Origin of the sequence: Chromatocurvus halotolerans (assembly GCF_004340525.1) — a bacterium.
Lineage (GTDB): Bacteria > Pseudomonadota > Gammaproteobacteria > Pseudomonadales > Halieaceae > Chromatocurvus > Chromatocurvus halotolerans.
Genome location: NZ_SLWX01000020.1, coordinates 1 through 55,694 on the forward strand (window position 1 = coordinate 1; position 55,694 = coordinate 55,694).

A 55,694-nucleotide genomic window follows, 5' to 3' on the forward strand; every position below is an offset into this window, starting at 1 on the left:
GTTTACGAAGTTTGCCATCATTGCGCCCCGATCACTGCACGTGACATGGATTATCCCACGTCGATACTATTCGGTTAAGTCCGACAGGCTGCTAGAACAGCGCTTTATCGAGCAGGACGCCAGATTCGAACAGTGCTTCGTGGAACAGAATGCGAGATTCGAACAGCGCTTCGTGGAACAGGACGCGAAATTCGAACAACGCTTTAGCAAGCAGGAGACAGGATTCGAGCAGCGCTTCAGCAAGCAGGACCGGACACTGGCACTGCATACGTGGATGCTTGGTATTCTCGTGCTGGTGATGGTGGTGCCGCAGCTGCAGGACTGGCTGGCATAAGCTGGGGTTTATACATAGTCGCTATCAATGGGGGACATTTAATAACCGAAAAGCGTCTCCGCAGAGATTTTTTGGAGGCGCCAGGCACGGCAGTTATCCGGTCTTCGCCATTCTGACCGCCTGACTGATCGCCTCGGCCAGGCTGCCCGCATCGGCGGTGCCCTTACCGGCAAGGTCCAGCGCCGTGCCGTGATCCACGGATGTGCGCACAATCGGCAGCCCGAGTGTGATGTTGACGGCCGAACCGAAGCCGGCATATTTGAGGACCGGCAGTCCCTGGTCGTGATACATCGCCAGCACCGTGTCCACACCCTTCAGCGCACGTGGTGTAAATGCGGTGTCGGCGGGCAGTGGCCCGATGAGTGACATGCCACTACTGCGCAGGGTTTCCAGCACAGGGGCAATCGTCTCGATTTCCTCCCGGCCAAGATGACCTCCCTCACCGGCGTGGGGGTTGAGGCCGAGTACGGCGATACGCGGTGCGGGTATACCAAAGCGGCGCTGCATGTCGGCATGGAGAATCCGAAGCGTGGCAGTGAGGCTGTCCCGGGTGATGGCGGCGGGTACATCGGCGAGCGGCAGGTGCGTGGTGGCCAGCGCCACCCGCAATCCGCCCGCGGCCAGCAGCATGACGACCCGCGGCGTGCCGGTTTTTTCCGCGAGGTATTCCGTATGGCCGCTGAAGGGAATGCCGGCATCGTTGATCACGGATTTCTGCAGGGGGCAGGTCACCATCGCGGCATACTCACCGCTCAGACAGCCCGCAATGGCGATATCCAGGGTTTCCAGCACGTAGGGCGCGTTGTGCGGGTCCAGCTGGCCCGCTGTCACAGGCCTGCGCAGCGGGCAGTGTCTGACTGCCAGTGTGCCCGCCGGATACCCCGTTGTCGCCGCGCCAGGGTCTGCTGCGTCAACCAGGCGGATATCGAGATTCAGCGACCGCGCGCGGTCCGCCAGCAGGTCGCGGTCAGCAATCGCGACCAGGGGGACGGGCTGCGGCTGCATCGCCGTCATCAGCAGGATGTCGGGGCCGATACCGGCGGGCTCTCCCGCCGTAACGGCAATAGGATGAGTCATGCCATTTCCGCGTTAATTGCGCCGTTCCGATCGCGCCGCTGCCGGCGTCGGGAGCATCCGATGCGGCCAGCCGGCCTACTTGATATCAACAAAAGCCTCGTCGCGGATCATCTGCAGCCAGGCTTCCAGTTCCTCGTCGTACTTGCGCTGGTGCAGGTATTCCGTGGCGCGGGCGATACGTGCTTCCTGACTGGTGTCCTTCACGCGGCGGTCTTCCACCTGAATGATGTGCCAGCCGAACTGGCTGCGCACGGGCGAAGACACCTCGCCGATCTCGGTGGAGGCCATCATGTTCTCGAACGCAGGGACCATCTGGCCCTTGCTGGTCCAGCCGAGTGAGCCCCCCTCGGACGCAGAGCCGATGTCCTCGGAATGCTCGCGAGCGAGCTCGGCGAAGTCGGCACCTTCCTCCTCGACCCGGCGCTTCAGACCGGCGATTTTTTCACGTGCCTGCTCGTCAGTGAGAATTTCCGACGGGGTGACCAGAATATGCCGGACAAGGGTCTGCTCCTGGGTCTGCTTGCCGCCGCGCAGGCTGCTGAGGTGAACCAGGTGAAAGCCGCTTGGCGAGCGGAATACGTCGGTGGTGTCACCTACCTCGAGATCCGTGACGACGTCCTGGTATAGCGATGGCAGGTCATCCCGCTTGCGCCAGCCCAGGTCGCCGCCGGTGTAGGAGAACTCGCCCTCGCTGCTGGCCATGACTTCGTCGAAGCGTTCGCCATCGCGGATGCGAGCCAGCAGCTCCTCGGTGTGTTCCCGCGCGGATTCCTCGAAGTCGCTCGACGCCGTGGAGGGTACCGGCAGCAGCGCATGCATGACCCGATATTCGGGCTCCACCAGCTTCCGGCCTTCCTCGGTCTCGAGAAAGTTCTCCACTTCCTGTTCGGCAATGGACACCCGCTGGTTGACGTTGCCCATCTGCACCCGCTGCAGAATCATCTCCTGTCGTACCTGTTCGCGCATGGCGACATAGGAACGCCCCTCCTGCTCCAGGGTCTGGCGGAACTGGTCGAGGGTGAGGCGGTTCTGGGCGGCGATGCGCTGCATGGCGCTGTCGAGCTCGGCATCGGAGATGCGCACGCCATAGCGCTCGCCCATCTGCATCTGGATGCTGTCCAGCACCAGGCGGTCCAGCGTTTCGCGGATCAGCTCGTCCTCTGGCGGTGGCTCCACGCCCCGGGCCTTCAGGTTCTGGCTAACCGTGGCCAGGCGCTCGCGCAGTTCGCTGGCGAGAATGATGTCGTCGTCGACGATGGCGACAATCTGGTCGATCATTTCGGTTTCGGCCTGTGCCGCCTGCCCGAAAAGCAGCGCAAGCGCGGTGGCGCAGGCGCCGCCGAGCTGCAGGAGTTGGCGTTTAATAGTCACGTGGTCGGAACCCCCGGATCATGTCTGTCATCAGTGCCTCGACCTGGCTGCCAACGCCGCCGAGCCCCTTGAGAACGAACTGTGCCTGGACAGCGCGTTCCCGCTCGAGGTTGGGTGCGTTGAAATCGGGAAAGGCACCACGCGCCGTATCGAAATAGCGCAGATGCAGTAAGCGAATTGTAAAGCAGCAACTATCATATTCGATGCCGAACATATCTTCCACGCTGCGGTTGGCCTGCATGCTGTAGTTCCAGGCCGCGAACACCCGCCATTCATCGTTGACCGGATAGAACGTGGACATGTGGGCCTGCGCCGTGACCGGCTGATCGCCGACCAGCGTGACCGGCCGACGATAGGTGTAGCCGACATTGATCAGGTGGCCATCGTTGCGCTCGTAGTTGGCCTGGGCGTTGCCCGCGTTCATCTTGCCGGTTGATGCGTCATATTGCGCGCTGGCCCTGATGCTTAGACGGTCATTGGGGAAAAAGTTCAGCTCGCCGGCCATCTCCGAATTGGAGCGCTGCAGCTCCGGGGCGCCGGGGGTGACGCGTACGCGGCGATTCTCGAAATAGACGATCTGGCCGAGGCTGGCGTTGAACATTTCACGGCCGTCGCGATCGTCGAGCAGGCGCGTGGTAAGACCGATGGCGAGCTGATTGGCATCATCCAGGCGGTCGCGGCCCGAGAAGCGGGTGTCGCGGAACAGCTGGTTGTAGGTGAAGGTGAGCTCTGCGCTGTCAAAGTCGGGCTGGTCGCTCTGGTCATCGTAGCTGCTGTAGAGGTAGTAAAGGCGCGGCTCGAGGGTCTGGATGAAGCCCCGGTTGAGCACGCTGAAGTCGCGCTCGAAATACAGGCCGCCGTCCATGCTCACCAGCCCCGATGCGGCCCCCGGGGAGTTGTTCCCGGATAGCGTGTTGTCTTCCAGTGAGTACTTCAGAAAGCGGTATTTGGCCGTGGTGCGCAGAAAGCCGGACTCCCAGAGCATGGGGTAGGCGACGCCGGCTTCCGCATACAGGCGCTGGCCCACCGTCAGGTCCTCGCTGCTGTCGAAGTTGGAGTACTGCGCCTGCAGGATCGGATCGAGGCTGAAGGGCTTGAGGTTGCCGCGCTTTTGCAGCGTGATCTGCGGCAGCTTCTTGTAATCGTTGCGGATATCGTCGGCGAGTGACTGGAACTGCTGGGCCTCGACATTCACCAGCCAGTCGTCACCCAGATAATCGAGGCTGGCAAGCTGCAGCAGGTTCACCTCGCGCCGGGTTTCCAGGTTGGAGGTTTCCAGGTCACGGATGAAGTTGCGGTCGCTGACCTCGGAAAAGTCGATGCGCGAGCGCCAGCGCTGGCCGTACAGGCCGTCCTGCTGCACGCGGGCCAGCCAGCGGGCGGTGTCGCTCTCGCCGGGAAAGTCGGCCTGAAACTGTTCGTCGTCGGGCAGGTAGCTGCCGCCCACCAGCCACTCGCCGCGCGATGCATCCAGGTAGCGCGCCTGCAGTTCATGGTTGGTGCCCCGCTCCTGGATCAGACGCGGCGTGTACAGCAGGTCGTAGTTCGGTGCCAGATTCATGTAGAAGGGCACGGTGATATCCAGACCGCCACGGCTGTCGTTGCCGGCGGTGGGGAACAGCAGGCCGGTGCGCCGGCGATCGTCAATCGGAAAGCTGATCCAAGGCGCGTAGAAAAACGGGACGCCCCTGGCGGAGAGCACGGCACCGCGGGCCACGCCGCGTCCGCTGTCCGGATCCAGGGTCATCTGGCGGGTTTCCAGCAGCCAGTCGGCGTTGCCCGGCGCGCAGTAGGTCAGCGAGCCGTCCTCCACCCGGATCAGATTATCGGCGTCGCGGCTGAGCAGGGCGGCATTGCCGCGCATGTGCTGTTCATGCAGGACAAACTGGCTGTTCTCAAGCTGGGCTTCCCCGGTTCGGGAAAAAAATTCACCGCGGCTGCCGCGCAGCAGTATGCCTGGCTCGCGCAGGGTGATGTTGCCCTCGAGCTCACCTTTCGCCGATTCGCGATCGTAGTTGGCGCTGTCGCCGCGCAGGTCGCGATAGCCCTGGGTGACCTCGACACCGCCCTGCATGCGCACGGTATCGCCCTCGAGTTCGGTACGGGTTGCCGTTGCCTCGATGTCGGAAGTGCCGGGATCGCTACCAACCATGCCCGCCTTGGGATCGACGTAGGCTCCGCCGCAGAGGCGGCACTCGCGATCGCGCAGGGCCTGCGGCAGCTGATCGTAAGGCACCCAGTCGAGGGAATATTCCGATTCGACCACTTCCTCGCGCAGGGACAGGCTGCTGTCTGCCGCGGCGGCGTCCGGGGGCGATATCGCGGGACTGTCGTCCTCGCCGCCATCGTTCCCGTCGCTGTCCTCGCCGCTTACCGCCCGGGCTGTCACACAGCCGGCGCCAGCGCTGGCCTCGCAGGCCGGCGCATTGCTATCCTGCGGCCAGCCGACAACCGGCGTCGCGCACAGGACGCCGAGGACGAGTCGGCGCAGCGTCCGACGGAAAGCAGTTGGCAGTATCATGGCAGAGATGATGTGCGTTCTTTGATTCCGGAAATTGACAGAGGAGGACCTGTGGCCGAGATGATAAAGCATCGCCCTGCGATTGTCCGGCAAAAACTCGGCAGCGTGCACGCTGCTGTTCCCGGCAGGGGATGCTGATGCGGCCGGTGCCCGACGCCCTCATGCCCTGGATAGGCGAGGCCCTGGCGCCGGAGACGCTGCTGTCCGGGCTGCAGCCGGTTGCGGGGGACGCCAGTTTCCGGCGTTATTTCCGGGTGCACACTGATGCCCGCAGCGTGATTGTGTGCGAATCGCCCCCCGCAAAGGAAAAGAACACCGAGTTTCTGGCCGTGCGGCATCTGCTCGAGGGCGCTGGCGTCCGCGTGCCCTCTCTCATCGCCGCCGATAATCGGCGCGGTTATTTTCTGCTGGAGGATCTGGGTGACGTACAGCTATTGCCGGCGCTGACGGCGCCCGCGGCGGACGCGCTCTACGGCAAGGCCGCGCGGATGCTGGTGGCGCTGGCGACGGCGCGGGTGCCCCGGGTCGGCCCCGGGGCGCTCCCGGCGTACACGGCCGAACTGCTGCGCCGGGAGGTGGACCTGTTTCCGACCTGGTTCGTGCGCCGGCTGCTGGGGGCGTCGGCGGATGCGCCGCCTCCGGCGGTGTTCGAGCCGCTGTGCGCGCGGCTACTGGAGAGTGCTCTCGCCCAGCCCCAGGTGCTGGTGCACCGGGACTTCCACAGTCGCAATCTCATGCTGCTGCCGGGGGGAGAGCTGGCCACGATCGACTTTCAGGATGCGGTCATGGGCCCGCTGACCTATGACGCCGCATCCCTGTTCAAGGATTGCTACCTGCGCTGGCCAAGGGCGCGCGTCGAGAGCTGGGTGCTGGCGCTGCGCGACGCCTTTCTGGCCGCGGGGGTTCTCTCCGACGAACTGGCCACCGACGCCGCGTTCCTGCGCGCATTTGACCTCATGGGTCTGCAGCGTCATATCAAGGTGCTGGGCATTTTCGCGCGCCTGCATCTGCGCGACGGCAAGGATGGCTATCTTGCCGACCTGCCGCGGGTGGTGGCCTACGTGGAGGAGGTGTTCGACCGCTATCCCGACGAACAAGCGGTGCAGGAGTTTGCGCGCTGGTTCCGCGGTTCACTGCGGCCCTTGGTAGAGCAGCAGCCCTGGTGGCGGGCGGTCGACAGCGCCGTTGCCGGGGATCGTGACAGCGGCAGCGAGCATGGCAGTGCATAGGCGATGACCGGAATCAAGGCGATGATTCTGGCGGCGGGGCGCGGCGAGCGCATGCGGCCATTGACCGATCACACCCCTAAGCCGCTGCTGCAGGTGGGCGGCGTGCCGCTGATCGAGTACCACATTCGCCGGCTGGTGACTGCCGGTATTGTCGAACTGGTCATCAATGTCTCCCACCTCGGGGAGCAGATCGTCGCTGCCTGCGGCGACGGCAGTCGCTGGGGCGCGCGCATTTCCTGGTCGCGGGAGGCCCGGCCCCTGGAGACCGCCGGCGGTATTCTGCGGGCGCTGCCGCTGCTGGATACTCCCGCCTTCCTGGTGGTCAACGCGGATGTGTGGATGGACTTCGATGCCACTGCGCTGGCGGCGCGTGCCCGCGCCCTGCCGCCGCGCTGCGCGCGCCTGCTGTTCGCGGCGAATCCAGCGCACCACTGCGGCGGTGACTTCGCCCTCTCCGGCGAGCGCGTGGTGCCCGCGGGGCCGGATCGACCCAGCGTCACTTTTACCGGCGTGGGCGCTTACCGCCGCGATTTCTTCGACGATGCCCACCCTGCCTCCCGCAGCGGGCCGCTGCGACCGCTGTTCGAGCGTGCGATTGCCGATGGCCGGCTGCACGGCGAGCGCCATGACGGGGCGTGGATGGACGTGGGCACGCCCGAGCGCCTGGCAGCCTTGCGAGAACAGGTGCAGGCTCAGGCTGAGCCGGGCGGGACCTGATCGTATCGGGGATGGTAGACTTCACGCGCTGATTCAAGTCAGACAACCGCCAGATCAACGCCAGGCCAGAGACCCAGACATGCCCGACTACCAGATCGCCCCCTCCATCCTGTCCGCGGACTTCGCCCGTCTCGGGGAGGAAGTGGATGCGGTGCTCGCCGCCGGCGCCGATATCGTGCATTTCGACGTCATGGACAACCACTACGTGCCGAATCTCACCATTGGTCCCATGGTGTGCAAGGCGCTGCGCAAGCATGGCGTTACCGCCCCGGTCGATGTGCACCTGATGGTCAGTCCGGTGGATCGCCTCATCGGTGACTTTGCCGAGGCGGGCGCGAGCTATATTACCTTCCATCCCGACGCCTCCACCCATGTCGACCGCTCCCTGCAGATGATCCGCGATGCCGGCTGTCGCTCCGGGCTGGTGTTCAACCCGCATCTGGGGCTCGACGCGCTCACCTACGTGCTCGATAAGGTCGACATGGTTTTGCTGATGTCCGTCAACCCGGGCTTTGGCGGCCAGTCCTTCATTCCCGCGACTCTGGACAAGCTGCGCGCGGCGCGGCGCATCATCGACCAGTCGGGCTATGACATCCGCCTGGAGGTGGATGGAGGGATTACCCCGGCCAATATTGCCGAGGTGGCCGCGGCGGGTGCCGATACCTTTGTTGCCGGTTCGGCTATTTTCGGCAAGCCCGATTACGCGGCCGTGATCAGCGACATGCGCGCCGCCCTGGCGGGCCGATAAGGCAACCCCGTGCCTCCGGCAGAATTCGACGCGCTGAACCCCGACTGCCAAAGCTCGCCGGATGGGTGTGGGACCTGTCTGTTGTCGCGCCATTACGGTAGACAATGGCTTCCCTGTCGCAGGCGCAGGGTGTCGTCAACGGCCCTGCTTGACGCTGCATAAGGTAGCGCTGTAGACAGGGCATTCGACCAGGGGTTATCTTTCTCGTCAGTGGAGGGGAGCAGACAGCATTGAGCCTTCCGCGTCAATGTTGTGCATGAGGTTGGAGCCGACGTGAATCAGGTTGCGCAGTCCAGGGTTGAATCTCCACTGGACAAGCTGAAGTGTGACACTGCAGCGCTGCATAAAGCGGTAGAGAGACATCTGCCGTTCCCTGCCAGTTACGAATCCACGGAAAGCTACGCGCGGGTTCTGGGGGTGTTTCATCGTTTTCAGCTGCAGGTGGCTGCCTACACCGCCCGATACGGGTCACAAGTGGCGGCTCAATTGGCGTTGACTCGACGAAATCGTTTGCCGCTGATAGAGCGTGATATGCGCAGGCTTGGTATAGGCACCGAAACCGCCTGTGACAATACGGCAAACCGTCCGTCTCTGCTGTTGACGTCACTCGACGAATTCTATGGTTGCCTGTACGTGAGCGAAGGCTCCACCCTGGGCGGCAATATCATTCAAAAAGCCATGCTGAAAATGCACGGCAAAACAGCGCTCGAGTGGACGCACTACCTGAATCCTTATGGTCAGCAAATTTTTCCGATGTGGCAGACATTTCGCAGCGTCTTGAATGAGGAGATTGCCACTGGCAACGTGGCCCTTGAGGAGGTAACAAAGGGAGCCATCAAAAGCTTTGACTATATTCTGGAAACCGCGAAAACATGCGGATTCAGTGAAAAACCGTGACAGATTACCTCAAGAAGATAGAGCAGGAAATCAACAGCGCAATCGCTTATGGCGATCAGGAGGTCACGCTTGATAATTGTGATAGAGAGCCTATCCATCTTATCGGGCATATCCAGAGTCATGGCGTGCTCGTTGTCAGTGAGCTCACCACGAACGGAATCCAGACCATCGATTTTCTCAGCGAAAACACGAGCCAGCACCTGGGTATAGAACCCGGGATCCTGCTGGGGCAGCCGCTTGATGCACTGATTTCAGAACACTCGCTCGAGATGCTGCGACAGGCGCTGACATCACCCGTCCACAACTCACAAACCTACTACGACCTTGAGATTCACTCGCCGCGAGTGAAATCCGTCCAGGCCTCATGTCATGAGAATGGCGGCCTGCTGTTTATCGAGTTCCAGCCATTTTTACCGCCAGATTTCACATCGGCAGCGTTCGATGTCGATGGTAAAGACGTTGTTGCCGAGTTTACAACAAGAATGCTGCGGGCGCAGAGCTTTGATGATCTGGCGACAGTGATGGTGCTGTTTTTTTTCGAAAAATTGAACTACGACCGGGTCATGGTTTACAAATTTGATGATGACGACCACGGCGAGGTCGTCGCAGAGGCGAAGCAGGATCACCTGGAACCCTTCCTCGGCCTGAATTATCCGGCTAGCGATATTCCCCAGTTTGCCCGGTACCTTTATGTCCAGAATCGCTGCCGCATAATAACCAGCATTCTTTCCGAGCCTGTTCCCATCAACACCATGCTCCAGGACAGCAGCAATTATCAGCTGGACCTGCGTTTCAGCAATCTTCGCAGCATGTCGCCCATCCATATCGAGTATCTCTCCAATATGGGTATCGAGGCGTCTTTGACCATGAGCATCGTCAAAGATAACAAGCTGTTCGGCATGCTGATCATGCACCACTATGAGCCGCGCTACTGTGAGCTGCGTTCCCGGGAAGTCATCAATCAGTTGAGCTTTATATGCTCCGATTATGTGAAATTGCTGGATCGCGTTGAAGCGGCTCTTGGCACGGAGCGCAGTCAGGATATCCGCAACCTGATTAACGTGCACCTTTTTGATAACGAGCAGAAGGTAAACTATGACGATGTTGCGGCGTCGATACTGCATGTTCTGGATGGCGACGGTATTTACGTTGCGATGAACGGCGAGCCGCTTTTTGCCAGTGGTCTGCTGCACGAGAAAATTGACTTGATTACGCAGGGCCTGGATAGCAGCCGTTTATCGAACTCGCAGGTATTCTATTCTTCAAATCTGGCGAAAGACTGGCCGGAAATGTTTGCCGGAGACAGCCGCATCTGCGGCCTGATGTTGATCAATCTTCCGTCTGATCGGCCCTCGTTCATTGCGGTTTTCCGGTACGAGCGGGCAAAGCTGGTCAGGTGGGCAGGCCGTAAGCAGGAATATTCCGAAGCCGATGATGGCCGTCTGCATGCCAGGCGTTCGTTCAAGGAATGGCGGGAATATACCAAGAACCAGTCTCTGCCGTGGTCGAACTTCGATATTCTGAATGCCAAGAATCTGCGCTCGGTTTTTATCCGTTATCTGTTGCGAATGAACGAGCGCTACCTTGCCAAGTTGGTGTCGCTGGATACGCTCACGGAATTGCCCAACCGGCACTTTATCACCAGTCGCATCGACCTTCTGTTAGACCAGAATGTCGCGGTGGGTCTGTTATTGATTGATTGTGATCGTTTCAAGACTATCAATGACTCACTCGGCCATGATGTGGGTGACAAGGTTCTCCAGGAAGTGGCCAGGCGCCTGAAGTCACTTGAAATCCCTGGCAGTGTGGTTGCACGGCTTGGCGGTGACGAGTTCACCATGCTCATTCAGGACGGTGACTTCGACACCATTGAGAAGATGGCGGCCAATATTGTCGGGGCTTTTCAGCTGCCTATTTCCTTTGAACATTACAATTTTTACGTGCCAACGAGCATCGGCGTTGCCATCTCCGCTGTCGACTCCACGCGTTCCTCACTGATGCGTGCCGCCGATATGGCAATGTACGACGCCAAGCATAACGGGGGGAATGGCTACAAGTTCGTCAATCGCGGTCTGATGAACAAGGCTGATGAAAGATTGGCGATCGAGCAGAATATCTATCAGGCACTGAAACAGAACGAGATCGTTAATTACTACCAGCCAATCACCGATTCCCGGACCTATTCGGTGTGTGGTTTTGAGGTGTTGTGTCGCTGGTTGAAGGCCGATGGCGAAATTATCCCGCCGCTGAAGTTTCTTGGTGTTGCCGAGCAGACGGGCATGATTATCCCGATTGGCGTTCGGGTCATCGAGCAGGCTTTGGGCGACTTGCAGCGTTTTCAGCAAAAAGACCGCGATCTGTTCATGACGCTGAACTTCAGCCCATTACAGTTACTGGACGACACAACCGTCGATTATCTGATTAACGAGGTCCGGGAAAAAGGTCTGGATGCCAGTAAAATCTGGGTTGAGATGACCGAGGAGAGCTACATAGAGGATGAGAAAGCCCTGATCCAGACGCTGGACAGGCTCAAGGTACATGATTTCAAGCTTGCGTTGGACGATTTTGGCTCGGGCTACTCCTCGATGAAATACCTCACTGCGCTGCCAATCGACATTGTCAAGTTCGACAAAACCCTCATCGACAACATTCACAATAACGCCCAGTCCTTCAAGTTGCTGAAGGCAAGCAGACAACTGGCGTCTGTCTGCAACCTGATGACCGTGGCTGAGGGTATTGAAACGAGTGAGCAAAAAAACTGCGTCAGTGAAATCAACATTGATTATCAGCAAGGCTATCTTTTTGGAAAGCCCACGGATTTCGCCGCCGCGATCAAACTGATCGGATGATGTCAGCCGTGGTCAGCGTGTTGAATTTTTCAGGTAAGCGATGCAGGCCTGGCCAAATAATTCGATCTCCAGCAAGCTACCATTGTCTACATACTTTCTTAACAGGTCATTGATATATTGATCGTCAGATATGTGTTCCATCGACCAATTGGGGAAAAGTCGGGTTTTGGTTGAGTGATACGTCAATAACGTGACCTTCTGATGCCTGTCGTCACCTGTTATCGTGTTGTACATGTCATTCACTTCCCGGTAATTGCCCTCCAGGAGTTGCACGAAATACTGTTCGTTGTTGCACAGACAGCCGGTGATGTTCGCGGCCTCATTATTTTTGCGGGATACGGACAGAATATCCTGCGTCTGCTGTGGCGTAATCTCGTGCCGTGCCTTGCTGCAATATACGAGTTGGATCAACAAGGGAAACCTGTCCTTCTGTAGAGAGGCGGGAATGCTCGCGTACCGGTATGGCTAGATTAATAGGGGGTGAGTGAGGGCGCAAGCGCTTTGCCTGGCACCATAACAACGGCACTGGGTTGCCCAGTCCCGGAGCTGCCGCTATTGTTCAATGACGTAAGCCATGACAGCCAGCCGAGCGCTGCGTGGAGCCATAGAGTGATCTATCAATACCCGGATATCTGCATCGCAAGGCAGGCCCGTGTCAGGACGTCCGCAAATGACAGCCATGTTTGAACGCTGCACCACCGAATACATTGAAGCTCAAGATCGCCTGCGCCTGAGCGCGCAGCTCGCCAATGGCGACACCGTGGTGCTGTGGCTAACCCAGCGACTGCTTAATCGACTTGTGCCGCATTTGATAGCGTGGCTCGAGAGACAGACAGCGGGTGTGTCTACCATTCCCTCTGTCCGGGCCACGCAGACTGAAGCCATCCAGGGTTTTGCCCAGCAGGCCGCAGGGGCACAAATGAAAGGTGAGCTGCCGGTGCAGGCGCAGTCAGCCCTCACCAGCTGGCTGGTAGATGTGGTGGATGTCGCCCCGGGTGAGGACGCCGTGGTGCTTACCTTCAAGAGCGAACAGACCAGGCAGGCAGCGGTAAAGCTGCCGGCACAGCAGCTTCGCCAGTGGCTGGGTATTGTTTACCGGCAGTATCAGCGTGGCGAGTGGCCAACTGCCGTGTGGCCAGAATGGGTGAAGGAGAGTGGTCAATTGCGCGGCGATCCGGGCGGGCTGGTAATGCACTAGACGAAAACACGCCATGAGTGCTTTGTGTCACGTTGACCGCAAGTGTGGCGTCCCAATGGACCCGCCAGCACTCTGTTGCGTCGGGAATGCTAGACTCCCGCCGGAATAAACACAGGCCCGCGCCAGATGAACGTCGGGCTAACGTAAAATCCGTGCAACACCAACGCAAAAACAGGGGCCCCGCCATGACACCGGATGAATTCAGTGCCCTTGCGGCGCAGGGCTACAACCGGATTCCGATCAGCCGTGAGGTCCTTGCCGACGTCGAGACGCCGATCAGTACCTACCGCAAACTCGCCGAGGGTCCTTATTCCTATCTGTTCGAGTCGGTGCAGGGGGGTGAGAAGTGGGGTCGCTACTCCATTATCGGGCTGCCCTGTCGCACCCGCCTTGTAGTGCGCGGCCACAGGGTAGAGGAGTGGCACGACGGCGCCCGCCGCGAGCATCATGAGGTGGGTGATCCGCTGGACTTTATTGAGGCCTACGCGGGCCGTTACCGCTGCGCACCGCTGCCCGACATGCCGGTCTTTCACGGTGGGCTGGTTGGCTACTTCAGCTATGACACGGTGCGTTACGTGGAGCCCCGGCTCGCAGCCAGCTGTCCGCCGGATGTGATGGGTACGCCGGACATCCTGCTCATGCTGTCGGACGAGGTGCTGGTGTTCGACAACCTCGCCGGCACGTTGCGCCTGGTGGTGAATGTGGATCCCGCCGAGCCCGATGCCCTCGCCGTGGGACAGGCACGCCTCAGCGAGCTGGTGGCGCGGCTGCCCCGGCAGATGCCCGAGTTGCCCGCCGTCGACCTTGACGCGCGCGACGAGGCAGCGCTGGAGAGCCATGCACGCTCGAGCCTGCAACGCGAGGATTTCGAGGCCGCAGTAGAGACGGTTCGTGAGTACGTACTCGCCGGGGATGTCATGCAGGTCGTCCCCTCCCAGCGCCTGAGTGTGCCGTTTACCGCGCCGCCGCTGAATCTGTACCGCGCGCTGCGCAACCTGAATCCGTCTCCCTATCTGTATTTTCTCGACCTGGATGACTTCCAGGTGGTGGGCTCATCCCCGGAGATTCTCGCGCGCCTGCAGCAAGGCGAGGTCACGGTGCGACCGATCGCCGGCACCCGGCGGCGCGGACGCACCGAGGCGGAAGACGCCGCGCTGGAGGCCGAGCTGCTGGCCGACCCCAAGGAAATCGCCGAGCACCTCATGCTGATCGACCTCGGCCGCAACGATGTCGGGCGTATTGCCGAGACCGGCAGCGTGACCCTCACTGAGAATATGCTGGTGGAGCGCTATTCCCACGTCATGCACATCGTCTCCAATGTTACCGGCCGCCTGCTTCCGGGGAAGACAGCGATGGACGTCCTTCGCGCAACGCTGCCGGCGGGTACCCTGAGCGGTGCACCGAAGATCCGCGCCATGCAGATTATCGACGAACTGGAGCCGGTCAAGCGTGGCGTTTACGGCGGTGCGGTGGGCTATCTGTCCTGGGCCGGCGACATGGACACGGCGATCACGATCCGTACCGCGGTGATCAAGGATGGCGAGCTGCATGTTCAGGCGGGCGCCGGAGTAGTGGCAGACTCCGTGCCCGCCAGTGAGTGGGAGGAGACCCTGAACAAGGCCAGGGCGGTGCTCAGGGCGGCGTCCATGGCGACATCCAGAGAGCGCTAGCTGCTGCCGGTATCTGCCGCCGCGGGGAACCAGTGGCGGGTGCGGTTGGCAAAGGCCACCAACGACAGCATCACCGGCACCTCCACCAGCACGCCGACCACGGTGACCAGCGCCGCCCCGGAATTGAGTCCGAACAGGCCGATGGCCACGGCAACGGCCAGCTCAAAGAAGTTTGACGTACCGATCAGGGCGCAGGGCGCTGCCACGTTGAAAGGCACCCGCCACAGGTAGGCGGCCGCGTAGGCAAGCGCGAAGATGCCGTAGGACTGTACCAGCAGCGGTATCGCGATCAGCACAATCAGCAGCGGCTGATCGAGAATCACCTGCCCCTGAAAGCCGAACAGCAGTATCACCGTGCCCAGCAGTCCCAGAATGGAAAACGGCTTGACCGTGTCGATAAAGCGGGCGATCTGCGCGTCGCCCTGTGTGCCGGGGTCTGCCTGTCGCGTGAGCTGCAGCCGGGTCAGCGCGCCCGCGACCAGCGGAATGACGACGTACAGCCCCACTGACAGCAGCAGGGTTTCCCAGGGCACGCGGATGTCGGTGACTCCCAGCAGCAGGGCGACAATCGGCGCGAAGGCAAAGATCATGATGACGTCGTTGAGAGAGACCTGCACCAGGGTGTAGTTGGCATCGCCCCGTGTCAGCTGCGACCACACGAACACCATGGCCGTGCACGGCGCGGCGCCAAGCAGAATCATGCCGGCGATATACTGGCTGGCATTTGCCGGGTCGATCAGGTCGATAAACAGGACTTCGAAGAACAGCACACCCAGCGCCGCCATTGTGAAGGGCTTGATCAGCCAGTTCACCACCAGCGTGATCACCAGCCCCTTCGGACGTTCATGAATACGTTTGAGACTGGCGAAGTCCACCGACACCATCATGGGGTAGACCATGAACCAGATCAGCACCGCGACGAGGAAGTTCACCGAGCCGTACTGAAGGCCCGCCAGGAACTGGAAGGTGTCGGGCAATAAAGTGCCGAGGATGAGCCCTGTGATGATGCACAGCCCCACCCACACAGAGAGATAGCGCTCGAAAAATCCGATGGGTGACTCCGTGCTCATGCATGAACTCCTGATGACGCGGTTTTTGTGAGGATGTGTAAGGCTTGTGGCCGGCCTGAGACAGATTGCGTGGCTACGCGGTCGTGTGCTCCTTGCGCTTCTGGCCACTTGGCGCGCCGCAAAGCTCGGGTTGACCGCCGCAGCACTCTTCCGTGAGATAGGCCACCAGATCGAGCATGACCGGAATATTGGCCCGATAGCGCTGGTAGCGGCCCTCCTGGACCACGCTGACCATGCCGGCATGGGTGAGCGATTTCAGGTGAAAGGACAGATTGGTGGGGCGGACACCCAGCTCGGCGGCAATCTCGCCCGCCACCATGCCTGTCGGGCCCTGTTTCACCAGCAGGCGGTAGACATCCAGCCGCATGCCGGAGGACAGGGCTTCAAACATGCGGGTTGCGACCGTGTTTTCCATGATTCAACTCTACAACAATGATTGAACTGTTGAAATGAAAAATGCGCCGCGGCTACGGCTCCAGCAGCGCCAGCAGGCTTTCGCCATCCTGCGGCAGGCCCGCAGCGCCGGTATCGCTGAACAGGGTATCGGCCAGAGCGCGTTTCTGCGCCTGCAGCGTCTGTATGCGCTCCTCGACCGTGTCGGCGGCAATCAGCTTGTAGACGAACACGGGCTTGTCCTGGCCAATCCGGTAGGCGCGGTCGCTGGCCTGGGCTTCCACCGCCGGGTTCCACCAGGGATCGAGGTGGATGACGACATCCGCGGCGGTGAGGTTGAGTCCGCTACCGCCGGCCTTCAGGCTGATCAGGAACACGGGCACATCACCGTTCTGAAATCGGTCGATGGCCTCCTGGCGTTTGCGGGTCTGGCCCGTGAGCTTGCTGTAGGCAATGTGCAGTGGCTTGAGTTCTTCCTCCACCAGTGACAGCACCTGGGTAAATTGTGAGAACACCAGCAGCCTGCGGCCTTCCTCGACCAGCTGCGGCAGGTTCTCGCGCAGCCAGGCGAGCTTGGCGCTTTCGCGGATGTCTGCTGCCTTGTCGAGCTTGACCAGGCGCGGGTCGATACAGGCCTGGCGCAGTTTGAGCAGGGCGTCGAGAAACTGGATATGGCTGCGCGCCATGCCCTGCCTGGCGACCAGCTGGCGGATGCGCTTCTGCATGCTCATGCGGATGCTTTCATACAGCGCCCGCTGCTGACCGGCGAGCTCCACGTACTGCACCAGCTCTGTCTTGGGCTGCAGTTCCGTAGCCACCTCCGCCTTGGTGCGGCGCAGCAGGAACGGCGCGACCCGCGTGGCCAGCTGCAGCTGGCGCTCGCGATCGCCACGTTCCTCGATGGGCAGACGGAACTGCTGGCGAAAGGCCTGCTGTCCGCCGAGGAGGCCCGGCAGGGCAACGTCCATCAGCGCCCACAGCTCCCCCAGATGGTTTTCCAGCGGCGTACCCGTGAGGCAAAGGCGACAGCCTGCCCGTATCGAGCGAACGCGCCGGGCGAGCTTTGTGCCTGGATTCTTGACCACCTGTGCCTCGTCCAGCACCAGCAGGCTGAACGCGTGCTCTGCATATTGCTCATGATCCCGCAGCAGCAGGGGGTAGGTGGTGATGACAATGTCGACCCCGGCAATCCGCGCGAAAGAGCCGTGGCGCGTGGGGCCATGGATCAGCAGGCTGCGCAGGCCGGGACAGAATCCCTCGATTTCCCGCAGCCAGTTGCCGGCAACGCTGGTAGGCGCAAGGATCAGCGCGGGCCCGGTGAGCTCGCCGCAATCCTTGAGGTGCTGGACAAGTGCCAGCGTCTGCACGGTCTTGCCCAGGCCCATGTCATCGGCGAGGATGCCCCCGAATCCGTGGCTGAAGAGAAAATACAGCCAGTCCAGCCCCTGTTGCTGGTACGGGCGCAGGGTAGCTTGCAGTTGGGGTGATGCAGGAACCGGCTGCAGGCCCTGGAATTCGCGTAGCTGTTGCGCCAGCTTGCGCGTGAGCGGTGCTCCGCGGTCCTCGAGGATGTCCGGCCCTGGCAGTTGCGCCGCGCGAAACGCCGGCAAAGGCAAAGGTCCGTTGAGGGAATGCTCGCCGAACAGCGACTCGATCAGGTCGCGCAGCGCTCGCAGCGACCGGGTATCAATCTCCAGCCAGCCGGACTCATGCGGCAGCATGAACTCCTCCGGCGCCCCCATTTCCAGCCAGGCGCCGACCACGGCGTCCGTGGACAACTGCCGGTTGCCTGCGCTCAGTTTGAGCTCAAAGTCAAACCAGTGGCGCTCGCCGTCGCGCAGGATCGTGTCCACCTGCACCGGTTCTGTGGGCAGCGAGTAGCTTGGGTCGGTGTCGATATGCCACCCGGCGGCCTGCAGTTCCGGGAAGCGATTTGCCTCCAGGCGGCGCCAGAAAGGCAGTATTTCGCCGACATGTGCCGCCACATCCGGCAGCCAGACATGCGACCACGAGCCGATGCCGGGGTCGAGCGCCAGCCCGAGGTCCGCGACCCGGTCGCAGAAAGCCGTCTCCTGCTCCCAGTCGCGCTGCACTCGCCAGGAGTGGCCATCGATTTCGTGCAGGGTGTCGGTGGCATCCTGCTTTACATAATCGGGTGACACGCGCACCGGGCCGTAGTGGAAATCCAGCAGCAGGCCGGGTACGCGGATGCCGTCCCGGCTATCCGCTGCTACCAGCGTGAGCTGTGGCACCGGGGTATCCACATCGGTCACTTCCGGCTCTTCGGGGAGCGGCAGTTGCTCGCGATCGAAGTGCTGCCGCAGTTGCAGGGCTACCCGTGTCATCTGCTCGCGGGGTACCGGCGGCATGTCCTGCAAAAGGCACAGCAGACGCGATGGCAGAGGGCCATCCAGCAGGCCGACCTCGCCTCGCGCCGGGTCGACGTAGTGGGGTGGCTCTGTGTTGATGATGTGCCACTCTTCCAGACCCTCGGGCTGGCACTGCAGCTGCATGCCGTCTTTCAGCTCGCCCCAGTGCCAGAGTGCCCTGCGCTGCGGTCCTCTGACCAGGGCCTGGGGGAAATGCTCGACATGCAGGCGTCCGGTGTGGAGGGCCTTTTGCAGCGCTCTGCCGCCGACGTCGTTCTGCAGGCGGTAGCCGTAGCTGTGGCGGAAGGGCCTGAGCAACTCGAGAAGCGTTTCGTCCTCGGCATGCATGAAATCCGGGCGGAAATAACCGAGGTAGCCCGCATCGGCGTTATAGCGCTGCATCTGGCTCCACTGTCCGTCCTTGCGAAGATAGGCTTTATGCACATCAAGGTCTGTGTGGCCCGCGCCCCAGCGCAGCGTGTAGAGCAGATGATGGCGGGCAGGCTGCGGCGCGGCAGGGTCTGCGGAGTGCTGTTCCTGAAGTTTGTCGAACCAGGCATCCAGCGGCGAGGGTGCCCGGGTTGTTGACGCACCGTCCGCCAGCCATGCGAACGCCGTGGCGACGCCGTGTTTGCAGTCATGAGTTACCGGGCAGCTGCAGTCTGCGTAAAGGTCTCCGTGCTCCATGTAGAGATAGGTCGTATAGATATGCCGGCCGGACCCCTGGACTTCCGCCACAATCGTGTCCTGCATGACACTGACCAGGTTGACCCTGCCCTGCAGATAGTAGGCCTTGCCGCGCTTGAGCGTGCTTGCGCTGACCATGTTCTCGATGTGCCGGTGATTGAAGTGCATCTGCTGTCTTGGCGTGTCGGGAGGCGATAATAGTGGCACAGTTCGGCGCAGGTGGGGAGGTCCGGGTTGCTCGAAGGCGTCTGTCCGGGTGGCCGCCTGCCTGCTCGAGGGGGCGGCGCGTCGTGTGGACGAATTTGACAGATCAGCGTCTTTGGGTCTGTGGCGATCACCAGCTAATAGTACTGTATATACATACAGTACTGAGGTGTGTCATGGGCATGCATGCGCTTGTGGGGAATGGTGGCCATCGGCTCGATGGTGTGCAGCTGGGCCAGGCGATAGCCCTGCTCTCGGCGCAGATCAATTCCGCGAATCACCGTCTGCTGCAGATGATTGCCGAGTTTGATCGCTGTGGCGGCTGGCGCGCCGGGGGAGCGATGCGTTCCTGTGCCCACTGGCTGGCGGCGCGCTGTGGCATTTCACTGGGAGCGGCGCGGGAAAAGGTACGGGTGGCCCGGCAGTTGACCGTGTTGCCCGAGATCAGCGAGGCGTTCTCGGGGGGCGGTATTTCCTACTCCAAGGTGCGTGCCATCACCCGGGTGGCCACGCCGGAGAACGAGGGCTTCATGGTGAATCTGGCAGAGCAGAACAGTGCCGGCCACCTCGAGAGACTGGTGGGGCGGTATGAGCCGGTGCCCGAACCCGGACTGGCGGGCTTGCTGGACCTCGCATCGGAAGAGATAGAGCCTGCAGCGCAGGCGCCCGAGGCGCAGTCTGGGCCAGGATCTTCAGACGATGCGCGCTGCAGCGATGCGCCGCCGGCGCTGGATGCCGAGGCCGCGCGTGAACTGGCCCGCGAGCTCTGGTGGTTCCAGGACGAGGACGGTATGTGGATTATTCACGCCAGATTGCCCCCGGAGCAGGGGCAACTGGTCATGAAGGCGCTGCAGGCCGTGGCCCGACCCCTGGAAGAGGCGCGGCAGGACGAGTGGAAGGCGAAGCAGCAGGCACGCATGCAGGCGGTCGCCCGCAAGATTCTGCAGCGGCGCGAGGTTCAAGCCGTGGAGTCAACTGACTCCCAGTCCCGGTCCCAGTGCGGGGCGCGGGCGCAGGCGCAATCATCGGACGAACAGGCAGCTTCAAAGAACAGCGCAGGCGAACCCCTGCCGGATCACCTGGCGTACGCGCGTGCGGAGGAGAGAATCTCTGCAGAAACGTTTTCGCAGCACATGAACCAGATACGAGCGGATGCGTTGATGAACATGGTTGAGCACTTTCTCGCCACCGGTCCGGATTGCCGTGGGTTGCAGGCACTGAAGGGCGCGGAGCGGTGTCAGGTGGTCATGCATGTAGATCTCAATACCTTGCGCGAGCAACGCTCCGGCATGTGCTGTACGCACGGACGGGCACACTATGAGGATAAACCGTGGCTGTCGCCGACTATCGCGCGGCGGGTCAGTTGCGATGCTTCGCTGGTAACCGTGCTGGAGGATGATGCAGGCAAGGTGCTGAATGTGGGCCGCAGATCGCGAATCGTACCGGAGCACATTCGTCGTGCCCTGCGTGAGCGGGACGGGGTCTGTCAGTATCCCGGCTGCCAGGAATCCGAGTTCGTCGATGCCCATCACATCCGGCACTGGGCCGAGGGTGGGGAAACGCGATTGGACAACCTCGTGACCCTGTGTCGGTTCCACCATCGGCAGCTCCACCGCGGCTGCTTCGATATCCGGTTGAATGGCGACTCCGCGGAGATCGTGACGTGATCTCCGCAGAGATTCGCCAGCAATGCCCGCTCTGGCTGCAGACCTGCCCCTGGCAGCCTGACCTGGTTCATGACATGTCGTTTTATCGACCTAACCGGCGAGCTGCGTCTGTCCAGCGGGAGTTTTCCCCGGCTGGCCCCGGAAGCGGTGATATCATTGCGCCGCACACTCGCAGCGTCGAGTTGCGTGCGAAACCGCGGTATGGTGACGCCCGGCGGCGAGGGTTTGACGCCCGATGTGACGGGGTTATAGGCGCGGTCGGAAAACGAAAGGGGGCCCAGTGCCACGAATTCTCATGATTGACAACTACGACTCCTTTACCTGGAATGTCGTGCAATACCTGGGCGAGCTCGGCGCCGATGTCACTGTGCTGCGTAACGACGAGGTGAGCGTTGCACAGATCGAGGCCATGGCGCCGGAGCGTATTGTGATTTCCCCGGGCCCCTGTGCGCCGGACCAGGCCGGTGTGTCGATGGCCGCCATTGAGGCTTTCGCGGGTCGTATTCCGTTGCTGGGTATCTGTCTGGGCCACCAGTGCATCGGGCAGGTCTATGGCGGCAGGGTGGTGCGCGCCGGTAGCGGCGTCATGCACGGCAAGACCTCGGCGATTTACCATGGCGGCGAGGGTGTATTCCGGGATCTTGCCCGGCCGTTCACGGCCACGCGCTACCACAGCCTGGTGGTCGAGCAGGCCAGCGTTCCGGCTTGCCTTGAGATCACTGCCTGGACAGAAACAGAAAACGGCGAGCGGGAGGAAATCATGGGCCTGCGCCATCGCGAACTGGCAGTAGAGGGCGTACAGTTCCACCCCGAGTCCATCCTGACGGAGCACGGCCACGACCTGTTGCGCAATTTTCTGACGCAAAGCCCGAGGTAGCGAGAATGCAGATCAAGAAAGCCCTGTCGGTGCTTGCCGAGCGACAGGACCTCAGCCGCGAGGACATGACGTCCGTCATGACCGAGGTCATGTCGGGCGCCGCCACGGATGCGCAGATCGGCGCACTGCTCATGGCGTTGCGCATGAAGGGTGAAACCATCGATGAGATCGCCGCGGCGGCAGCGGTGATGCGCAGTCTGGCAACACCGGTTCCGGTGAGCGGCGACAATCTGGTGGACCTGGTGGGTACCGGTGGCGACGGTGCCAATCTGTTCAACGTTTCCACTGCCGCTACCTTTGTGGTCGCGGCGGCGGGTGCGCAGGTGGCCAAGCACGGCAATCGTTCGGTTTCCAGCACCAGCGGCAGCTCGGATGTGCTGGAGACGCTGGGAGCCCCGCTGGACCTGACTCCGACGGAAGTGGCCCGCGCCATCAACGAGGTGGGTGTGGGCTTCATGTTCGCGCCGGTCTATCACAGCGCCATGCGCCACGCGGTGGGTCCGCGCCGCGAGCTGGGCCTGCGTACCCTGTTCAATGTTCTGGGTCCACTGACCAACCCCGCCGGTGTGAAGCGGCAGGTGATTGGCGTGTTCGACGCCGCGCTGTGTGAGCCACTCGCCGGCGCGATGAAAGCGCTGGGAAGCGTGCACGTGCTGGTCGTCCATGGCGACGGCGGTCTTGATGAGATTGCGCTTTCCGGACCAACCCGGGTTGCAGAACTGTACGATGGTGTCGTGCGCAGCTACGAGATTGCGCCGGAAGATTTCGGCCTGCAGGCGCAATCTCTCGATGGGTTGTCGGTGGCCAGCGCCGAGGAGTCTGCGGCGCTTATCCGCGCGGCCCTGGGTGGCCAGGCCTCGGCAGGCAAAGCGGCTGATCTGATTGCGCTGAATGCCGGCGCCACCATCTATGTCAGCGGTATTGCCGGCAGCATTCGCGATGGAGTGAGGATGGCCGAGGACCTGATCGCCACCGGACAGGCGGGGGAAAAGCTCAAGGCCTTTATCGATTTTACGAAACTCATGAGGGAGGAACGCGAGTGATGGCGGCTACCCGCGTACCCGCTGTACTGCGGGATATTCTGCGTCGAAAGCGTGAAGAGGTCAGCGAGCGACGTGGCAGGCGATCGCTGGCATCCCTCGAGTCGGCCATTACCGAGCAGTCGGCGCCGCGGGGCTTTGCCGGGGCGGTGCAGGACGCTGCGGGTGAGCCACGTTCCGCGGTGATTGCCGAGGTGAAGAAGGCATCGCCCAGCAAGGGCCTCATTCGCCCGGACTTTGATCCGCCGCAGATCGCCGCAAGCTATGAGCGCGGCGGTGCCGCCTGCCTGTCGGTGTTGACCGATGTCGACTTTTTCCAGGGCGCCGATGACTATCTGCGTGAGGCTCGTGCTGCCTGCGGGCTGCCGGTGTTGCGCAAGGATTTTGTCATCGATCCCTATCAGGTGGTGGAGGCCCGCGCCCTCGGTGCCGATGCCATTCTGCTGATCGTTGCGGCTCTGGAGCAGGAGCAGATGCTCGAGCTCGCCGCGGCGGCAACCGAGGTTGGCTGCGACGTGCTGGTGGAAATCCACGACCGCGCCGAGCTGGATCGCGCGCTCGACGTGAAATCCAGGCTGCTGGGCATCAATAACCGCGATCTGCGTACCTTCACTTCGACACTCGACACGACATTCGCGCTGCTGCCCCATGTGCCTGCCGACCGGACGGTGATCACGGAGAGTGCGATACACACTCGCGAAGATGTTGCGCGCATGCGGGATGCCGGTGTAAACGCCTTTCTCGTGGGAGAGGCCTTTATGCGGGCGAAGGAGCCCGGAGAGAAATTGCGTGAGCTGTTTGCCTGAGCTCGGTCTGTCTGACCTCGCTTAACTCTCCCGGTGCGCGCATTGCCGAGGAGGCGTCGCCTACCAGGACGGTTCAGCGGGTGCCGTACACCACAATGGTCTTGCCTGACACCGACACCAGCCCGTTTTCATCCAGCGCTTTGAGCACGCGCCCCGCCATTTCCCGGGAGCAGCCCGCAATCTTGCCCAGCTCCTGACGGGTAATCTTGATCTGCATGCCATCAGGATGGGTCATGGCATCGGGCTGCTTGCTCAGGTCGAGCAGGGTATGGGCGATACGCCCGGACACGTCGACAAAGGCGAGATCGCGCAGCTTTACCGTGGTGCGTCGCAGCCGCACGGCCATCTGCCGGGCAATGGCGAACAGGATGTCGGGGAAGCGATCCTTGATCTGCAGGAAGCGTTCGTAGGAAATCTCGGCCACCACACAGTGCGTGCGAGCCTCCACAAAGGCGCTCCGCTCCTGCTCGCTGTCGTCAAAAAGCCCCATCTCGCCAAAGAAATCCGCCATATTCAGGTAGCTGACGACCATCTTGTGGTCTTCATCGTCCTCGTCCTGGACCAGCACGGAAACGGAGCCGTCAAGGATCAGAAACAGCCGATCACTGGCCTCACCCTGTTCGAGGATGACGCTTTTTGCCTTGTATTCCTTGTTCTGGCAGAAACGGAGGAATTGCTCGATGTTCGGCAGGGCGTTGATCACCTGGGGCCTGAGAACCATGGATGCTGTCACCTGTGTCTACAAAAGCGACTCGATCATAACCCACGCGGGCGACGAGTAAAAATGGTTTAGACTAGGGCTTTTCGGTGCGAGGCACTGATCAGTCTGGGGAGTGATAAATGCAGGCAACGGTGAAGTGGCTGGACGGGGCCATGTTTGTGGGCGAGTCGGGCAGTGGACACACGGTGGTCATGGACGGGCCAGAGGACCTGGGCGGGCGCAACCATGCGGTGAGGCCGATGGAAATGCTGCTGCTGGGCACCGGCGGCTGCTCCATCTACGACGTGCTGAGCATGCTCAGAAAATCGCGTCAGGCGGTAACGGATTGCCGGGTAGAGCTGCAGGCCGAGCGCGCCGATGCTGTGCCTGCGGTGTTCACCCGGATCAACATGCACTTTGTAGTGACGGGGCATTCATTGAAAGAAAGCCAGGTGCAGCGTGCGGTGGAGCTGTCGGCAGAAAAGTACTGCTCCGCCTCGATCATGCTGGGTGCGGCAGGGGTCGAGATTACCCACAGCCTGGAGATTGTGGCCGCCGACGCGCCTCAGACCCAGTAACTGCTGCGCGTCATGACCTGCGACACCAGCGCCATGACCTCTTTCACCGGGCGCGGGAAATCCGCGCCGCCGGCTGCCAGAGCGTTGTCGCCATGGCGCTGCTCATCTTGCAGCATCTGCTGGAGAATCAGCTGCGACTTTCGGTCATCATCCGGCAGCTGGCGCAGGTGCTCCTTGAGGTGGTTGCAGACACGCTCTTCCGTGGCGGCGACAAACCCCAGACTCACCTTGTCACCAATCGCGCCGGCGACCGCGCCCAGCGTGAAGGAAAGGCCATACCAGGCAGGGTTGAGGGCGCTCGGGCGACTGCCAAGCTCGCGCAGTCGCTCGGCGCACCAGACCAGGTGGTCAATTTCTTCCGCTGCGGCCTCGCGCATTTCCTCGCGAACCGTGGGCAGGCGCGCTGTCAGGGCCTGACCCTGATAGAGGGCCTGGGCGCAGACCTCGCCAGTGTGATTGACGCGCATGAGCCCGGCAACGTGGCGCCGCTCGCGCTCGCTGAGCCGTGACTCGCTGTGACCGGTGGCGGGAGATTCGCGGCCCGCGCTGTTGCCGCGATTGGCCAGTGTGCGCATCACGGTGTCGGCCTCGCTGATCACGCGGTCCAGCAGCGAGAGTCTGCGACCTTCGGGCGGGCGTCGGGCGCCAACGCCTGCGCCGGCATCGTGACGGCGGTGGCTCCGCGGGCTGATATCGGAAGTGCGGCTGCTGTCACTCACGTGCATGTCCTCGAGAGACGCGGTATTCAACTATAGCGCGCGAGGGCTCGCCATCCAATGTCGTGTCGCACCACCATTCCCTGCCAGTGGATATCGTCGATGGCCCGGTAGCAGCGCTCCCGCGCGACCCTGATGTCCTCGCCCAGGGCGGTCACACAGAGTACGCGCCCGCCATTGGTGACCACAGAATCCCCCGATACGCCGGTGCCGGCGTGGAAGACCTTGACCTCCTCGGGCCATGCAGCGTCGAGACCGGTAATGGTATCGCCCTTGCGATAAGACCCCGGATAACCCTCGGCGGCGAGGACCACGCCGATGGCGCAGCGCGTGTCCCAGTCAATCACGGCCTTGTCCAGTTCGCCGTCCAGGGCCTGGTCGCACAGGAACAGCAGATCGGAGCGCAGACGCATGAGCACCGGCTGCGTCTCCGGGTCGCCGAAGCGACAGTTGAACTCGATCACTTTCGGCGTGCCGTCGGCGGTAATCATCAGACCGGCGTATAAAAAGCCGGTGTAGGGTATGCCTTCCGCCGCCATGCCGCGCACGGTGGGCAGAATGACCTCGTTCATGATCCGCTCATGGGTAATGGCGTCCACTACCGGTGCCGGGGAATAGGCTCCCATGCCGCCGGTGTTCGGACCGGTGTCGCCTTCACCGATGCGCTTGTGGTCCTGGCTGGTGGCCAGGGGCAGGACGTTGCTGCCGTCTGCCATGACAATGAAGCTGGCCTCCTCGCCATCAAGGAATTCCTCGATGACCACCCGCGCACCCGCAGCCCCCAGGGCATTTCCCGACAGCATGTCAGTGACGGCAGCTTCCGCCTCATTCAGCGTCGTCGCTACCACCACACCCTTGCCGGCAGCAAGGCCATCGGCCTTGACGACAATCGGTGCGCCCTGTTCTCGAAGGTAGTCCAGTGCCGGCTGCAGTTCGGTAAAGCAGGCATAGGCCGCGGTGGGAATGCCGTGGCGATCGAGAAAGGCCTTGGTAAAGGATTTGGAGCCCTCAAGTTGTGCCGCCGCCGCACTGGGACCAAAGCAGCGCAGGCCACGCTCGGTGAAAAAATCCACGACGCCATCCACCAGCGGCGCTTCCGGGCCAACCACGGTAAGAGCAATATCGTGTCCCGTCGCGAAGTCGGCGAGGGCGGCGAAATCCCTGGAGTCCAGCGAGACGTTCTGCACCCCCGGTTCGCGCGCTGTGCCGGCATTGCCGGGTGCCACATAGACAGTCGCGACGCGCGGTGATGCCGCGAGTTTCCAGGCAAGTGCGTGCTCGCGCCCGCCACCGCCCAATACCAGTACGTTCATGGCTGCTGTGTCCTGCTGTTGATCAGTGTCGGAAGTGGCGCATGCCGGTGAAGACCATGGCGATGCCGTGCTCATCCGCCGCGGCAATCACCTCATCGTCCCGGAGGGAGCCTCCCGGCTGGATAATGGCGCTGACGCCCGCCGCCGCGGCGTTGTCGATGCCGTCCCGGAACGGGAAGAACGCATCCGATGCCATGACGGAGCCGCTGACAATCAGGCCCGCCTGTTCGGCCTTGATGATGCCGATGCGTGCCGAGTTGACGCGACTCATCTGGCCGGCGCCGACACCGATGGTCTGGGCCTGGCGGGCGTAGATGATGGCATTGGACTTGACGTATTTCGCGACTTTCCATGCAAACAGCAGGTCCTGCAGCTGACCGGCGTCGGGCTGAGCGCGGCTGACGACCCGCAGATCGTCTTCGGTGACGCTGCCGAGATCGCGATCCTGCACCAGCAGGCCGCCGCTGACGCGCTTGAAATCCCTGTCCGCCACGATGTCGCCGAATTCACCGCAGGCGAGCAGACGCACGTTTTTCTTGCTGGCAACGGCCTCGGCGGCGGCGTCACTGATTCGCGGCGCAATGATCACCTCGACAAACTGCTGCTCGACAATACAGCGTGCGGTGTCGGCATCCAGCTCGCGATTGAAGGCAATGATACCGCCAAACGCGGATTCCGGGTCGGTGGCGAAGGCGCGCTGGTAGGCCTCGAGCAGGGAGCCGCCGCTGGCCACGCCGCAGGGATTGGCGTGCTTGACGATGACGCAGGTCGGTTCGCTGAAGGTCTTGACACACTCCAGCGCAGCATCGGTGTCGGCAACGTTGTTATAGGACAGCGCCTTGCCCTGCAGCTGGCGGGCGGTAGCAATGCAGGCGACGCCAGGCTTGTGTTCCGCGTGCGTTCTCTCCCGGTAAAAGGCGGCCCGCTGGTGCGGGTTCTCGCCATAGCGCATGGCCTGCACCTGCTGGAACTGCAGATTGAGGGTGCGAGGGAAGTCTTCGCTGCCGCCGTTCACGCGGGTGCCCAGGTAGTTGGCGATGGCGCCGTCGTAGGCGGCCGTGTGCTCGTAGGCGCGCACCGCCAGATCAAAGCGGGTTTCCGGGCGCGTGGCGCCTCCATTGCCGCGCATTTCCTCGAGCACGCGCCCGTAGTCGTCGCTCTGGGTCACAATGGTCACAAACGGATGGTTCTTGGCCGCTGCGCGCACCATGGTGGGCCCGCCGATATCGATGTTCTCGATGGCCTCTTCCAGGCTGCAGTCGGGTCGCGCGACGGTCTGCTCAAAGGGGTAGAGGTTGACGACCACCATGTCGATGGGGGTGATGCCGTGCTCGCTCATCACCGCATCGTCCTGGCCGCGACGGCCGAGAATCCCGCCGTGCACCCTGGGGTGCAGGGTCTTGACGCGGCCGTCCATCATCTCGGGGAAGCCGGTGTAGGCTGACACCTCGGTGACGTCGAGGCCGGCGTCACTGAGCAGCCGGTAGGTGCCACCGGTGGACAGCAGCTCCACGTTCATGTCGCGCAGCGCCTGCGCAAAGTCGACAATGCCGGTCTTGTCAGAAACGCTGATCAGGGCGCGTCTGACGGGTATCAGGGAAGGTGTGGTCATGAGCGTGTCGGGGCCTTATGGGCTGTCGGATGAAATATCGTACTGGCGCAGCTTCTTGCGCAGGGTGCCGCGATTCAGCCCTAGCAGCTCTGCGGCGCGGGTCTGATTGTGGCGGGTGTAGGCCATGACCTCGCGCAGGAGCGGTGGCTCGACCTGGGACAGAACCAGCTGGTAGAAGTCCGTGGTGGGTTCACCGTCGATCTCTGCAAGATACTGCCTGACGCAGGCGGTTACCGTCTCGTGAAGCAGCCCTCCGCGCTGTTCTGCCGGGGCGCCGCTGCCATTCAGCGAGCCTTTCTTCGTAGCGGCCGTCGGAGTCTGGCGCGCGGTTTTCGCAGCCGCGCGGGTGCTGCCGCCTTTGCGTTTCGATGGCGTCGGTGCCGGTCGCGTCATGCGGCAAGCTCGCGCTGCGGTCGCGATCGCTGGCTGAACAGTTCCTGGATTACGGCGAGCTGGTCGGCGGGCGTCTGCAGCGGGTTGAAGCGGCGACGGGCATCGCAGCCCAGCCCGGCTGCTTCGAAATACCAGCCAGCGTGCTTGCGGGCGATGCGCACACCCATGACCTCGCCATAAAACCGGTGCAGCTCCCCGAGATGCTCGGCCAGGACCGCCAGCTGCTCGTCGATGGACGGCGCCGGTTTCAGCCTTCCGTGCTGGATAAAGTCGGCGATCTGTCCGCAGAGCCAGGGTTGCCCCTGCGCGGCGCGACCGATCATGACGCCTGCTGCGCCGGTATGGGCGAGCACCTCGGCAGCGCGCTGCGGGCTGTCAATATCGCCGTTGGCCCATACGGGAATCGCCACCGCCGCGGCAATGCGGGCAATCGTGTCGTATTCCGCTTCCCCGCGAAACGCGCAGGCCCGCGTGCGGCCATGCACCGCCAGCGCGGCGATGCCCGCATCTTCGGCGATGCGCGCGATGCTCACGCCATTGCGTGCTTCCGGGCGGGTGCCGGTGCGGATCTTCAGTGTGACCGGTACCTCGACGGCTGCAACCACCGCCCTGAGAATGTCGGCCACCAGCGCCTCATCTGCCAGCAGCGCGGATCCCGCGGCCTTGCGGCAGACTTTCTTCGCGGGGCAGCCCATGTTGATGTCGATAATCTGCGCGCCCAGCGTCACGTTGTAGCGCGCGGCGGCGGCCATGGCCTCGGGGTCGTTGCCGACGATCTGCACCGCACGCGGCATGATTTCAGCATCATGCCGGCTGCGCAGCTGTGTCTTGCGCGAGTTGCGCAGGCGGGGATCGGAGCCAATCATCTCGGCCACGGCAATACCGGCACCGTAACGCAGGCACAGACGCCGGAAAGGCAGGTCGGTGACGCCGGCCATCGGGGCGAGGGCCACGGGCGTTGCCAGCTTGTGGGGGCCGATCTGAAACATGCGCCAGGACTGTCCGTTTACGGACGAGCAATGATACGCGAGCGCCGGTTGCGGATAAAGCCGCGTTGGTCAGAAAATCGCCAGCTCGCGGGGTCAGCGGGCGGGAAGCTGGCCCCGCAGGCAGACCCAGTTGTCCTGCTCCCCGGCAACCGTCAGGCGGATAGCCGATCGGTAGTGAGCGATGACGTCTTCTGCCTGCGAGGCGAGCAGGCCGGACAGCAGCAAGGTGCCTCCCGGGCGAAGGAAGGCGAGCAGGGTGGCGGACAGCGACAGCAGCGGCCCCGCAAGAATATTCGCCAGCACCAGGTCTGACGTTCCCCGCCAGGGAGCGTCGTCGTAACCCCCGGGCAGGGCGACTTCCAGGCCGTCGTCGGCGATGCCGTTGCGTGATGCGTTATCCCGCGTGGCGACAAGCGCCTGGGGATCGTTGTCGACACACAGCAGCCGTCGCGCACCCAGACGACCCGCCGCCACCGCCAGAATGCCCGAGCCGCAGCCGTAGTCGACCACGCTGGCCTGGTCGAGGGGCAGCGCGTCCAGTGCCGTCAGGCACAGGGCGGTAGTGGGGTGGGTGCCGGTGCCGAACGCCAGCCCGGGGTCCAGCAGCAGGGTGACGGCATCCGGCTGCGGCGGCTGCAGCCAGCTCGGGCAGACCCACAGCCGGCGCCCGAACTGCATGGGGCGGTAGTGCTGCATCCACTCCCGCTCCCAGTCCTTGTCTTCCAGTATTTCCACGCGCTGGTTGCAGCGCGAAAGCAGCGCCGGGTCGAGCTGTGCCAGTACGGCATCCATGTCGGCGTCGGCGGGGAACAGGCCGGTGAGGCGGGTTTCCCGCCACAGCGGCATTTCGCCGACCCCAGGCTCCAGCAGCGGCTGGTCGGCGTTGTCCTCGAGGGTCACCGCGACGGCCCCCGCCGCCAGCAGTGTGTCTTCCAGGGTGGCGCTGGCGGCGGGGTCGGTGTCCAGTCGCAGCTGCAGCCAGCTCATGTGGACTCAGTCTTCCAGCTTGCTTTCCAGGTAGTGAATACTCACACCCCCGGCGCGGAAGGAGGCATCGCGTACCAGGTCACGGTGCAGGGCGGTATTGGTGCGAATGCCCTGGATGATCAGCTCATCGAGCGCCTGACGCATGCGCGCCATCGCGATGTCCCTGGTCTCTCCGTAGCTGATGATCTTGGCGATCAGCGAGTCATAGAATGGCGGTACGGTATACCCGTCGTAGATATGCGAGTCGACGCGTATCCCCGGGCCGCCGGGTGCGTGGAAAGTGGTGATGGTGCCCGGCGAGGGCATGAAGGTGTGCGGATCTTCCGCGTTGATACGACACTCGATGGCATGGCCGCGAACGTGCACGTCCTCCTGCTTCACCGACAGCGGCAGGCCGGCGGCGATGCGCAACTGCTCGCGCACGATGTCGACCCCGGTAACCATTTCCGTGACCGGATGCTCCACCTGCACGCGGGTGTTCATCTCGATGAAGTAGAAGCCGCCGTCCTCATAGAGAAATTCGAAGGTGCCGGCGCCGCGATAGCCGATCTCGATGCAGGCATTGACGCAGGCCTGGGCGACCTCTTCACGCAAATGGGTTTCGATGTCCGGGGCCGGTGCCTCTTCGATAACCTTCTGGTGTCGGCGCTGCAGCGAGCAGTCGCGGTCGGCGAGATGAATGGCATTGCCCTGGCCGTCGGCCAGCACCTGTATCTCCACGTGTCGTGGCTTCTGCAGGAATTTCTCCAGATACACCACGCTGGAGCCGAAGGCCGCGCCGGCCTCGGACTGGGTCACGTGCACCGAGTTGATCAATGCGGCCTCGTTGTGCACCACGCGCATGCCGCGGCCGCCACCGCCGGCGGCTGCCTTGATGATCACGGGGAACCCGATCCGGCGTGCAATGGCCAGAATTTCATCCGGGTCGTCAGGCAGTGGGCCATCGGAGCCGGGTACTGTCGGCACACCGGCTTCCTTCATGGCGGCAATGGCCGAGACCTTGTCGCCCATCAGCCGGATGGTGTCGGCGCGCGGGCCGATGAAAATAAAGCCGCTCTTCTCCACCTGCTCGGCAAAATCCGCATTTTCCGACAGAAAGCCGTAGCCCGGATGGATGGCATCGGCGTTGCTGACTTCTGCCGCGCTGATAATTGCCGGCACATGCAGATAGCTCTGGGACGCACCCGGCGGACCAATGCAGATGGCCTCGTCAGCCAGCCGTACGTGCATGAGTTCCGAATCGGCACTTGAGTGCACCGCCACGGTGAGAATATCGAGTTCCTTGCAGGCACGCAGCACTCGCAGGGCGATCTCGCCGCGGTTCGCGATCAGGACCTTTTCCAGCATATTCGCTCTTCCTCTGGTTGGCGCAGGATATTGGCGCAGGCCCTAAACGATGGTGATCAGCGGCTGGTCATATTCCACAGGCTCGCCATTCTCGACGAGGATGGCGGCAATCGTGCCCGATTTATCGGACTCGATCTGGTTCATCATTTTCATGGCTTCCACAATGCACAGGACGTCACCCTCTTTGACGGTTTTGCCGACTTCAATGAAGGAGGGGGAGGAGGGTGAGGGTGAACGATAGAAGGTGCCGACCATTGGCGACAATACCTTGTGGCCCTTCTCCTCGGCAGCCTCCGGAGGCTCCGGTGTCACGCTCGGCGCGGGTCCCGGGCCCGTCGGTGTTGTCGGGGCAGGCTGCGGTGCGTGCTGTGGCATGTAATAGCCCGGCTGGGCAAGCTGTGCCGCCGCCGCGCCATTGCGACTGATGCGCACGGACTCCTCGCCTTCCTTGATCTCTATTTCATCGATGTTGGACTCTTCCAGCAACTCGATCAGCTTCTTGACCTTGCGAATATCCATAGTCGTTCTCTTCAGCGATGTTTGTGGGTTATTGTTTCAGCTGGCGCAGCGCCGCCTGCAGTGCAAATTCGTAGCCATCCGGACCAAGCCCGCAGATGACGCCCTGTGCCAGGTCGGAAAAATACGAGTGGTGCCGAAAGCTCTCCCGTGCGTGCACGTTGGACAGGTGCACCTCGATAAACGGGATGGCGGTGGCCGCCAGGGCGTCGCGCAGTGCCACGCTGGTGTGCGTGAAGGCTGCGGGGTTGATGACAATGAAGTCGACACCTTCGTGGCGCGCATCGTGCACGCGCTCTATCAGTTCCGATTCGGAATTGCTCTGCAGACTGAGCACGTGATGTCCGGCTTCCCGGGCCTGTTCCTGCAGCCGGGCATCAATGTCGGCGAGGCTTGTCCTGCCATATACGTCGGGCTCCCGATCTCCCAGGAGATTCAGGTTGGGTCCGTGAATGACAAGTATGCTGGCCATTAGCGCTCACTGCCTGCTCGTTGGCAATTTTCGAAGTGTGAATCAAGTCTCGGTTTTTGTCCATTGATCTTGGCGTTTTTCCGGATTTTACCGGCTTTTTCCAGCGAGGACACGGTAAAGCGTGTTGCCGGAGTGCCATCGGCCACTGCGCAGCCCAGGACAGGTTGCCAGGTGTGCCGGTTCGGCGCCCGGTATCAGCGTACTGCGACAGGCGAGCGGGCAGGCAGCTGCGCGAGGGCGTCAACGAGGTGCTGCTTGCGCAGGAGTTGCGGCAGCACCAGTGGCGCGGCGGCGCTGTTGGCGGGATAGAGCAGGTACAGCGGAATCCCCGATCGGCCCATTTCCGCCAGGAACTCGGCGATGCCGGCATCGTGATTGGTCCAGTCCGCCACCATGTAGACAACGTCGTGGGCGTCGAAGCGCGCCTTCGCATCTTTGGTATGCAAGACGGTGCGCTCGTTGGCCAGGCAGGTAATGCACCAGTCGGCGGTGAAATCGACAAACACCGGACGGCCGCTGGCCCGGGCTTCCGCCACAGCGGCAGGAGACCAGGCAACGCGGCCATCCGCCAGCTGACCGGCGGCGCCAGGCGCTTCCCCGCGCCAGCCGGCACTCGCGATGGCCAGCAGCAGCGCGGCGGCGGCCGCGCCCTTGCGAAACATGCCGGGCCCCCAGAGCCACATGCCCAATGCCAGCAGCAGTGCGCCCAGCAGGGCCATGGTCATGGTGTCGACGCCGGTCTGTCGCCCGGCCACCCAGAACAGCCACAGGGCTGTTGCATATAGCGGGAAGGCGAGTGCCTGCTTGAGCGTTTCCATCCAGGGCCCGGGGGAGGGCATCAATCGCCGCGCCGCGCTGCTGTAGCTGAGCAGCAGCAGGGGCGAGGCCATGCCAAAACCGAGCGCGGCGAAGACCACCAGGCCGATGGCTGGTGGCTGGGTCAGGGCAAATCCCAGAGCGGTACCCATGAACGGTGCCGTGCAGGGGCTGGCCACGAGGACGGCAAGCACGCCCGTGAAAAAACTTCCGGTATTGCCACCCTGCTGCGCCAGGTTATTGCCGACGTTCATGAGGTTGCCGCCGAAGTGCACCAGCCCGGACAGCGACAGCCCCATGGCGATGAACAGGTAGGCCAGGGCGATGACGAATCCCGGCGACTGCAGTTGAAAGCCCCAGCCGATCGCGCGGCCCGCCTGCTGCAGGGCCACCAGCACGGCCGCCACCAGCAGGAAGCTGGCCACCACGCCGGCGGTATACCACCAGCCATGCCTGTGGCGCTCCTTCGGCTCGGCGCGGGCGAAGGCAAAGACTTTCAGTGACAGAATGGGAAAGACGCACGGCATGAGGTTGAGAATGATGCCGCCGGCAAAGGCCAGCAGCAGCATGTAGAGCAATGTGGCGACAGTTGCACTGGCGGCGCTTGCACTGGCGCCGGGGCTGGCGGACTGCCCCCGCCGCTGCGGCGTGACGGTCGTTGCTATCACCGCGGCGCTGTTGAAGTCAACCTCGAATTGCTGTGTGCGGGGCGGATAGCAGAGGCCGGCATCGGCGCAGCCCTGTGAGGTGACGGTCAGTATGGCTTGCCCGGGCGTCCTCGCGGGCGCCAGATTGATGTCCGCATCATCATAATAGACGCTGACGTCACCAAAAAACTCGTCTGTGCGGTCGAGTCCCGGGGGCAGGCTGGCTTCGACACCGATCTTCTCGCCATTTTCAGTAAGAGAGAATTCCAGCGAGTGGCGGTACAGGTAATAGGCGTCGGCAATCTGCCAGTACAGTCGCAGGTCGCCGCTATCCTCCACCTCGACGGCCAGTCTGTACGCTTCCTCTACCGGCAGGAAATCCGGGCCAGTGGTATTGTCGGAAAGCGACATGACAGCCTGTCCGGCAGTGTCGGGCAGCGCCTGCCCGGAGGCGGGCACGGCACCGGACAGGATCAGGCAGCCCAGCAGCAGGATTGGCAGTGAGAGCAGGTGCTGTATTGCGGCGCGCATGATGAACCGGGATGTCTGTAAAGGAAGCCTAGTGTAGCAGCGCGGCGCCGGACACCCAATGTGTTGCCGAGACTGGGCGGTCCGCCTGCGCTTGCTGGTACACTGGGCGCTGGAAAGTGACTGCAAACGAGAACTGACATGACTGCAAACCGTGCGCTTGCGGCTGCTGCCATACTGCTGTGGTCGGGGGTAGCGTCGAGCGACGCCATTATCAGCGGTGCCTGGGTACGGGCGATGCCTACCGCACAGAGTATGACCGCCGGATATCTTACGCTGGAAAATGACGGTGATCGGCCCATTACCGTGATTGGCGCCAGCTCGGACGCCAGCCCGCGGGTGGAGATTCACACCACGGTGAGGCGCGAGGGCATGCAGCGCATGCAGCAGGTGGAGACACTGGAGGTCGCGCCGGGCGAGCGTGTGGAGCTGGCGCCCGGTGGCTATCATCTCATGCTTCGGGACATGCCCCGCATGCCGGCGGCGGGCGATCATGTTGAGCTATGCCTTGAGCTGGATCGGACAGGCCCCGCCTGTGTGACTGCCGTGGTCAGCCGGGATGGTCCTGCCACGGCGACCCGCCATCATCATTGAGGAGCATTGCGATGAGTGACACAAGATCGGAAGCTGCAGCGCCAAAGCCCGGTTTCGCCCGGCGCGTGCAGGACCTGGTTGATGACTATGTGCCCCAAGGAGGCTGGCTGAAGGTGCTGCTTGTGATACTGGCGGTCTACCTGGTGGTGGTACTGGTACTCGGCGTCCTGTGGAGTGCGGCGCCCGAGCCTTTTGATGTCAATGCGCGGGTTACGAAATACATACCCCGCGGTGCCGAGGCGCCGCCCACCGGTGCCGTTACCACCGCCGCGCTGATTGGCGTGGTGGAAACACTGCTCGAGAAGCGCGGCGGGTTTCTCTACAACGACAGAATGCCCCCCGGCGTGTATCTGGACAACATGCCCAACTGGGAGTACGGGGCGCTGATTCAGGCGCGTGACCTGGGGCGCGCCATGCGCGAGGTGTTGAGTCGTTCGCAGTCCCAGTCCAAGGAAGATCCGGATCTTGCGATCGCTGAGCCGCGCCTGAACTTCCAGACCAACAGCTGGCTGTTGCCGGCGTCGGAATCCGAGTATCGCGATGGCCTCAAGTATTTCCGTCGCTATCTTGAACGTCTGACCCAGCCCGAAAACCCCGATGCGGACTTCTACGCCCGCGCCGATAACCTGCGCGACTACCTGTCCATGGTCAACTCGCGGCTTGGCAGCCTGTCACAGCGCTTGAGCGCCAGCGTCGGTCAGCGCAGCCTGAGTACCTCGCTGACCGGGGATCCGCGGGCACTGCGATCGACACTGGCGGATCCGGAGCAGGACGTGAAAACGCCGTGGGCAGAGCTTGACGACGTGTTTTTCGAGGCCCGGGGCTCTGCCTGGGCGCTGCTGCATTTCCTGCGTGCGCTGTCTGCGGACTTCGAGGACGTGCTGGAGAACAAGAACGCCACGGTCAGTCTCAAGCAGATCATCCGCCAGCTGGAGCCCACCCAGGACGCTATCTGGAGTCCGATAATCCTCAACGGGACCGGCTTCGGCTTTCTCGCCAATCACTCGCTGGTCATGGCCTCATATCTTAGCCGCGCCAATGCGGGGGTCATCGATTTGCGCAACCTGCTCGACAGTGGCTGACAGGCCACTGACGCTGCTGGCCAGCCCTTAGGGGCCAGCAGCGTCCGGGCAGCTCAGCTCCGGCGGTAGCGCATGCGCGTGCCGGTATCCAGGGACAGCCTGATTTCCTCAGCGGTCAGCTCCGCGGGAAAGTAGGTGCCCGACAGCTTGGCATCCAGAAGGCTCGCCCCTTCGAGATTGGTGGTGCGAAAATCGATGCCGCTCAGATCAGCGTTGCGAAAGTAGGCGTTGGAAAAATCGAGTCCCGAGGCATTCATGTTGCGCAGATCCCGGCCCCGGTAATCGCCACTTCTGAGCTCGCTGGTGTCCAGGCTGTCGCGCTGCTCATTGAAGCTCTTGATGTCTTCCTGCCGCAGTAACTGGTATAGCGGATCGGTCTTGATCTCCGGCTTCTTCATGCTGCTCCTCTCTCACTGCCATCAGGTAATGACTCTATGTCACGCGCTACGGGTTGGGTAGCCCGGTGTGCGTTAGCGCCGGTCAATCGCCAAAGAACTCCCGGCGCAGTGCCGCGTAGTCGTGCGCGCGCAGTCGCGGACCGTACTGGGCGACAATGTTGCCGGCGGCCAGGCTGGCAAATCGACCTGCCGTCGCAAAGTCCTCGCCGCGGGTAATGGCGTAGAGGAAGGCGCCCGCAAACATGTCGCCGGCGCCGTTGCTGTCGACCGCCTTGACCCGATGCACGGGGATCTCTGCCAGGGCAGTGCCATCAAAGCACACGGAGCCCTCGCCACCGCGGGTGATAACGAATTGCCGCGCCGTGCTGCGCAGGCGCTCGCTGGCGACGTCGAGCGAGTCAGCGCCCGTCCAGCGGCATGCCTCGGCCTCGTTGCAGAAGACGAGGTCGACACCGTCCCCCACCATTTCCGCCAGACCGTCGCGGAAGTGCTCGACGATGCCGGGGTCGGAAAAGCTGATAGCGGTGCGCACGCCGGCGGCATCCGCCAGCTCCCGGGCGCGGATTGCCGCGGCTCGACCCGTGGGCGAGGTAACGAGGTAGCCCTCCATGTACAGGTACTCGGCGTTTTCCAGGGCCTGTGGATCCAGCTGCTCGATCGAGAGTGCCTCTGACACGCCGAGGCAGGTGCTCATGCTGCGCTCGGCGTCCGGCGTGATGAGTACCAGGCACTTGCCGGTGGCGCCGCTGCAGCGGTCGCCGCGCAGGGGATGATCCACACCCGCCGCCTCGAGGTCCGACAGATACAGATCACCGTCGGCATCGTCCGCCACGTTGCAGCTGAGGAAGGTGGGGCCGCCGAACAGCGCCGTGGCGATCATCGAATTGCCGGCGCTGCCGCCGCTGGCGTGGTTGGCCTTGATCAGGTGTCCCTGCAGCCCATTGAGCAGTTCCTGCCGGCGCGCGTCGTCGATCAGGGTCATCAGGCCCTTGTCCACGCCGAGTCTGCCCAGTTCCTCATCGCGAATCTGTATCTCCGTATCCAGCAACGCGTTGCCGATGCCATAGACTTTGTATTTCTTCATTCCGACCTCTGGTGCCTGTAGTTGCACCGCATTATCCCGGTGCGGGGGGCGCTTGAACAGCAGTCGGTGACGATAGATCGGTTATGGCCTACGTGGGAGGCGATGATCTGCTGTAAACTCGCGGCCTATGACCCGTACCCGCCGACCGCTGCTGAAACTGGGCATTGTCCTGTTACTCCTCGCCGCCATTGCCGTGGCGTTTCTGGATGCGCGCATCACCAGCACGTTCAGCGACAAGATGTGGGCGCTGCCGGCGAGAGTCTATGCGCGCCCGCTCGAGCTGTTTGTCGGTGCGCCCCTGCGACCGGAGGAGCTGGCCCACGAACTGCAGCTCCTGGGCTATGCTCCGGTGCGTCGGCCGGTGCAGCCCGGGCAGTTTGCGCGCAATGGTGAACGCTTCGACATCCATACGCGCGGTTTCGCCTTCCCCGGTGAAACGGAACCCGCAAGACAGGTGAGCGTAGCGTTGGCCGGTGGCAGCGTGGCCGGTCTCACGGCGGATGACGCCGCCCTCAACCTGATGCGCCTCGATCCGCTACAGATCGGCGGTATCTATCCCGGCCACGGTGAGGACCGCATCCTGCTGCGGCTGGAGGAAGTGCCGGACACGCTGATTGGCGGCCTGCTCGCGGTAGAAGACCGTCGTTTTTTCCAGCACTGGGGCTTTTCACCCTTTGGCATGGCGCGGGCGCTGTTGAGCAACCTGCGTTCCGGCCGGGTCGTCGCCGGCGGCAGCACGATCACGCAGCAGCTGGTCAAGAACTACTATCTCACCCCCGAGCGTACGCTGACGCGCAAGCTCACTGAACTGGTGATGGCAGTGCTGCTGGAGGTGCATTACGAGAAAACGGCGATTCTCGAAAGTTACCTGAACGAGGTCTACCTGGGGCAGGAGGGTCCGCGCGCGATTCACGGGTTTGCGCTGGCGGCGCAGCATTACTTCCAGACGCCGCTGGAGCAGCTGGGACTGCACCAGCAGGCGCTGCTGGTGGGGATGGTCAAGGGGCCATCCCTGTATAACCCCCTGCGCCATCCAAAGCGCGCCACCGAGCGGCGCAATCTGGTGCTGGATGAGATGGCCGAGGCGGAAGTGATACCGAAAGAGGCCGCGATGGTGGCGCGTGCGATGCCCCTGGGCGTGAGCCGTCGCGACCGCGTGCGCGATGCGTTTCCGGCGTTTCTCGACCTGGTGCGCCGCCAGCTTGACGAGGAGTATCGCGAGGAAGACCTGACGACGCTCGGCCTGAGTATTTTCACCACCTTCGATCCGCTGCTGCAGCGTCAGCTGGAGCGCAGTTCCCGGCGGGTGATGGATGCCCTGGGGCTGGATGCGGATCTCGAGACGGCCAGCGTGGTCACCCGTGTAGACAGCGGTGAAGTGGCGGCGCTGCTCGGTGGCAGGCAGCCACGCTACGCCGGCTTCAACCGGGCACTGGACGCCCGGCGTCCCGTGGGCTCGCTGATCAAGCCGGCGGTCTACCTGACCGCCCTGGCCGACAGCGATCGCTACACGCTCGCGACGCTGCTGGACGATTCGCCGCTCACCGTGGACCTCCCCAACGGCGATGTCTGGGAGCCGCGCAACTTTGATCGAACGCACCACGGGCGGATCCCGCTGCACCAGGCGCTGGCGCGATCGCACAACGTTGCGACTGCGCGCCTCGGCATGGAGGTAGGCATTGACCAGGTCGTCGCCACGCTGCGGGATCTCGGCGTGTCCGGCCCGGTGCCCGCCGTGCCTTCGCTCACGCTGGGTGCCGGGGAGTACTCTCCGCTGACCATGGCGCGTCTGTACCAGACCATCGCCGCCGGCGGCTTCCAGATGCCGCTGCGCAGCATTCGCGATATCGTCGATGCCCGCGGTGAACCGCTGCGGCGCTATCCGCTGTCCTACGACCGCACTCTGGATCTCAGGGTCGTGCACCTGCTGCATTATGCCCTGCGCGGCGTCGCCCGGGAGGGAACGGGGCGCGGCGTTTACAGCCGGCTGCCGGAAAGCTTTGATGTCGCGGGCAAGACCGGCACGACCAACGATGGACGCGATTCCTGGTTTGCCGGCTTTTCCGGCGACCTGCTCGCGGTGACCTGGATTGGCCGCGATGACAACAGCAGCACCGGGTTGACGGGCAGCAATGGGGCGCTGCCGATATGGGCCGACTTCATGGCCGAGTCGGCCCGCCGGCCGCTGGGTTATCGCATGCCGGACGGCATCCGCCTGCACTGGATTGATGCCGAGAGCGGCCTGTTATCCGCAGAGCGATGCCCGGGGGCGCGACTGCTGCCCTTCATCGAGGGCAGTGAGCCTGTGCAGGAGAGTCCCTGCAGCGGGCGCTCGAATCCCGTGCGGGACTGGTTTCAGAAGCTGTTTGGAGAGAGCTGATGTTTCAGTGTGGATGGCTGCGCAGTCTGCGCCAGGTCGCGATATTACTGCTGGTGGTGTCTGTTACGGCGTGTGCGGGTCTCGGGGAGCGGCGGGAGGCGCCGGCAGACATCAGCGACGCCAGCGGCGAGGCGGTCGACCCGGCAGGCGGCAGGGCCGGTAGCGCTGACCCCACTGCGGCCGATCCTGTGCCGGCGCCAGAGCCAGAGACCGCGCCGGTGGCGCCACCCGCGGTTGCGCAGAACGCACTGATGGTGGCGGCATTGCAGGCGCGATCTTCGGGCAACCGCTCACGTGCCGTGGCGCTGCTGGAGCGGGCGCAGCGGATTGATCCGGATAATGGCCAGCTTTACCTGGAGCTGGCGCGCACCCACTTTGACGCGGGTAACGTCGCCCAGGGGCGAGCCACGGCGGAGAGAGGTCTGCTTTACTGCCGGGGCGAGGAGTGCGGTGAGCTGCGCGCGCTGCTTGAGTGAGCCATCATTGCCCGGTCTTGCCTGGCAGAGCGGGACATGGCGGTGACTCACGCGACAGTGTTGCGGGCAACACGTTCGCAGGCTACAGTGAAACCCGGCTCGGCGGGCACGAAGCGCAGGTGCTGATTGATGCAGGCCGGCAGCGCGCCCGGCGAATGGCTGACAAACAGCAGCTGGGTGTCGGACGCGGCAACGATGTGCGCCAAAGCGCGCAGCAGCAGCTCGCGGTGATAGCCATCAAGGCCCAGTGTCGGTTCATCCAGTACCAGCATCCGCGGCGACTTCACCATGGCCCGCGCCAGCAGGACCATGCGCTGCATGCCGAACGACAGGGTATCAAAGGCCTCGTTGCGGATGGGGTCGAGCCCCAGCGCATCCAGCCATGACTGCGCGATGTCACGCTGGCTCGCGGTCCAGTCATCGAAGAGTCCCACCGAATCGAAAAAACCCGAGGTGACAACCTCGATAGAACGCATGCCGCGGCTGAAGGTGAGCTGCAGCTGTGTATCCACCAGGCCGAAGTTCTGCTTGATCTCCCAGATGCTTTCGCCGCTGCCGCGCCTGCGCCCGAACAGCTCGACATCCTGCCCGTAGGCCTTGTGGTTGTCGCCGGTGATCAGACCGAGGAGGGTGGTCTTGCCGCAGCCGTTGGGGCCGCTGATGCAGCAGTGATCGCCGACGGCGAAGGTCCAGTTGATATCGTGCAGGATTCGGGTGTCGCCGTAGCTGACTTCAACAGCGCGCAGCCTGACGAGGTCGCTGTCGCCATCGAGCGCGTATCTTCGCCCTGACGGCAGTGGCAGCGCGCGAAGCGGCAGTGGCTCCGGCCGCATGATCTGCCGTACCGCCGGGTCATCGAGCACTTGTGCTCGCGGTCCGGCGGTGACCATGCGGCCGCGATCGAGCACCAGAATATGGCTGCAGTGCTGCGGAATAGCGTCCATCTCCCGCGCCAGCAGCAAAACAGCCTGGTCGCTTTGCAGCAGTGTTTCCAGGGCTGATGCCAGTATGTCCCGACTGCCCGCGTCGAGGCCGTCCAGCGGGCTGTCCAGAATCAGCAGTCCGGGACGCGAAAGTATGGCGCTCGCCAGCAGTGCCTTGCGCATCTGGCCCGTGCTGATGTAGCGCAGCCCCCGGTCGAGGAACGGGGCCATTTCGAGTCGATGTATCCAGGCGTCGCATGCCGCGGTATTCAGCGGGCGTGGCAGCAGGTCGGCAACGGTGGTGCCGCGATCCGTCGCATCCGGACTGAATTCCGAAACATCCAGCTTGCGGTCACGGGCAATCAGCGATCGCGCCCGTTCAAAGCCGACGTAGGCGGTGCCACCCGTGATCAGCGCGCCGGATCGGTGGCAGTGGCCGGAAAAGTGCGTCTGCTCGCCGCTGATGATCGACGCGAGGACGGTCTTGCCGGCGCCATTGGGTCCGAGCAGCGCCCACTGCTCACCGGGGTTGATGCGCCAGCGTAGGCCGCGCAGCACCGGGCGAGCCCGGTAGGTGAGCGAGACATTGCGCAGGTCGAGCAGTGGCGATTCGCTTTGTGTCATCGGAGGCCTGTGGGTTTGTGACTGTCATGCTGTCTGGCAGGACGCGTGCCGGGTGTGCTCCGCGCTCTCCCGCTGCCTCGCCGATTGTACCCGCTTACCGCGTTGTGGCGGGGTGCCGGCTTGCAAGCGGCGGCCCTGGCTGGCTTAATCAGGGTTCAGTTGACTTGAACTTCCACGTGTCTGTCGCCCTCCTTCAGCTTGCCGAAGATCGCCTGGCCCGCCACCGCGCCCGTCGCCAGTGGCTGCGTCCGGTAATGCAGCGCGCCGCCGTCGCAATCATTCTCAAGGTCTTCGACGGGGAACTGCACGTGCTGATGATTCGCCGGGCCGAGCGCGCCGGCGATCCCTGGTCCGGCCAAATGGCCTTCCCCGGCGGCCGGCTGGAGGCCAAGGACGCCAACGGTTTTGCCTGCGCCTGCCGGGAAACCGAGGAGGAAATCGGCTTCAGTCTCGGGTCAGAAGATGCCTGCCTTGGCCGCCTGTCGGAGCTCAATGCCCGCGCCCGGCGGCTCGCGCGGGGACTGGCCATCACCCCGTTTGTCTTCCGGGTGGATCGGGACGTGCCGGTGGCGCCCAATCACGAGGTGGCAGAGGTGGTCTGGGTGCCGCTGGAGTTCCTGCTGGACCCGGACAACCGCAGCAGCATGCGCTGGAAGCGCGGCCGCATGATGCTGGACATGCCCTGCTATGTTTTCGGGGGCAGGCGTATCTGGGGCCTGTCGCTCAAGATGCTGGATGAGCTGATGGACCTGATTGAGGGTCGCAATCCGCGGCGGCCGGACTGGCGGCGCTACTGAGCGCCGTGTTTGCGATGCCCTAGCCCTGAGAGCCGCCTGGAGGCCTGACAGGCTGACGTCCGCGGGCCGCTACCGACGGGCTCACCGCTGGATGGAGCGCAGGAATTCCTTGGTGTCGAGAATAAGCTCTTTCACTCTGGGGTCTTCCTGGCTCGCCTCGAGCACAGCGTCGTCGCCGATACGGCCGTTGACGTGCGCATCTATCAGGTCCAGCAACACCGGCGTCATCTCCGGCTCGCGGGCCCAGCGTGGCGATTTGACCAGCGCGCCGCTGACCACGTTCCCGCTCAGCTTGAGCCAGTAGCCGCCGCAGCTCGACAGGAGGTAATCGCCCTTGCGGCCGTAGCTGATATCGGGGGTATTCGGATCGAATCCGTCTTCCGGAACGCTGTCAATGCGCTGCAGCGCCATGACCCAGGTACTGCCCACGGGGAACAGCTCCCGCTCTGGCCGGCAGTAATCCCTGGCCTGCAGCCACACCCGGACCTCCTGCAGATAGTCCGGCCCGCGCAACACGCGCGAGATATCGATATCGATCGAGTTGCCCCGGCCATCGCTCACCGCCCCGGTCAGCACGAGATCTGCTTCCGGGTGCACATCCACAAAGGAGCCACGCCACAGGCAGGCGCAGTCTGCATAAGACAGGGGCGCGTACAGGGCCAGCAGCATAGCGGCGCCCAGCGCAGGCCCGCCAGCGGCGGCAGCGGCTCCGACAAGCCAGCGCCTGATCGTCCACCTTGCTGTCGACATTACCCCGCCACGCTGCGTTATTGCCCGCATGACTCAGCGCCGTCAGCCCTGCAGCAGGCGGGCGGCCGCCAGGGCAAAGTAGGTGAGAATGCCATCGCAGCCGGCGCGCTTGAAGGACAGAAGCGATTCCAGCATGACCGGATCGCGCTGCAGCCAGCCGCGCTCGAAGGCCGCCTCGTGCATCGCGTATTCGCCGCTGACCTGATAGGCAAAAGTCGGTGCCTTGAGCTCCTGCTTCACCCGCTGCACGATGTCGAGGTAGGGCATGCCGGGCTTGACCATGATCATGTCGGCGCCCTCGGCGAGATCCAGCGCGCACTCGTGCAGCGCCTCGTCGCTGTTGGCGGGGTCCATCTGGTAGCTGGCCTTGTTGCCGCCCTTGATGTTCCCGGACGAGCCCACGGCGTCCCGGAAGGGGCCGTAATAGCTGGACGCGTACTTCGCGGCATAGGCCATGATCAGGGCGTTATGGTGGCCACCGGCCTCCAGGGTCTCGCGGATTGCGCCGATTCTGCCATCCATCATGTCGGAGGGCGCCACGATATCGGCACCCGCCGCTGCGTGGGAGAGCGCCTGTTTCACCAGTACCTCGGTGGTGACATCATTCAGCACGTAGCCCGTGTCATCGATAATGCCGTCCTGCCCGTGGGTGGTATAGGGGTCGAGGGCAATGTCGGTCATGATGCCGAGTTCTGGCAGTGCCGCCTTGAGTCCGGCGACGGTGCGCTGCACCAGGCCATCCTGGCTGTAGGCCTCTTCCGCGTGCAGGCTCTTGCGCTCGGCGGGCACCACGGGGAACAGGGCGAGGGCGGGAATACCCAGTCCGTGTGCCTCGCGCGCCAGCTCGATCAGCAGGTCGACACTGAGGCGCTCCACGCCGGGCATGGAGGGCACGGCCTCGCGCTGCCCGCTGCCCTCAAGCACAAAGACCGGGAGAATGAAGTCCGCGGGCGAGAGATGACTCTCGCGCACCAGGTCGCGGGCGAAGGCACTGGCACGCAACCGGCGCATCCGGGTGAGGGGAAAGGCGCCTCGCTGTGAACTGAAACTCATGCCGGCCTCCTTTACAGTGACGCGAAGGCGGTGCGGGCCGCCGCGATTGTTTCCTCGATATCCGCATCCGTGTGCGAGGCCGACATGAAGCCCGCTTCGTAGGATGCCGGCGCCAGATACACGCCCAGGTCGAGCATCTTATGGAAGAAGCGGCCGAAGGCCTGGGTGTCGCAGGCCATGACATCGGCGTAGTTTTCCACCCGCGGTTTATCAGTAAAGAAGCCGCCGAACATGGTGCCGGTGTGATTCGTGGTAAAGGGCACACCGGCCGCATCCGCCGCCGCCTGCATGCCCTCACAGAGCTCGCGGGTATGGGTAAACAGCGGCTCGTAGAAGCCCGGCTGGGAGATGATGTCCATGGTGGCCAGACCCGCCGCCATGGCGATCGGGTTGCCGGAAAGCGTGCCCGCCTGGTACACCGGTCCCAGTGGGGCGATATGCTCCATGATGTCGCGCTTGCCGCCGAAGGCGCCGACAGGCATGCCGCCGCCCACGATCTTGCCAAGCGTGGTGAGGTCGGCCTCGATGCCATAGTGGCCCTGGGCGCCGTGGGTACCAAAGCGGAAGCCGGTCATGACCTCGTCGAGAATGAACACCGCCCCGGATTCATTGCACACTTCGCGCATGGCCGTGAGGAACTCGGGTTTCGGCAGCACGCAGTTCATGTTGCCGGTGACCGGCTCAACGATCAGGCAGGCAATGCGGTCGCCATGTTCGGCAAAGGCCTTGCGCAGGCCCTCGACGTCGTTGTAAGTCAGCGTCATGGTGTGCTCGGCAAGGCAGGCGGGAACGCCCGGCGAGCTGGGGACCCCCATGGTAAGGGCGCCGGAGCCCGCCTTGATCAGCAGCGAGTCGGAGTGGCCGTGGTAGCAGCCCTCGAATTTCACGATCACGTCGCGCCCGGTATAGCCGCGAGCCAGACGGATGGCGCTCATGGTGGCCTCGGTGCCGGAATTCACCATGCGCACCAGATCCATGTTGGGCATGATTTCGCAGAGGCGGTCAGCCAGCTGGATCTCCAGCTCGGTGGGCGCACCAAAGCTCAGTCCTTTTTCAGCCTGTCGAACCACGGCCTCGCGTACGGCGGGGTGGTTATGTCCCATGATCATCGGCCCCCAGGACAGCACGTAGTCGATATAGCGCTTGCCGTCGGTATCAAACATGTAGGCGCCATCGGCGTGATCGATAAAGACCGGCGTGCCGCCGACGGCACGAAAGGCGCGTACCGGAGAGTTGACGCCGCCGGGAATGTGGGCGCTGGCGCGCTGGAATAGCTGTTCGGATGAGCTCATGCTGTCCTCAATGGGTTGGCGAATGATGCATCAGCGGATGCGCTGTGAGCGTGAATTATGCGGCTTGTGTGGTGGCTTCGCCAACTCGCGCGTTAAAAGGGCTTGAGTACTGCGAGGAACACAATGCCAAACAGGAACAGCACAGGTACCTCGTTGAAGAAGCGGTAGAAGACGTGGCTGTGATGATCGCTGTCGGCGTTGATGGCCTTGACGTAGCGACCACACTGGAAATGGTACACCACGAGGAAGGCCACGCCCGCAAGCTTCAGCCACAGCCATCCCGCATTCAGGTAGTACTGCGGCGCCAGGCTGATCATGCCGACGCCGAAGGCAATGGCCAGCACCATGAAAGGTGTGACAAAGCGGTACAGCTTGCGCGCCATCACCGCCAGCTGCTGGCGGGTAGCGCTGTTCTCGCTGGCGGCGAAGTAGACGAAGATTCTGGGCAGGTAGAACAGGCCGGCGAACCAGCAAACGACAAATATGATGTGAAAGGCGCGCAGCCAGAGCATGCGTTGTCTCCTCGGTTCTGTGACTTCAGTTCTGTGAATTGAGCCGGGCCAGCGAGAAGTGTTCAATACCCTCACGCGTGACAACTCCCCTCAGGTTGCGTGTCCCGCGGGTGGTCCGGCTGTAGATGCAGGCGGTCTCGACCGTGCTCTGGCGCATCGCATCCAGCGCCTCGCGCAAGGTCGCCTGTTCCGACAGGCGCGTGGTGGTCCAGCGCCGGATATCGGTGGCGGCAAGGTCCAGTGCCGCCTCGTCATCGTCTGCCGATGACGCCGACGAAGGCTCGTCCTCCGCCTGTTGCTGCTCGGCCCAGGCCAGCAGGTCAGAGCCGTTGAGCAGGAACAGGTCCTCATCCTCCCGCTGTATCAGGCACCAGGTTGGCACCTGCAGCGTCAGCGCGCGCAGGGCACTGGCAGTCACAAGAACGGGCACGTGCACAACGCTCGTGTCCATGCTCAGCGTGGCGTCCGTGCGATGCAGGAACTGGTCGAGCGGGCCATTGGGCACGCGTCGCTCCAGCTGGCGCATGATGCTCTCGTGCACGGAGCGCTGCCGGAACAGGGCGACATTGGTCAGGTTGGCCACTACGATGGCGAGCAGCGCCGGTACCGCAATGGACGTGCTCTGCGTCAGCTCGACCACGGCAAGGCTTGCTGCCAGCGGCGCACCGACCACCGTGGCCATGCAGGCTGCCATGCCGATCGTGACGTACAGCGCAGGGTCCGAGCTGAGCTGAGGCATGAGATTGCCGCCGAGGTGCCCCAGAAGCCCGCCGACGCAGGCGCCGATCAGCAGGCTGGGGCCGATCAGTCCCACCGGTAGCCCCAGCCCGACGCTGACACTGGCGGTAAGCAGCTTTGCCGCAGCGAACATTGCCAGCAGCCCGAGAGGCCAGCCGCCGGCGATGATGACGGCCAGGCTGTCATGGCCCATGCCGAGAACCTGCGGTACCAGCAGGCCGGAAACGCCGGTGAGCAGGCCGGCCAGGCTGAAGCGCATTATCACAGGCCAGGCGGTGAGCCGGGCCGAGAGGGTGCTGAGCCGGATAAACAGGGCGCCGACGCAGCCGCAGCAGAGGCCGACCACCAGTACAAACGGCATTTCCCAGAGGGAGGCCAGCTCGCCGCTGGCAAGCTGCATGGCCGGAAACAGGCTGCCGATACCCTGGCTTACCGCGGCGGCGGTCACGGCCGCGAGCATGACGGGCAGGAAGCCGGCGATGGTGTACTCCATCAGCACGACTTCCATGGCAAAGATCACCCCCGCCAGCGGTGTATTGAAGGCCGCGGCAATGCCACCTGCGGTACCGCAGGCGATAAGTACTCGCAGACTGCTGTGGGGCAGCGCCAGTGCCTGCCCCAGGAGACTGTTGATGGCGCCGCCGAGGTGCACCCCAGGGCCTTCACGACCCCCCGACTGACCGCTGGCCAGCGCCACCATGCCGCCGAAAAACTGCACCAGCGCGTTGCGCAGTGGCAGAACGCCGTAGTGGGAGTGCAGGCGGCTGATCAGGTGGATCAGGCCGACGTCGCGATCCTGTGGGCGCAGCAGGCTGAACGCGACACCGAGGGCGATGCCGCCCAGTGTCGGCAGCGCGAAGATCCACAGCCGGGGCAGGGTTTCAAATGTCTCGCCGCGGTTGACCTGCCAGAGGCCGGCGAGGCCGTGGATGGCGTATTCGAAGGCAATGACCGCGAAGCCCGATGCCAGCCCGCCGACGATGCCGAGAACCGCATAGGCAAACGCCGACTCGTAGCGGCGTAAGGAGCGTCTGTAGGGTCCCAGCGAAATCTGCACGGCAGCTCAACAACAGGCCAAAAATTGGATGATACCAGTTCCCCCTGTAACATTTGCTCTTATACTGGCCTCACACACCGGCCAGGCCGATGTGACTGTCAGCAGAAAGGAGGTGTGATGATCAAGGTTGGAATCGTCGGCGGCACGGGCTACACCGGCGTGGAGCTTCTGCGGCTTCTCGCCAGTCATGACGAGGCACAGGTGGTCGCCATCACGTCGCGCGGCGAAAACGGACGGCGTGTCGACAATCTGTTTCCCAATCTGCGTGGTTACTACGACCTGGCGTTCTCGGATCCGGATATCGAGACCCTGTCAGCCTGCGATGTGGTGTTCTTTGCGACGCCGCACAATGTCGCCATGCGTATGGCGCCGGAGCTGCTGGCGGCGGGGTGCCGGGTGATCGATCTGTCCGCCGATTACCGCCTGCGTGACCACGAACGCTGGTCGCAGTGGTACGGCGAGCCCCATGCGAGCCCCGAAACGCTCGCCGAGGCCGTATACGGACTGCCCGAGTTCAATCGTCACGAGGTGGCGAAGGCGCGTCTGGTGGCGTGCCCGGGGTGTTATCCCACGGCGATACAGCTGGGCTTCATGCCACTGCTCAAGGCGGGGCTGGTCGATGCAGATCACCTCATCGCGAGCGCGGCGTCGGCGGTGAGTGGCGCCGGTCGCCAGGCCAAAATCGACAATCTGCTGCCCGAGGTGTCAGACAGCTTCAAGGCCTACGGCGTCAGCGGTCACCGGCATCTGCCGGAACTCGAACAGGGCCTGGGTGACATCGCCGGCGCTCCGGTGCATATGACGTTCGTGCCGCACATGCTGCCGATGATCCGTGGTATTCACGCAACGCTGTTCGCCAGGCTCAGCGAACCGACCACCGATGTGCAGGCGCTGTTCGAAGATTTCTATGCCAATGAGCCCTTTGTCGATGTGCTCCCGGCCGGCCAGTATCCGCAGACGCGCACGGTACGCGGCGCCAATCGCTGCCAGATCGCGGTGGAAGTGCCGCAGGGCCGTGATACGGTGGTGGTGATGGCAACCGAGGACAATCTGGTCAAGGGAGCCTCCGGACAGGCGATCCAGAACATGAATATCCTGTTTGGCCTGCCTGAAACCCTGGGGCTTGTGCAGCTCGGCCTGCTGCCGTGAACGGCGCTGATGCCGGCACTGCATGGATGCAATAGTTGACTGAAAAGGTCGGACTTCCCATAATCAGGCCCAGGCAGTCTCATTTATCTTTGCTTATCCGGTGTATTCAATGACAGTAGCAGCCGCATTTGACCCCACCACGATCACGCTGTCCGACAGCGCGGTGCGCAAGGTGCGCGAGTTAGTGACCGAGGAGGAGAACGGCGATCTCAAGCTGCGGGTGTTCATCACCGGTGGCGGCTGTTCGGGGTTCCAGTACGGGTTTTCCTTTGACGAGGAGTCCGCCGACGATGACACCGCGATCGAGGTCGACGGCGTCACCGTGGTGATCGACCCCATGAGCTTTCCCTACCTCGCGGGATCCGAAGTGGATTATCTCGAGGGTCTTGAGGGCTCCCGCTTTGTGGTCAATAACCCCAACGCCACCACCACCTGCGGCTGCGGCGCCTCGTTTGCTATCTGATTCCTGCCGTCAGGCTGCCTGGCGCCCTCCCACTCAACCGGTGGCACCCGGATAGACCGCTCCCAGTACCCGCAGCCCGGCAGCACCGGTCACTTCCGGTGCATTTCCCGGTTGGTTGCATAAGCGCTGATGCGCCAGCCAGGCAAACGCCGCGGCCTCAACCCAGTCCGGGTGCATGCCCAGAGACGCGGTGGTGTCGAGCCGTGCCGGCTGCAGAAGGCGGTACAGGCGTCGCATGAGGTCCGCATTGTGCGAGCCGCCCCCGCAGACGTAGACCTCCTGTGCGGCAAAGTCCGCCGCCTCCAGACTCCCGGCTATTGAGCGCGCGGTAAGTTCCGCCAATGTTGCCTGTACATTCCGGGCATCTATGATCGGCATCGCGCTCAGCCTGGACTGCAGCCAGTCCGCGCTGAAGTGTTCGCGACCCGTGCTACGGGGCCCGGTGCGCGAAAAAAACGGATCTTCAAGGCAGGCTTCCAGCAGCTCCGGGTCCACCGATCCCTCCGCAGACCACGCCCCGTCCGCGTCGTAGGCGGCACCGGTGGCCCTGTGTGCCCAGTAATCCAGCAGCGTATTGCCGGGGCCGCAATCAAAGCCGCCCCTCAGAGTCAGCCCGTCAAGCAGGGTGGCATTGGCAATGCCGCCGATATTGACGATGGCTCGCCGTGTGCCTTCCTGCGCAAACTGGTCCCGGTGAAAGGCCGGCACCAGCGGCGCGCCTTCACCTGCCGCGGCGATGTCGCGGCGGCGGAAGTCGGCTACCGTGGTGATGCCGGTCAATTCCGCGATGGTATTCGGATCGCCTATCTGCAGGCTGAAAGCGGCGGCGCTGTCGCCGGCAACCCCCCGGGGGCGATGGCGCACCGTCTGGCCGTGGCTGCCGATGGCGGCAACCTCGCGCGTAGCGAGGCCGGCGTCTTTCAGCAGCGCCAGGACAGCCTCGGCGAAAGCGCGGCCAAGTCGTCGATCCAGTTCGCCAAGGCGGTCGATTTCATTCTCACCTGGTGCGCAGAGTGCCGCGATGGCCGCTTTCACTGTGCCATCGAGGGGTTGGCTGCGGGTAGCGGTCAGCGAGAGATTGCCGGTCGCGTCGACGTGCAGCAGTACGGCGTCGATGCCGTCGGCGCTGGTGCCGGACATCAGGCCGACATAGCGCTGGTCCGTCACGTGACTATTGCGCCGCCTGTTCGCCCTCGCTGTCCTGCGCAACGGGTGCTGCCATGGCAAGGCGTGAGCCTGACTGCAGCTGTGCGAGCTGCTGTGCGGCATTGGTGATGGTTGCGCGGAACTCCGGCAGTTCGGCTGCCGCGAGCGATTTTGCTTTCGGCAGCTGTTTGTGAATCGTGCGCGGATTGCGGTGCACGCCGCTGACAAGGAATTCGTAGTGAAGGTGTGGTCCGGTGGCGGCGCCGGTGGCGCCCACGGTGCCGATAACCTGACTTTGTACGACTTTCTGACCCTTGCTCACCTTGCGCTTGTGCAGGTGCAGGTATTTGGTGATGTACTTCTCGCCGTGCTGAATGAAGACGTAGTTGCCGTTGGCGCGGGTGTAGCCTGCCTCGATGACGCGCCCGTCTCCTGATGCAAACACCGGCGTCCCCCGGGGCGCAGCGTAATCTGTCCCACGGTGCGGGCGTGTGGTCTTGTAGATGGGGTGCTTGCGAGCCAGATTGAAGTCTGAACTGATACGGGTGAAGTCGACGGGCGCCATCAGGAAGGCCTTGCGCATACTGACCCCTTCCTCGTTGTAGAAGCTGTCTCGCCCGGAGCTGTCCCGGTAGCGGAACGCGTTGAAGGTCTCGCCGCGATTGGTGAAGGAGGCTGCCAGGATACGGCCATCCGACAATTTATCACCATCGAGGTAGAGCTCTTCGTAAAGGACATGCATGGTGTCGCCACGGCGCGGGTCGAGAACAAAGTCGATGACGCCGCCGAAAACGTTGGCCAGCTCCATGATCAGATTGCTGGACAGGCCGGCATCGCGGCCGGCAAGAAATAGCGACGACTCTATTTCGCCAGATGCCCAGGCCTGACGTATCTCGGGTTCCCTGGCGAGCCTTTCACTGGAAAATCCGCCATCCATGCGGCGATAGATCACGCTTTGCAGAGGGTCTATCACGTGTCTCACGGCGCTCAGGTTGCCGTCGTCATCTGACAGGAAGGCGAGAGTCTGTCCCGGATAGATGCGCTCCAGTGCCTTGCCCTGGGGCGCAGTGTTGACGATATCGTAGACGTCGCGATCCGTATGTCCGGCGCGTTTGAACAGAACGGACAGGTTGTCGCCGCTCTGGATAATGAGCTCCCGCCAGGCGGGCGCGTCCGCAGGAGTGGCGAGTGCTTCCGGGATGTCCAGTGGGGCGCTGCCGGCGGTGCTGCTGGCAGCAACAGCACTGTCTGTGGCTGCCGTCTCACCGGAGGTGCCATCGATCAATTCGATGTCCGTCGCGATTGCACCCGGTCTGTTGGCTTCGACGTCACCGCCGGGGGCCATCAGCGCGGTGATCGCCACGGCAACGGTAATGCCAGCCAGTCCCAGCAGGTGCGTGTGGCTGACCCGTGACGGTTTTCTCAAGGGCGTGGCCCCGCGTGCGGGCTTGTGTGAAAACATTCGGCACATCCTGTCTGGTCGACTTACCAGTATATAAAAATTATGGCCGGTGACTACAGTTATGCGTCAGCCTGGCTGCACCAATGTTGTGCATTTCTTGCGAGCCAGTCGCCCAGTCTCACGCCATTGCAGTGAGGAGCCGCAGGGCAGAGGGGTAGTCCTATCCCGCGAGTCGTTGCTGAGTGTTACTTTGCGTGACTTCCGGTAAGCTGCAGATTTCCCCTGTCGCGCAAAAATGAGGCGGTTTGTGCATCAAATTGGCGCGAAACAGGGGCTTGCGTCAGGTTCTTTTTGTGGGAATATAGGTAACGCTTGGGTAACGGTTGTTCCCCGGGCGACTGTTCTGACTGTTTTTCTCAAAGGAGATCTGTCCCATGAAGCGAACTTTGATGGCCTCACTGTTTGTCCTTGCCTCCGCCAGCAGCCTGGCTGACTGCATTGCGCCGTTGCCGCGCACCCTGCCTGCGATACCCGATGGAAGCTCCGCCAGCGCCACGGTTATGGTGCAGGCGGGCGAAGACGTACGGACTTATGTGCGTTCGCTTGAGGCTTACCTGGATTGCCGGCGCTCGCTGAACCCCCTTCAGCACAACTATCTGGTAGACAAGGCGGAGACGCTGGCTGCTGCTTACAACGAAGAACTTGCGAACTTCTTCGGTCGCGAAGACATGCTGGCGAACAAGTAAGCCGGCGCATCGCTGGCGCTTCCACACTGCCGCAATATAATGATAAGCGCGGTCTTTTTTCCTTCACATTGACCGGCTGGCACATGCTGTCAGGCAGACACCTCCCGTGTGTTGAATTGGCAAGCATCTACGGTTTCTGTATCTTTCGCGCTCCCTCGAATGGTGTAACAACGAAGGCGGTTGCCGGTAATGAGTACTGAGCTCTTGAAGGATCTGCGCGCGCGCGGACTGGTGTTTCAGATCGCGGGCGAAGAGGCTCTGCCCGCCTGGCTGGATGCGGAATCGCGGACCCTGTACTGCGGCTTTGATCCCACGGCTGATAGCCTGCATATCGGCTCGCTGGTTCCGCTTCTCATGTTGCGCCGGTTTCAGCTCGCCGGGCACAGGCCGCTTGCCCTGGTCGGTGGTGCCACCGGTATGATCGGCGACCCCAGTTTCAAGGCGCAGGAACGGCAGCTCAATACCCCGGATGTCATTGACGGCTGGGTTGGGCGATTGCGGGATCAGGTCAGTCGCTTTGTCGACGTTGACGCGGGAGCGTGCTCTGCCGAGATCGTCAATAATCTGGACTGGACCCGCGGGCTCGATGTGCTGACCTTCCTGCGGGATGTGGGCAAGCACTTTTCTGTTAACGCCATGATCCAGAAGGAGTCGGTGAAACAGCGACTGGACCGGGAAGGGAGCGGTATCAGCTATACCGAGTTCAGCTACATGATCCTGCAGTCCTATGATTTCGCCGAGCTCAATCGCCGCTACGGGTGTGGGCTGCAGATTGGTGGCTCCGACCAGTGGGGGAATATCACGGGCGGTATTGACCTGACACGGCGCATGAATGGCAGTACCGTGTACGGCCTCACCATGCCGCTGGTCACCAAGGCCGATGGCACGAAGTTCGGCAAAACCGAATCCGGCACCGTCTGGCTGGATGCGGCGAAGACGTCCCCCTACGCGTTCTATCAGTTCTGGCTCGGCACATCGGATGCGGACGTCTATCGGTTTCTGCGCTATTTCACCTTTCTCGACGTCGACGTCATCGCCCAGATAGAGAAAGAGGATGCGGCGGGTCAGGGGCGGCCCCAGGCGCAGGGAATTCTCGCGCGCGAGGTCACGCGGCTCGTGCACGGTAACGACGGCCTGTACGCCGCCGAGCGCATCACGCGGAGCCTTTTCGACGGCGACCTGAAGGCGCTGTCTGCTGCGGACCTGTCTCAGCTGAAGCTGGACGGCCTTCCTTCCTCTTCGCTGTCCAGAGCCGACCTTCCCGAAACCGTCACGCAATTGCTGACGGAGGCGGGCATGACGCGCTCGGGCAAGCAGGTGAAGGACGCCCTGCTGAGCGGCGCGGTATCCGTCAACGGAGAGGCGTTGGGCTGGGCTGACAATGGATCACCGGCGGCATGTCTTGCGTCGGAGCGAGCGCTGCACGGCCGCTTTTTCGTCGTTCGCCTGGGCAAAAAGAAGGTCCATTTGTTCGATCTGACCTGAGTGCGTGGCAGCAAACAGACATTTTTTTCAAAAATGTCAGAAATAGTTGTTGTCAGGTCGCATTCCATCGGTATAATGCGCGTCCCGGTTGAGGCATAGCCCACCGGGAAAAACCTGCCCCTGGCGGTCAGGTGTTAGTTAACAATCAGATGAAGACAGATGTGTGGGCACTTGTTGGGATAGTTGCTGATGACTATTCAGACAC

The 55,694-nt window shown here is 62.9% G+C and carries 50 protein-coding genes; 22 read left to right on the top strand and 28 right to left on the bottom strand.

Annotated elements, in window-relative coordinates:
- Positions 1-334 (top strand): hypothetical protein (locus tag EV688_RS15475; RefSeq protein WP_207895410.1); only part of this gene is annotated, 334 nt, incomplete at its 5' end.
- Between the two features lie 93 nt (positions 335-427).
- On the opposite strand, the gene pdxA is transcribed toward EV688_RS15475, so the two are convergent.
- From pdxA to EV688_RS15490, 3 genes are all read right to left on the bottom strand, one after another.
- Positions 428-1,411, bottom strand: a complete 984-nt coding sequence (gene pdxA / locus EV688_RS15480) for a 4-hydroxythreonine-4-phosphate dehydrogenase PdxA (RefSeq protein ID WP_117319462.1) — start codon at positions 1,409-1,411, stop codon at positions 428-430.
- A 75-nt stretch (positions 1,412-1,486) separates the two neighbouring features.
- Positions 1,487-2,782 (bottom strand): peptidylprolyl isomerase, encoded by a 1,296-nt coding sequence (locus tag EV688_RS15485; RefSeq protein ID WP_240624457.1) that lies wholly within the window; start codon positions 2,780-2,782, stop codon positions 1,487-1,489.
- On the bottom strand, positions 2,772-5,303 hold the full coding sequence (locus tag EV688_RS15490; RefSeq protein WP_117319461.1) for an LPS-assembly protein LptD: 2,532 nt from the start codon (positions 5,301-5,303) through the stop codon (positions 2,772-2,774). Before EV688_RS15490 ends, EV688_RS15485 begins: the two co-directional genes overlap by 11 nt.
- 137 nt (positions 5,304-5,440) lie before the next feature.
- Between EV688_RS15490 and EV688_RS15495 the strand changes: the two genes are divergently transcribed.
- The 5 genes from EV688_RS15495 to EV688_RS15515 all read left to right on the top strand — a co-directional run bounded on the left by EV688_RS15495 (position 5,441) and on the right by EV688_RS15515 (position 11,743).
- On the top strand, positions 5,441-6,532 hold the full coding sequence (locus EV688_RS15495; protein WP_240624456.1) for an aminoglycoside phosphotransferase family protein: 1,092 nt from the start codon (positions 5,441-5,443) through the stop codon (positions 6,530-6,532).
- Between the two features lie 3 nt (positions 6,533-6,535).
- Positions 6,536-7,249, top strand: a complete 714-nt coding sequence (murU, locus tag EV688_RS15500; protein WP_338065958.1) for an N-acetylmuramate alpha-1-phosphate uridylyltransferase MurU — start codon at positions 6,536-6,538, stop codon at positions 7,247-7,249.
- Positions 7,250-7,328: 79 nt separating this feature from the next.
- Complete coding sequence (gene rpe, locus EV688_RS15505; RefSeq protein ID WP_117319460.1) at positions 7,329-7,997, top strand: ribulose-phosphate 3-epimerase; 669 nt, start codon at positions 7,329-7,331, stop codon at positions 7,995-7,997.
- 273 nt (positions 7,998-8,270) lie between these two features.
- Entirely contained in the window at positions 8,271-8,894 is a 624-nt protein-coding gene (locus EV688_RS15510; protein WP_162884000.1) for a biliverdin-producing heme oxygenase, read from the top strand.
- Positions 8,891-11,743 carry a bifunctional diguanylate cyclase/phosphodiesterase gene (locus tag EV688_RS15515; protein ID WP_117319458.1) on the top strand — a complete coding sequence of 951 codons (2,853 nt, stop codon included), beginning with the start codon at positions 8,891-8,893 and terminating at the stop codon, positions 11,741-11,743. Before EV688_RS15510 ends, EV688_RS15515 begins: the two co-directional genes overlap by 4 nt.
- A gap of 12 nt (positions 11,744-11,755) precedes the next feature.
- On the opposite strand, the gene EV688_RS15520 is transcribed toward EV688_RS15515, so the two are convergent.
- The gene (locus EV688_RS15520; protein WP_162883999.1) at positions 11,756-12,157 is read right to left on the bottom strand and encodes a BLUF domain-containing protein; all 402 of its coding nucleotides are present in this window, start codon (positions 12,155-12,157) and stop codon (positions 11,756-11,758) included.
- A 256-nt stretch (positions 12,158-12,413) separates the two neighbouring features.
- Between EV688_RS15520 and EV688_RS15525 the strand changes: the two genes are divergently transcribed.
- Both EV688_RS15525 and trpE read left to right on the top strand, forming a co-directional pair.
- Positions 12,414-12,941: a hypothetical protein gene (locus EV688_RS15525; RefSeq protein WP_117319456.1), complete on the top strand. Its 528-nt coding sequence runs from the start codon at positions 12,414-12,416 to the stop codon at positions 12,939-12,941.
- Between the two features lie 185 nt (positions 12,942-13,126).
- On the top strand, positions 13,127-14,611 hold the full coding sequence (gene trpE / locus EV688_RS15530; protein WP_117319455.1) for an anthranilate synthase component I: 1,485 nt from the start codon (positions 13,127-13,129) through the stop codon (positions 14,609-14,611).
- Here trpE and arsB read toward each other — a convergent pair.
- The 3 genes from arsB to EV688_RS15545 form a co-directional block, all read right to left on the bottom strand.
- A complete protein-coding gene (gene arsB, locus EV688_RS15535) occupies positions 14,608-15,663 on the bottom strand; it encodes an ACR3 family arsenite efflux transporter (protein WP_205686729.1) in 1,056 nt (351 codons plus the stop codon). The two genes, trpE and arsB, sit on opposite strands and share 4 nt — an antisense overlap.
- 91 nt (positions 15,664-15,754) lie before the next feature.
- A complete protein-coding gene (locus EV688_RS15540) occupies positions 15,755-16,096 on the bottom strand; it encodes an ArsR/SmtB family transcription factor (protein WP_117319453.1) in 342 nt (113 codons plus the stop codon).
- A 52-nt stretch (positions 16,097-16,148) separates the two neighbouring features.
- Positions 16,149-19,298, bottom strand: coding sequence for a DEAD/DEAH box helicase (locus EV688_RS15545; RefSeq protein ID WP_117319452.1), 3,150 nt, complete (start codon positions 19,296-19,298; stop codon positions 16,149-16,151).
- Between the two features lie 218 nt (positions 19,299-19,516).
- Between EV688_RS15545 and EV688_RS15550 the strand changes: the two genes are divergently transcribed.
- The 4 genes from EV688_RS15550 to trpC all read left to right on the top strand — a co-directional run bounded on the left by EV688_RS15550 (position 19,517) and on the right by trpC (position 23,724).
- Positions 19,517-21,001 (top strand): HNH endonuclease signature motif containing protein, encoded by a 1,485-nt coding sequence (locus EV688_RS15550; protein ID WP_205686727.1) that lies wholly within the window; start codon positions 19,517-19,519, stop codon positions 20,999-21,001.
- Between the two features lie 295 nt (positions 21,002-21,296).
- Positions 21,297-21,878 carry an anthranilate synthase component II gene (locus EV688_RS15555; protein ID WP_117319450.1) on the top strand — a complete coding sequence of 194 codons (582 nt, stop codon included), beginning with the start codon at positions 21,297-21,299 and terminating at the stop codon, positions 21,876-21,878.
- Positions 21,879-21,883: 5 nt separating this feature from the next.
- Positions 21,884-22,921 (top strand): anthranilate phosphoribosyltransferase, encoded by a 1,038-nt coding sequence (gene trpD, locus EV688_RS15560; RefSeq protein ID WP_117319449.1) that lies wholly within the window; start codon positions 21,884-21,886, stop codon positions 22,919-22,921.
- Positions 22,921-23,724 carry an indole-3-glycerol phosphate synthase TrpC gene (trpC, locus tag EV688_RS15565; RefSeq protein ID WP_117319448.1) on the top strand — a complete coding sequence of 268 codons (804 nt, stop codon included), beginning with the start codon at positions 22,921-22,923 and terminating at the stop codon, positions 23,722-23,724. The genes trpD and trpC overlap by 1 nt, the downstream gene beginning before the upstream one ends.
- 73 nt (positions 23,725-23,797) lie before the next feature.
- On the opposite strand, the gene crp is transcribed toward trpC, so the two are convergent.
- Positions 23,798-24,445 (bottom strand): cAMP-activated global transcriptional regulator CRP, encoded by a 648-nt coding sequence (gene crp / locus EV688_RS15570; RefSeq protein ID WP_117319447.1) that lies wholly within the window; start codon positions 24,443-24,445, stop codon positions 23,798-23,800.
- Between the two features lie 119 nt (positions 24,446-24,564).
- Here crp and EV688_RS15575 point away from each other — a divergent pair, with 119 nt between their 5' ends.
- Positions 24,565-25,002, top strand: a complete 438-nt coding sequence (locus EV688_RS15575) for an OsmC family protein (RefSeq protein ID WP_117319446.1) — start codon at positions 24,565-24,567, stop codon at positions 25,000-25,002.
- On the opposite strand, the gene coq7 is transcribed toward EV688_RS15575, so the two are convergent.
- The 10 genes from coq7 to EV688_RS15625 all read right to left on the bottom strand — a co-directional run bounded on the left by coq7 (position 24,990) and on the right by EV688_RS15625 (position 35,341).
- Positions 24,990-25,577, bottom strand: coding sequence for a 2-polyprenyl-3-methyl-6-methoxy-1,4-benzoquinone monooxygenase (gene coq7, locus EV688_RS15580; protein WP_240624459.1), 588 nt, complete (start codon positions 25,575-25,577; stop codon positions 24,990-24,992). The two genes, EV688_RS15575 and coq7, sit on opposite strands and share 13 nt — an antisense overlap.
- Before the next feature lie 170 nt (positions 25,578-25,747).
- Positions 25,748-27,031, bottom strand: a complete 1,284-nt coding sequence (gene purD / locus EV688_RS15585; RefSeq protein ID WP_117319445.1) for a phosphoribosylamine--glycine ligase — start codon at positions 27,029-27,031, stop codon at positions 25,748-25,750.
- A 22-nt stretch (positions 27,032-27,053) separates the two neighbouring features.
- Entirely contained in the window at positions 27,054-28,643 is a 1,590-nt protein-coding gene (gene purH, locus EV688_RS15590) for a bifunctional phosphoribosylaminoimidazolecarboxamide formyltransferase/IMP cyclohydrolase (protein WP_117319444.1), read from the bottom strand.
- Between the two features lie 15 nt (positions 28,644-28,658).
- On the bottom strand, positions 28,659-29,036 hold the full coding sequence (gene fis, locus EV688_RS17810) for a DNA-binding transcriptional regulator Fis (RefSeq protein ID WP_117319443.1): 378 nt from the start codon (positions 29,034-29,036) through the stop codon (positions 28,659-28,661).
- On the bottom strand, positions 29,033-30,025 hold the full coding sequence (gene dusB / locus EV688_RS15600; protein WP_117319442.1) for a tRNA dihydrouridine synthase DusB: 993 nt from the start codon (positions 30,023-30,025) through the stop codon (positions 29,033-29,035). The genes fis and dusB overlap by 4 nt, the downstream gene beginning before the upstream one ends.
- 93 nt (positions 30,026-30,118) lie before the next feature.
- The gene (gene prmA / locus EV688_RS15605; protein ID WP_117319441.1) at positions 30,119-31,012 is read right to left on the bottom strand and encodes a 50S ribosomal protein L11 methyltransferase; all 894 of its coding nucleotides are present in this window, start codon (positions 31,010-31,012) and stop codon (positions 30,119-30,121) included.
- Positions 31,013-31,018: 6 nt separating this feature from the next.
- Entirely contained in the window at positions 31,019-32,359 is a 1,341-nt protein-coding gene (gene accC, locus EV688_RS15610) for an acetyl-CoA carboxylase biotin carboxylase subunit (RefSeq protein WP_117319440.1), read from the bottom strand.
- A gap of 42 nt (positions 32,360-32,401) precedes the next feature.
- Positions 32,402-32,878, bottom strand: a complete 477-nt coding sequence (accB, locus tag EV688_RS15615; RefSeq protein WP_117319439.1) for an acetyl-CoA carboxylase biotin carboxyl carrier protein — start codon at positions 32,876-32,878, stop codon at positions 32,402-32,404.
- A 28-nt stretch (positions 32,879-32,906) separates the two neighbouring features.
- A complete protein-coding gene (aroQ, locus tag EV688_RS15620; protein WP_117319438.1) occupies positions 32,907-33,347 on the bottom strand; it encodes a type II 3-dehydroquinate dehydratase in 441 nt (146 codons plus the stop codon).
- Positions 33,348-33,541: 194 nt separating this feature from the next.
- Positions 33,542-35,341 carry a protein-disulfide reductase DsbD family protein gene (locus tag EV688_RS15625; RefSeq protein WP_240624455.1) on the bottom strand — a complete coding sequence of 600 codons (1,800 nt, stop codon included), beginning with the start codon at positions 35,339-35,341 and terminating at the stop codon, positions 33,542-33,544.
- Between the two features lie 138 nt (positions 35,342-35,479).
- Between EV688_RS15625 and EV688_RS15630 the strand changes: the two genes are divergently transcribed.
- Both EV688_RS15630 and EV688_RS15635 read left to right on the top strand, forming a co-directional pair.
- On the top strand, positions 35,480-35,932 hold the full coding sequence (locus EV688_RS15630; RefSeq protein ID WP_117319437.1) for a copper chaperone PCu(A)C: 453 nt from the start codon (positions 35,480-35,482) through the stop codon (positions 35,930-35,932).
- A gap of 11 nt (positions 35,933-35,943) precedes the next feature.
- The gene (locus tag EV688_RS15635; RefSeq protein WP_117319436.1) at positions 35,944-37,014 is read left to right on the top strand and encodes a DUF2333 family protein; all 1,071 of its coding nucleotides are present in this window, start codon (positions 35,944-35,946) and stop codon (positions 37,012-37,014) included.
- A 53-nt stretch (positions 37,015-37,067) separates the two neighbouring features.
- On the opposite strand, the gene EV688_RS15640 is transcribed toward EV688_RS15635, so the two are convergent.
- Both EV688_RS15640 and EV688_RS15645 read right to left on the bottom strand, forming a co-directional pair.
- On the bottom strand, positions 37,068-37,412 hold the full coding sequence (locus EV688_RS15640) for a pentapeptide repeat-containing protein (RefSeq protein WP_117319435.1): 345 nt from the start codon (positions 37,410-37,412) through the stop codon (positions 37,068-37,070).
- Positions 37,413-37,494: 82 nt separating this feature from the next.
- On the bottom strand, positions 37,495-38,496 hold the full coding sequence (locus EV688_RS15645; protein WP_117319434.1) for an adenosine kinase: 1,002 nt from the start codon (positions 38,494-38,496) through the stop codon (positions 37,495-37,497).
- A 127-nt stretch (positions 38,497-38,623) separates the two neighbouring features.
- On the opposite strand from EV688_RS15645, the gene mrcB reads away from it, so the two are divergent.
- Positions 38,624-40,876 (top strand): penicillin-binding protein 1B, encoded by a 2,253-nt coding sequence (mrcB, locus tag EV688_RS15650; RefSeq protein ID WP_117319433.1) that lies wholly within the window; start codon positions 38,624-38,626, stop codon positions 40,874-40,876.
- The gene (locus EV688_RS15655) at positions 40,876-41,352 is read left to right on the top strand and encodes a tetratricopeptide repeat protein (RefSeq protein ID WP_117319432.1); all 477 of its coding nucleotides are present in this window, start codon (positions 40,876-40,878) and stop codon (positions 41,350-41,352) included. Before mrcB ends, EV688_RS15655 begins: the two co-directional genes overlap by 1 nt.
- A 47-nt stretch (positions 41,353-41,399) precedes the next feature.
- Here EV688_RS15655 and EV688_RS15660 read toward each other — a convergent pair whose 3' ends face one another.
- Positions 41,400-42,899, bottom strand: coding sequence for an ATP-binding cassette domain-containing protein (locus EV688_RS15660; protein WP_117319431.1), 1,500 nt, complete (start codon positions 42,897-42,899; stop codon positions 41,400-41,402).
- Between the two features lie 176 nt (positions 42,900-43,075).
- On the opposite strand from EV688_RS15660, the gene EV688_RS15665 reads away from it, so the two are divergent.
- The gene (locus tag EV688_RS15665) at positions 43,076-43,696 is read left to right on the top strand and encodes an NUDIX hydrolase (RefSeq protein WP_240624454.1); all 621 of its coding nucleotides are present in this window, start codon (positions 43,076-43,078) and stop codon (positions 43,694-43,696) included.
- 81 nt (positions 43,697-43,777) lie between these two features.
- On the opposite strand, the gene EV688_RS15670 is transcribed toward EV688_RS15665, so the two are convergent.
- From EV688_RS15670 to EV688_RS15690, 5 genes are all read right to left on the bottom strand, one after another.
- Positions 43,778-44,446, bottom strand: a complete 669-nt coding sequence (locus EV688_RS15670) for a delta-aminolevulinic acid dehydratase (RefSeq protein ID WP_240624453.1) — start codon at positions 44,444-44,446, stop codon at positions 43,778-43,780.
- 42 nt (positions 44,447-44,488) lie between these two features.
- The gene (gene hemB / locus EV688_RS15675) at positions 44,489-45,499 is read right to left on the bottom strand and encodes a porphobilinogen synthase (RefSeq protein ID WP_117319429.1); all 1,011 of its coding nucleotides are present in this window, start codon (positions 45,497-45,499) and stop codon (positions 44,489-44,491) included.
- Positions 45,500-45,510: 11 nt separating this feature from the next.
- Complete coding sequence (hemL, locus tag EV688_RS15680; RefSeq protein WP_117319428.1) at positions 45,511-46,791, bottom strand: glutamate-1-semialdehyde 2,1-aminomutase; 1,281 nt, start codon at positions 46,789-46,791, stop codon at positions 45,511-45,513.
- Between the two features lie 92 nt (positions 46,792-46,883).
- Positions 46,884-47,303, bottom strand: a complete 420-nt coding sequence (locus tag EV688_RS15685; protein ID WP_117319427.1) for a CopD family protein — start codon at positions 47,301-47,303, stop codon at positions 46,884-46,886.
- Positions 47,304-47,328: 25 nt separating this feature from the next.
- A complete protein-coding gene (locus EV688_RS15690) occupies positions 47,329-49,098 on the bottom strand; it encodes a chloride channel protein (protein ID WP_117319426.1) in 1,770 nt (589 codons plus the stop codon).
- A 117-nt stretch (positions 49,099-49,215) separates the two neighbouring features.
- Between EV688_RS15690 and argC the strand changes: the two genes are divergently transcribed.
- Together argC and erpA are read left to right on the top strand one after the other, a co-directional pair.
- Entirely contained in the window at positions 49,216-50,247 is a 1,032-nt protein-coding gene (gene argC / locus EV688_RS15695; RefSeq protein WP_117319425.1) for an N-acetyl-gamma-glutamyl-phosphate reductase, read from the top strand.
- 109 nt (positions 50,248-50,356) lie between these two features.
- Positions 50,357-50,710 carry an iron-sulfur cluster insertion protein ErpA gene (gene erpA, locus EV688_RS15700; protein ID WP_117319424.1) on the top strand — a complete coding sequence of 118 codons (354 nt, stop codon included), beginning with the start codon at positions 50,357-50,359 and terminating at the stop codon, positions 50,708-50,710.
- A gap of 33 nt (positions 50,711-50,743) precedes the next feature.
- Here erpA and EV688_RS15705 read toward each other — a convergent pair whose 3' ends face one another.
- Positions 50,744-51,877, bottom strand: a complete 1,134-nt coding sequence (locus EV688_RS15705; protein WP_240624452.1) for an anhydro-N-acetylmuramic acid kinase — start codon at positions 51,875-51,877, stop codon at positions 50,744-50,746.
- A 4-nt stretch (positions 51,878-51,881) separates the two neighbouring features.
- Positions 51,882-53,318, bottom strand: a complete 1,437-nt coding sequence (locus tag EV688_RS15710; RefSeq protein WP_117319422.1) for a peptidoglycan DD-metalloendopeptidase family protein — start codon at positions 53,316-53,318, stop codon at positions 51,882-51,884.
- A 374-nt stretch (positions 53,319-53,692) separates the two neighbouring features.
- Between EV688_RS15710 and EV688_RS15715 the strand changes: the two genes are divergently transcribed.
- Complete coding sequence (locus EV688_RS15715; protein ID WP_131917700.1) at positions 53,693-54,004, top strand: hypothetical protein; 312 nt, start codon at positions 53,693-53,695, stop codon at positions 54,002-54,004.
- A gap of 189 nt (positions 54,005-54,193) precedes the next feature.
- Entirely contained in the window at positions 54,194-55,489 is a 1,296-nt protein-coding gene (tyrS, locus tag EV688_RS15720) for a tyrosine--tRNA ligase (RefSeq protein WP_117319420.1), read from the top strand.
- The last annotated feature ends 205 nt before the right edge of the window (positions 55,490-55,694 follow it).

Bases quoted from the DNA above. Each gene is read 5' to 3' on its own strand.
- trpC (WP_117319448.1), top strand. From the start codon at position 22,921: ATGGCGGCTACCCGCGTACCCGCTGTACTGCGGGATATTCTGCGTCGA.
- fis (WP_117319443.1), bottom strand. From the start codon at position 29,036: ATGACGCGACCGGCACCGACGCCATCGAAACGCAAAGGCGGCAGCACC.
- EV688_RS15630 (WP_117319437.1), top strand. From the start codon at position 35,480: ATGACTGCAAACCGTGCGCTTGCGGCTGCTGCCATACTGCTGTGGTCG.
- prmA (WP_117319441.1), bottom strand. From the start codon at position 31,012: ATGAGCTGGCTGCAGCTGCGACTGGACACCGACCCCGCCGCCAGCGCC.
- EV688_RS15540 (WP_117319453.1), bottom strand. From the start codon at position 16,096: ATGGAAAACACGGTCGCAACCCGCATGTTTGAAGCCCTGTCCTCCGGC.
- EV688_RS15490 (WP_117319461.1), bottom strand. From the start codon at position 5,303: ATGATACTGCCAACTGCTTTCCGTCGGACGCTGCGCCGACTCGTCCTC.
- tyrS (WP_117319420.1), top strand. From the start codon at position 54,194: ATGAGTACTGAGCTCTTGAAGGATCTGCGCGCGCGCGGACTGGTGTTT.
- mrcB (WP_117319433.1), top strand. From the start codon at position 38,624: ATGACCCGTACCCGCCGACCGCTGCTGAAACTGGGCATTGTCCTGTTA.
- EV688_RS15640 (WP_117319435.1), bottom strand. From the start codon at position 37,412: ATGAAGAAGCCGGAGATCAAGACCGATCCGCTATACCAGTTACTGCGG.
- EV688_RS15670 (WP_240624453.1), bottom strand. From the start codon at position 44,446: ATGTCGACAGCAAGGTGGACGATCAGGCGCTGGCTTGTCGGAGCCGCT.
- coq7 (WP_240624459.1), bottom strand. From the start codon at position 25,577: ATGCGCACACTGGCCAATCGCGGCAACAGCGCGGGCCGCGAATCTCCC.
- EV688_RS15715 (WP_131917700.1), top strand. From the start codon at position 53,693: ATGAAGCGAACTTTGATGGCCTCACTGTTTGTCCTTGCCTCCGCCAGC.
- murU (WP_338065958.1), top strand. From the start codon at position 6,536: ATGACCGGAATCAAGGCGATGATTCTGGCGGCGGGGCGCGGCGAGCGC.
- accC (WP_117319440.1), bottom strand. From the start codon at position 32,359: ATGCTGGAAAAGGTCCTGATCGCGAACCGCGGCGAGATCGCCCTGCGA.
- argC (WP_117319425.1), top strand. From the start codon at position 49,216: ATGATCAAGGTTGGAATCGTCGGCGGCACGGGCTACACCGGCGTGGAG.
- EV688_RS15660 (WP_117319431.1), bottom strand. From the start codon at position 42,899: ATGACACAAAGCGAATCGCCACTGCTCGACCTGCGCAATGTCTCGCTC.
- EV688_RS15655 (WP_117319432.1), top strand. From the start codon at position 40,876: ATGTTTCAGTGTGGATGGCTGCGCAGTCTGCGCCAGGTCGCGATATTA.
- EV688_RS15555 (WP_117319450.1), top strand. From the start codon at position 21,297: ATGATTGACAACTACGACTCCTTTACCTGGAATGTCGTGCAATACCTG.
- crp (WP_117319447.1), bottom strand. From the start codon at position 24,445: ATGGTTCTCAGGCCCCAGGTGATCAACGCCCTGCCGAACATCGAGCAA.
- EV688_RS15525 (WP_117319456.1), top strand. From the start codon at position 12,414: ATGACAGCCATGTTTGAACGCTGCACCACCGAATACATTGAAGCTCAA.
- trpD (WP_117319449.1), top strand. From the start codon at position 21,884: ATGCAGATCAAGAAAGCCCTGTCGGTGCTTGCCGAGCGACAGGACCTC.
- accB (WP_117319439.1), bottom strand. From the start codon at position 32,878: ATGGATATTCGCAAGGTCAAGAAGCTGATCGAGTTGCTGGAAGAGTCC.
- EV688_RS15710 (WP_117319422.1), bottom strand. From the start codon at position 53,318: ATGTTTTCACACAAGCCCGCACGCGGGGCCACGCCCTTGAGAAAACCG.
- EV688_RS15625 (WP_240624455.1), bottom strand. From the start codon at position 35,341: ATGCGCGCCGCAATACAGCACCTGCTCTCACTGCCAATCCTGCTGCTG.
- hemB (WP_117319429.1), bottom strand. From the start codon at position 45,499: ATGAGTTTCAGTTCACAGCGAGGCGCCTTTCCCCTCACCCGGATGCGC.
- pdxA (WP_117319462.1), bottom strand. From the start codon at position 1,411: ATGACTCATCCTATTGCCGTTACGGCGGGAGAGCCCGCCGGTATCGGC.
- dusB (WP_117319442.1), bottom strand. From the start codon at position 30,025: ATGTTTCAGATCGGCCCCCACAAGCTGGCAACGCCCGTGGCCCTCGCC.
- purD (WP_117319445.1), bottom strand. From the start codon at position 27,031: ATGAACGTACTGGTATTGGGCGGTGGCGGGCGCGAGCACGCACTTGCC.
- EV688_RS15645 (WP_117319434.1), bottom strand. From the start codon at position 38,496: ATGAAGAAATACAAAGTCTATGGCATCGGCAACGCGTTGCTGGATACG.
- trpE (WP_117319455.1), top strand. From the start codon at position 13,127: ATGACACCGGATGAATTCAGTGCCCTTGCGGCGCAGGGCTACAACCGG.
- EV688_RS15635 (WP_117319436.1), top strand. From the start codon at position 35,944: ATGAGTGACACAAGATCGGAAGCTGCAGCGCCAAAGCCCGGTTTCGCC.
- EV688_RS15575 (WP_117319446.1), top strand. From the start codon at position 24,565: ATGCAGGCAACGGTGAAGTGGCTGGACGGGGCCATGTTTGTGGGCGAG.
- rpe (WP_117319460.1), top strand. From the start codon at position 7,329: ATGCCCGACTACCAGATCGCCCCCTCCATCCTGTCCGCGGACTTCGCC.
- erpA (WP_117319424.1), top strand. From the start codon at position 50,357: ATGACAGTAGCAGCCGCATTTGACCCCACCACGATCACGCTGTCCGAC.
- EV688_RS15495 (WP_240624456.1), top strand. From the start codon at position 5,441: ATGCGGCCGGTGCCCGACGCCCTCATGCCCTGGATAGGCGAGGCCCTG.
- EV688_RS15550 (WP_205686727.1), top strand. From the start codon at position 19,517: ATGCATGCGCTTGTGGGGAATGGTGGCCATCGGCTCGATGGTGTGCAG.
- purH (WP_117319444.1), bottom strand. From the start codon at position 28,643: ATGACCACACCTTCCCTGATACCCGTCAGACGCGCCCTGATCAGCGTT.
- EV688_RS15545 (WP_117319452.1), bottom strand. From the start codon at position 19,298: ATGCACTTCAATCACCGGCACATCGAGAACATGGTCAGCGCAAGCACG.
- hemL (WP_117319428.1), bottom strand. From the start codon at position 46,791: ATGAGCTCATCCGAACAGCTATTCCAGCGCGCCAGCGCCCACATTCCC.
- EV688_RS15685 (WP_117319427.1), bottom strand. From the start codon at position 47,303: ATGCTCTGGCTGCGCGCCTTTCACATCATATTTGTCGTTTGCTGGTTC.
- aroQ (WP_117319438.1), bottom strand. From the start codon at position 33,347: ATGGCCAGCATACTTGTCATTCACGGACCCAACCTGAATCTCCTGGGA.